The following is a 57,671-nucleotide window of genomic DNA, read 5'->3' as shown; positions in this document are numbered from 1 at the left end:
ATGCCGGAAATCCGCTAATTGAAGCTTTGCCTCCAATACTCTCGGAGGCGACGGCTATAGAGCTGATCTCGAATTTTCCTCAGCCGGTGGATCCGAAAGAGCTGAGCCTCGAAGGAGCCACTCGAATTCACTGTATCGACCGTTTGAGAACAGTGGTACAGCCGTTTCTGTTGCACTTGGAACTGGAGGCTCTCTTCTCGCTGCTCATCCGTCGAGGGTATGTTGGGCGCAACCCGATGTCGCCCGCTACCGTCCGGCATTTGCATTCTTTATCCGGTGCTCAGCGTTACCACGATGCGTTCAAATCCACCGCAGAGACATTTACCGTCGTCGGCCTGAGCGGCATTGGGAAGTCGACGGCACTTCACGCCATTTTGAGCCTTTATCCACAGACAATCCGTCATGAGCGCTATGAGGGGAGGCAGTTTGTTCATACCCAAATTACTTGGCTGAAGCTTGACTGCCCTCGGGATGGATCACTGGCTGGGTTTTGCCAGCAGTTTTTTTATGCGGTTGGGGATGCTCTAGGGGACAAGGACTACCACAAGCGCTACAGGCACCGAAACATCAATGATGCGCTGCAACAGATGGAGCAGGTGGCGAGTACATTTTTCATCGGCGCCTTGTTGATCGACGAGCTGCAAAACCTCCACCTGGCGAAAACTGGTGGTAAGGAGAGCATGCTGAATTTTTTTCTGCACTTGGTTAACAACATCGGTATTCCGGTCGTTTTCAGTGGCACGAACTCGATGATTAGCCTGTTCTCAGAAGTGATGCGTACGGCCCGCCGAGTCTGTGGAGCCGGTACGCTCGAATTCAAACGCTTCGAGAAAGATGATGAGGAGTGGCGGTTGTTGGTCGAAAATCTTTGGAGCTATCAGTGGTGCAAGCAGACCGCTGAGCTGACCGACGAAATTTTAGACACACTGTATGAGCACACCCAAGGCGTCACAGATTTCTTGGTCAAGCTGCTGGTATTGAGTCAGCGATACGCGGTTCAGAGTGGCTCCGAGTGTTTGACTGCCGAGACTTTGGTGAAGGTCAGCAACTCAAAAATGCAGATTCTCAAGCCAGCCCTTTCGGCTCTGCGTAGCCGAGATCCGAAGCGCATGCGGCAGTTCGACGATTTGCTGCCGATTGAGGAGCAACTGAACGAAATGATGGTTTTCGACGGGTTGGCCCGAGCGGACCGCCTTTCCTTACTCCGAGGCGTTGTTTCCCGTGAAAAGCCGGCAGATACATCTCCCGCGAAAGAGCGCCAATCTCCGGTTGCTGCTGCAGTGGAAAGCTCAGAGGCTAAATCGTTAAGTGAACACGACAATCCTCTCGATGCACTGCGAGCTGCGGACTGGCTTAACGAGGATCTATTTGAGTTCTCGCCGATTTATCAGAAAGAGTAAGTAGGGGGTGATGAAGTGCACCTTAAACTCCATTTCTTCCCCACAGCGTTTCCAGACGAAACGCTGCACAGCCTGATTTCTCGCTATGCCAGTCTTTGCGGTGTTCGTAGTATCCGAGCCGCGTTCTCCGGCCTGAAATCGGCGGCGGCATTTTCACAGAATGTCGCCTTCCCAAGTCATCTTAGGGATTTTGTCGAAGCGCTACCCAGCGGTACCGAGCTATCAGTAGCCGAGATTCTTATGCGCCACACGTTATTACCCTACTACGCGCCATTTTTGAGTATGCGCCAGGTAGAACATGCTCGTGCGTTGATGACCGCTGATGGCAAAGGCCTGATGCTGAAGCTGGGTGTCAACGCGAGCCGTATTGAATTCGCCTCTAGAGTGCGGTTATGCGAAGAGTGTATTGCCCAAGATCAGGTACAACGGGGGGTCGCTTACTGGCATAGGGTTCACATGCTTCCGGGCGTGCTGGTCTGTCCGCATCACGGCACGTCACTCAGGATCCTTGATCATCGCTGGTCCAGCCGCAACTCTCGACAACTCACACTGCCGAGTGACGAGCATGTCCAAGCACACACGATACCTCTTGATATCCCGTCGGTGTGCAAGCCGCCGCTCCACGATATAGCGTTGCGCTCGCTTCAGGTCCTTGAATCTGAAGTCAGTGCGTTGTCGGCAGATACGATGCGCTACACGTTTATGCAAAAGGCAACACAGCTTAATCTTGCCTCTGGAAACCACCGTTTATATCTGCAACTGCTGGCACAGCACATGTCCAATTTTTTTACAGTACTGCCTCGAGATTGGGAATTTGCTGTACTCGGGAACGTCGGTGGGGATACACCCGCCACATGGGTCACGAAGCTGCTTCGTAAACCAATCACCTCTCATCATCCGCTCAAATACATTCTATTAGCCGGTGCACTGGACGTTGACATGGCGAGGTTGCTGCATGAACAACGCCCGCTGGAGCGGGAAGTGGCGTCTGGTCCGAAAACACACATGCGGCTACCTAGGCGCGATATACCGGAGACGTCGAGTGAAGGACTGGACTGTTCGTTGACCGCTGTATGGGAACATGCCCTTGAGGGAGCTGATGCAAAAAAGATTGCTGCCGTTTTAGGCGTCTCATTGGCGTACGTCTATCGCCGCATCCGCAGCGTACCTGGCGGTCAAGATGCTTGGAGGAAGGCTCGATTTCAAATTCAGCTATGTGCAAGACGCAGGGTCTTCGAGGCAGATTACCGTTTGCAAAAAGCACATGCGTGCAAGGGGTACGCTTGGCTATATCGAAATGACAAGCAGTGGCTGTCGAGATCAACTAAAAACCCAAGTATCCATCGCGCGCCCCGAATCAATAGTTCAGAGATGTTCGCTTCTCTCGATAACAGACTAGCCGGGGAAGTACGGCAGTGTGCTGATGTACTATATGGTTTTAAAGGTAAGCCGGTTCGCGTGTCACGTACCAGAATTGGGAGAGAACTTCATGTTCTGTCTCGCTTCGAAAAGCAGCTCAGCAAGCTTCCTCTCTGTGCAGCAGCGCTTGACAAGGTATGTGAATCAGTTGAAAGCTTTCACGAACGGCGTTTACGGTGGGCTAGGCGCAAACTGCTCTCGGAGGGCAAGCCCGTGACGCGTTCTTCGCTCTACAGGCTCGCGAGCATACGGCTAACGTGTGAGCCAGCCGGTAATAAATCACCATTCGACACCCCGCATTCAACTCTTTGTGCCACAGGGCATTCCACAAAAATCCGTTTACTTCTCAAAAATAGCTGGCATTAAGCTACGTAGGTCGCGATATGAGAAGTATGTTTCATCTAGCGATCAGAATAATCTTGATTGTATATTCCTCACGCGTTCAACTAGCGGGAGCTGGATTATCGATACGTGTTTTGGATTCAATGAATACTGCTACGATTGCGGTTGGATAATCCATCAAAATTCGGAGCAGGGTGACACCCTATCGTGTGGTCATTTCAGAGAGCCTAACCCCGGTACAAAATTTAATGTGTAATCTATATACTCCATCTTGGATCCGCGTTTTTTTTAACCCTACTTTTTTAATCGGTAAATGATGTCTGATCTACTATTTTTCCCTGTATCGATGCCGGATGAAATGCTGCACTCTCGCGTCACCCGCTATCACTACCTGTCAGGGAATAGAACAGCGGCGGAAACCTACCGTGATTTATTCGCATCTAAGCCATTTAGCATCGGTGGCATTGTGCCTCAGCAGATTGAGAAGCTCGCCGACAGGCTACCAGGGCAGCTGGAGAGCAATCTCGCAGAACTGATCAGTAACAACACGACGTTTCCTGCGTACAGACCTTTTCTAGGTGTTAGGCAAGGACCGGAGGACCATTCTGGATCGCACGCTTTTGATGGGGTGGTACGAATTCCTCGCCGCGAAGAGTCCATCCATGGGAAAGCTAAGCTTTGCCCTAACTGCGTTCAGGAGGATTTGATCGATTGCGGTTCTGCCTACTGGCATCGATCACACCATATACCCGGTGTTTCAGTCTGTTGGCGCCACGGGGACTCGCTGATCCATGCTTGCCCCAAGTGCTCTCACCCTTTCTATCGAAAATTGAAGCTGCTTCCAAATCTGACTGAGCCATGTGCATGCGGGTGGAGTCCGCTCAACGCTAAGACGACGCATAAGGGCTCGGATCTGGAGAAGAAGGTCGCGCTATTCGCGCACGATATCTTGCAACGAAAGATCCCGCCAATAGGTAGCGCGGTATTAAGTTCTTGCTATGTGCGGCAATGTAAGAAACGTGGATTTGCATTTGGAAAAAATGCGGGCATTGCGAAACTTTTTGATAGTATTCAAAGTGCTTATGGCGATGAGTATTTAGCGCAAATTGATCCGGCCTACAATAATGGAAAGCATGAGCAATGGATTAGGCTGAAGTCAGACAAGGGTCAGCTTAATATGCCATTAGCGCGACATTTGATTATCGCGCTTCATTTATTTTCCAGTGCTGATAATTTCGAGGGAGCGTTGAAGAAGGAGTCTATCCTGCTAAGTGCTTCGAGTTCGCCACGACCTTCTAAAAATGTAGATGCGCATTCCGGTAAAATGATTAAGTACCGTCAAAAAATCGAGATGCTTTTGGCACTGCGCTCCGAGGCTGATGTGGAATACCTCTGGAAAAAAGCCTATAAACCAACTCATTGGCTAATGGAAAATGATAATGCATGGCTGATCGCAAAACTTCGCATGCCTAAGAAGGTTGCCGTTAAGGTTGAGAAGACTATCGACTCAAGAGACGCTGGTTATGCAGCCCTTATTGAAGCGGGCGTGGATGAGTTGTATAGCGTTGCGAAAGATCCTAAAAGGGTGAACATTAGAAATTTGCAGACGCTGCTCCCAAACTCCTTACCTCACGGCCTAGATCTGCGTAAGCAGAGGTTCCCTCTTACTTATCACCAGATCAAGCGTCACCAAGAGTCAGTGTGGTATTTCCGATTAAGGACATTGGTGTGGAGCATCTCTGAAATCATAAGAATGAAGCTGCCGGTGAACTATTCGACTGTAAGATTGACCTCGGCGGTAGCAAGCAAAGTTTTCTTGGTTTTTTCCAGCTTCTTCGAGTGGGATCTGGAAAGCTTGGCGAGAACAGGCGTGGATGCAGAGGCCTTGCTCAAGTCTACCGGCGTATCGAGAGACTGGGAGGGACCGCCGATTGCGATTAGCTTCTGAGGGCATCTGCGCTCCATCCGCCCCGAAAACGTCCTCAGGGGCTGGAGCGATAGCTTTAAGAACCGATTATAGCGCATCGGGTTCTTTAGCTGGTTCTTGTGGGGGGCGCCCGGAGATTGACGTCGTTTGGTTTTTGAGCGAGATATTTATCGAAATTAGCGAGTTTATGTCTTCTGCATAAACTCGCTAATTTCGATAAATACGCTTCTGGCCAGCGCCATAACCCATCAGCATTTGCAAGAAATCGAAAGCTGCCATCACTCCGTTTCGATGAGTCAAAAAAAGCATCCTGGCCAAGCTGACTCGGCATTAATCACCCTCAGATCTCTCTTGAAATCGCGGCAAATGACCTTAATATGATCTTATCTTGCCATCATCGTTTTCAATCATGGATGTTTCTCGGGGGTAGGTCGAAATGGCAGAACCAGAAGACGCTAAGCCCGCGAGTGGGCGCTTTAACACGAATGATGAGACGAAGCGGATCGTATGGACACAGACCGCTGGTCATTGCGAACTGTGCGGCACAGATCTAACGTTCGACTATCGTGCCGGCAAGCCAATGAAATGGGGCGAAGTGGCGCATATCCTACCCGCCAGTCCCAAGGGGCCTCGGGGACGCGCGGATCATGATGCTGAGGCGCACACGAACGATACTGCTAACCTGATGCTCCTGTGCCCAGGCTGTCATGACAAAATTGATCGTGACGCAGACGGTTATCCTGAAAATGATTTGAGTGGTTTACACCAAGCATACCTAGAGCGCATCCGAATCGCCGCAACGACCCCTGATGGTGGCAGAGCGATTCCTCTCATTGTCCAGAGTCAGCATTTCCAGACGATCAACGATATTCCCGTTCGCGATCTGTTGACTGCGATGTCTGCGGAGGGATTAACCGCCTTCGATCAAGGCATCAAAATTGCGTTCCCTGCGCCCGGACCGCGCGGCAGGGACGCTGCCTATTGGCAGAACGTCAAAGACAGCATCCAGTACGAGCTGGAGCAGCAACTCAAGCGTCGCGGCGGCACCTATGGCGACTCGCCCGCGCTAGCAGTAGTAGGCTTGGCCGATATCCCAGCTTTGATGATGTTGGGCCAGAGCATCGGCGATCGTTCCAAGCGCTTAATCTTCTCTTTTCACCGCGAGCATCTTTTGCGCTGGCCCGATCAGTCTGCTGAGCCGCCCAGTTTTCTGTTTACGCCTCCACCCAACGGCGATGGTCCACTGGCGTTGGTGCTCTCCATTTCTGCGCAAGTTCCAGTTCGCGACGTGATCGACGCTCTACCCGGTGCACGTATTGCAGAGCTGTCGATTCCTGAACCAAGCTACGCGATGGTACAGAACCGTAGGGTGATTCATGCCTTTCGCGACGCGCTCCAAATACGACTGAGCCAGCTTGAGGCTCTGACTCCTAATCCTATCCACGTCTTCGCCGCCATCCCTGCGGCACTGGCTATCGAGTTTGGCGCGTTGCTCACAACGCAGCATCAACATACGTACCTGATCTTCGATCGGGACAAGGACAACCAAGATCGGTTTACGCAAACACTGCAATTGGGCTCGGTGGCCCAGGAGGCTATGTAAATGCTTTTGAGCAACGAACAGACCAAGCGCAGCAGTTGGGAATATTTTCTGCTTCGCGCCGCGCGGGAAATCTCGCTGTCGGAAGCGCAGTACGAAAAAATCAACGACCGCTACTCCCAACTGGAAAAAATCCTCTCGGCTTCTGACAATCCGTTGCTCGCTGAGGCCCATATCTTCGTTCAGGGCTCAATGCGGCTGAAAACCACCATCAAGCCAATTCCCGGCGCGCCTGCAGATCTGGACACCATTGATGCGGACGCGATTATCTGGCTCCCTCACGCTCAAGGCGCTGGTGCGAAGGAAGTTCTAGAGGCGATTGAACAGCGTTTTAGAGAAGGCTCCCGCGTTCAGGAAGACGTTAAGCAACTACGTCGTGGTATTCGGATCGTTTATGCCGATGAAAATCCAGGTTTTCACATCGATGTCACACCTGCCCGCGCGATCAACGGAAATGGCGAAGCAAATGGCGAGGGAAAGCTGGAGGTTCCGGATCGGGTCACAGGGTGGAAAGCAAGCAGCCCTATTCCTTACTCGAATTGGTTGCAGGTCGCTTCCGCCCAGGAAATCTCCTTGGAAAGCTTGGTGATTGCCAAAAGCCAGCGAATGCTTGATGCCGCGACACAAGATCCTTTGCCGCATTATCAGGACTACATCGATCAAGATCCCCTGCGTGCGACCATAAAGCTGCTTAAGCGGCATCGCGATGAATGGGCCATCAAAACAAGGAGCGCTGATACTCGGCCCATATCTGCAGTTATCACTACTCTGGCCACTCACGCGTACCTGGATGTCGTGAAGGAGTCCCAGTCGAAGCCTCTGGCACCGCTCGATGCAATTCTGGAAATCGTTCGCAGAATGCCGCAGCACATCGCGCAAAGAGGTAGCGATTGCTTTGTCTGCAACCCTGCTGATAACGGCGAAAACTTTGCAGAGAAGTGGAATCGACCCGGCGAGGGGCAAGGCTATCGCCAAGCATTTACCAAGTGGCATGCGGACGCCAGTGCATCTGTGTCATTGGGTTTAGAAAGTTTTGAATCCAACGATTCCTTTGCCGAGGCAGTGAAAAAGAATTTTGGTATTGCACCGGCATTCATTACGGCAGTGAACAATGAGATCCCTGCGAATTGGACGATGCCCGGTCGACCGGATGGCACTACTCGAAACTCTGCTTCGATGGGTTCGCTCTTCGGAGGGGCCAGCAGTGGCGGAACCTCTCAGTCGAGCGTAAAGCCAGTTGGACGCCTTGGCTGATCCTCTTAAGACGCCATTGCAGCGCGGAATCGCAGCACTGCGAAATACCCTAGGTCAGGATGCAGCCGATGCATTGCTCCAGCCCGCACCCATGCGGGCTGACGAAGCGGCGTGCTTTCACTTCCCCTTGCCCATCGATTACACGGGGCAGGAGCGACGACTGCGTATTGGTTTCCCCTCCAACTTTCCCCGTGGGCTCTTGCGGCTGAACGTCGAACCTTCTCCATGGCTGGTTTGGCCGCATGCCACTAAGTCGGGGCTTTGCCTTCATGGCTTTCAGGAACGCCCCATTATGGGCTCTCCGGAGGTCGTGGTAGAGGACAGCCTTGCTCGCTTGGCCCAGATCGTTTCGTTGTCCAAGATGGGATCAAGTCAGGCAACGCGCGATATCGAATTTCAGAATGAGATCACTACCTACTGGTCTTTTCAGCACGGACAGTCGTACCAGAACCTTTTACTTTTGGATCGACCTCAGGCTGCCTCGCAGTTGTTTGCTCTCAGCGATCCGCGCCGGGCTCTGCCATCCGGTCAGGAAACGGTTTGGCTAGCATCGAACATAGCTGCACTCAAAGGGCATTACCGACGGGTTGTCGGGCGCTCCGCTGTCATTCGCGCGGCCGAAACACCTGGTTTTTACGTCAAGCTTCAGACTTATCCGGATATCCGCACTCCGAACCCAGAAGATTTATTGCTGTGGCTCACGCCACACCTTCAACCAGACGATGCCGAGCAATTGCTGGCATGGTTTGAGCTGCATGGAACGTTGGCGAGTCGATGGATTGTCCTGGAGCTTCCTGGGGGGACGGATGCTCCAACTTATTGCCTCAATGTGCGCTCGCTTGGCGTACAGCAAGAGCGGGGGGCAAAGTTTGGCTTGCGCACAGCGCGCCGCCGGCCAGCCATCGCAAATGCACATCCCCCGGCACTTGTCCGCGCAACTGCCCTAGACGTGCTTGATCGTGCGTCCATTCTGTCCCGCGATATAAGCGGCACTGCAAAGCACCTTGAAAATGCTCGGGTCGTTTGTGTTGGCGTTGGCTCGTTAGGCAGTGCGGTGGCAATACAATTGGCACGCTCCGGTGTCGGCCACCTTACCCTCATCGATCCTGACACTCTGGTGTCAGCCAATCTGGGTAGGCACGTTCTGGGAGCGGATAGCCTAGGGAGGCTGAAAGCCTCAGCGTTGAGGGACAAGATTCTGTTAGATCTTCCGACTACAGAATGCACCGCTTATTCGACTTTCGCCGAAGTAGTTATGAGCAGCAAACCAGAAGTATTCGATAACGCAGATCTTGTGGTGATTACGACAGCAGACTGGCAGTCGGAGGTCACTGTATGGCGAGCCAAATCCAGCGGCGTTTCTTGGGGACTTTTACAAGCCTGGAGCGAACCGTATACCCAGGTAGGCCACGCGCTATTCGCACCAGCCGGTACCTTTGATGGCCGTCATTTATTCACGGACATCGGCGATTTTCTTCATAAGTTTACAGAGTGGCCGGGAGGAGGTGTGGTTCCACTGCCGGCGTGTGGGGAGAGCTTTATTCCAGGCGGATCACTGGGGATGACCAATATTGCCTCTATGGTGTCGCACACGGCTTTACGCGCATTGACCGGCAACATTGCCACTGCATCTTGGGTCAGCAGTATCTACAGGCCTGAAGATGTGCCGAGCCTAGGAGGCCAATACCATGGGCCCAAACTGCCAGAGGGGGCGCAGCAACTCCTACTCGAGCGCGGATGGCCGGAACCTAAGGATGAAATGGTATGACGGATATCGCTTGGCGCTGGAGATGGGCGGAGGTGGATTCCGAGCTATTGGTGTCGCAAGCTGTCGCGGACATCTTGGATAGTCATCGGCAGGTCCTTTTTGGCGTGGAGCGAGGGGGACAGTTATTCGTCAACCCGGTTAGTCCGAAAGGGTTGCTGCTGGCCTTGGCCACGTTGCCTCATCGCGCCGATCGGTCAGGCTGGTCTTGGCTAGAGTTGGATGCGGAGCGGTGCCGTCAGGAGATCCAAGCTGCCAACGAACAAGGGTTACGTCTGGTGGGCTATTGGCATACGCATCCCCAATCTGTTCCGGTGATTTCTCCGGCAGATATAGGAAGTTTCTCCAGATTTGCTGCGCGTTACACGCAGGATCTGCCGCACCCAATAGCCGTTATCGTTGGCAAGTCCGAAAAACCAGAAGGCATCAAGGCTTGGTCGTTCAGGGGCGGCAGATATGTTGAGGCAACCTGGCTTAGATAAGCTTCAAGTCGGTGCCATGGGAGGCATGTCAGCGGTTACCCTTACCCGCCAGCATTAGCGCGAAGAGCTCTGCCTGAAAGCGAGCATCATCCAATGCGTTATGGTTCGGTTCGCTGAGTGGCTTCAGGGCAGCGGTCATCTTGGATGATTTTGTTTCCTGCCAGCTGCAACCTACAGCTCCCATGAAGTAGGCCTTCATGTCGATAGCGGTAAAACCAAAGGGGTTGGTTTCCAAGTATTTGTGGAAGTAGTAGTTGACGAATGACCAGTCAAACGGTGCATTGAGTCCTACGAAAATGACCTTCTGCCCCGTTTGGCAGGATGATTTCAGCCATTCACCAAATGTCAGCATCGCCTGTTGCGGAGTGAGTCCTTCGCGCTCCAGCTTCTCCAGACTCAGCCCCGATACTGCCAGTGCTTCTGGGTCGTGTTTTGGACTGTCAGGTCGTAGTTCAAGATAGATGGACGTGGCAGGTTGATCTACAAGGCAGGCTCCAATGGAAAGCAGACTGTATTCGCCTGGTATAGGTCCAGAAGTCTCGACGTCGACGGAAACATAAAGCTCATCAGGGTTCATGTCATATCCTTTTTGTGTAGTTGCCAGATCACGCTCAAGCTCGTAACCATGTGACGGTGGAAAGGCGGCAAAGCCATTGCCCCATTTTTTGCTGTTGCACTCGCTATCCGGCGTTCGAGCAGCGGCAGTGCATGTCTACCGGAGGAGTGCACGTTCCTTTGGTCAGCTCTGCGCCCGAGCATAATGATGTGTGTCATTCTCTAATCGCGGATGAGGGCCGGACAATCATGAGCGAGCGTTGGATAGTCAAGTGCCATAATACTGAGGACGGTACTGGCGACATCATCATTGACCTACCTCCAGAGTTGCTTGACCAAATGGGGTTAGGTGTTGGGGACGACCTGGAGCTAACGGTAGCGGATGGCACATTAGTGCTGACGCCCATGGACAACGCAGCATCAGTGCGGCCCATGTTTGCTGGCGTCCTGCGTCATGATGCCTATCATGCTTACCGCACGCGTCTGGAGGCGCTTCTTCATATCTCCGTCAATGCTTCGGATCTGGACATTCACGACATGATTGTAGCTGGCTTCTCGGCCAGCCTGATCAAGGTGCTTTGTGATGATGGAACCATAAGCGACGAAGAACGTGACAGAATAATTCAACCCAAAGCGCTCAAAACAAAATTGGCAGCCAATCAGCTTTTAACGTTGCATGAGAGTGACCACCTGTTCCGGTTTGGACACATTACCGCCATGGCCGAGGTGATCTTCGGTGACAAAGGGAAGGCCAAACAATGGCTTTCGAAACCCAAAGCCCGTTTTTTGGGAGAAAGCCCATCGGCGATGGTCACTACATCTCACGGCACACATCTAGTCGAAGAAATGCTGATTCAGGTGTCTGAAGGCATGTCATTTTAATCCAGCCGCAGCCGAGTAGAATCAACCCAAGCGAGTACGCGATCGCAGCTGGCATTGTTAAGGCGGCGCGCTCCGTTAACTCGGGTGACCACGGAATTGCTGAATATTTTTCTAACCTATCTTCAGATGGAGCGCTGATTCACTCGTTTCGACAGCTCTTCAGCCGACTCTTTGCGTTCCGAGTAACGGTCTACCAAGTAGTCCTGACGGTCACGCAATAGCAGGGTGAACTTCATCAGCTCCTCCATCACGTCGACCAGGCGATCGTAGTAGGACGAAGGCTTCACACGTCCATTCTCGTCAAACTCGGTAAACGCTTTGGGCACTGAAGACTGATTGGGGATCGTCACCATGCGCATCCAGCGACCTAGTACCCGCAACTGATTCACCACGTTGAAAGACTGAGAGCCGCCGCACACCTGCATAACGGCCAGAGTTTTACCTTGGGTCGGACGCACTGCGCCCATCGCCAATGGCACCCAGTCGATCTGAGCTTTAAAGACGGCGCTCATCGATCCATGACGCTCCGGAGAACACCACACCTGCCCTTCAGACCCACTGCATTAGCTCGCGTAGTTCCGCGACTCTGGGGTGGGTATCCGGAGCATCATCAGGCAGTGGTAATCCTGACGGGTTGAAGATTCGTGTTTCTGCACCGAAGTGCTCCAGCAACCGAGCTGCTTCTTGGGTAGGTGAGAACTGCTGATTAGTGATTTGTCTGGCGAACTCACATTCCGAACTGTGCGCCTCCCCGTTGACGCTGATACGATGGCACTTTCACATCGTCAGCAGGGAAGCGCATGTTCGATCTACTCAAGCTGCTCACAGACAACAGCCCTTCGCTCAATAGTGACATGCAGGCGTGGTTCAAGCAGTACCCGCCAGACGCCCCATGGAACATCTATTCCGATTACTGTGTAGGCAACACAGAGAAGGCCAACGACAGCTTTTCATTTGTCATCACGCTGAAGCACGACACTGACAAGAATTTTTCAGAGTACATCGCGAACGTTGCGCCAAAAGACCTGAAGAAGACACGCCAGGCGTCGGAAGGTCTGATTTCCTACCTCAACTGCCCTGTGGCCTTCAGCGTCTCGTTCATCGTTGAGCGAGATTCGAAGCTCCTTCGTGATTTCATCACTGATGACAACATCCATGGATTCTGTGTAGGACTTCGTGAGCTGATTGCCGAATGGTCAGACGACCCAGGCGTCGATAGACCATATTGGCAACGCATTGACAAAGCGCTTGGGGAATTTGCGGACGAAGTGAAGCGCAAAAAATTCAATGCGAAGCTGGCGAGGCAGGTATTGCTGACCTCTACGTTCGCAGCGTTTCTCTTCTTGACGCTTAACAAGCTAAAGGAGCCGGCGTTTCTCAGATGGGTGACTGATAGAGATGCTACTTTTGAAAAGTACAATGAGGTGGCTTTTGACATCGCTTTCATGCTGTTTCTTATCGTTCGTCATCAGTCTGGAAATGTAAAAGATCCCAATAAACCTCAATTTATATTCGCCTACCCATTCATGGATGGGAAAACTGACTATGCAGAGCATGTACGCCTTCCTGACTACCTTGCAGGGCTCTGCGCTGACATAAAATTGCCCTCCATGGAGTTCACACACACCAAATTCGAGAAGATCTTTGGTGCTGCCATAATCAACTCGACGAACAATGTCGTTCTCCAGATCCTGGGGAACCCAGAAAAAATTACTGCAAGGCGCCTCACATTTAGGGAAGAATCATGAGCGTAACCTTCAACGAAAAGCTCGTAGAACTTAGTTATCACGTACTCTATGAGAAACACTTCGCCAAACTTTATAAGAAACGGCAATATGAAATTTTCTCTCCAGGCAAGGAAGAGGTTCACGTAGGTTTTGACCTTGGATTTGCGGCGCCTGACCCTGCATACAAATTTAGAAAGGGGGAGTTTTTTGAATGGATAAAGAAGCGCTTAATAGATACCAGGACTAAGAAGAGCGCATTTATTTTTGCATATTTCTATCAGTACAAACTAATAGCGCCGGTCAACTTAAAAAAACTGAGGGATGCCACTGTCAGAACTGGTCTTACCAATGCAGGCTACGATCCAAATGGCAGGCCTTATAGGGCAAAGCTTGACACGGTAAGGAAGATGTACGCGAAGGGCACTCGCCAACATCCTTTTAGCCAGCATGAAGCTCTATGTCGCTTGTCGCGAGTTAAAGACGCGGAAGTTTTTTACTGCACCCCAAAGTTTGATGAGCAAATGGGCATACCCAAGGAAAATAAGCGCTCCCTAAATGATTTAACCAGAACGCCAGTTACGATTAATACGCCTGATTTTGCTCTATCAACTCCTCATCATCTATTTTTCAAAGACGTTAATGGCAATAAACCGATGTGGTGCTCCGAACCAGTACCAGCAGAGTCGAGTGAGGAGATCCGCATCCCAAACCTTCTTACCCCCGAGCAACTTGTTAAGTTTATAAAAACAAATTACCTGCTCAATGAGGGGGGTGACAAAGTCGATTACAACGAAACGAGAATCACAGAAGAAGACCTAAGTAGAACCACCTTTCTAAAATACCTAGATGCGTTACCGAAGTGCGGAAAAATCGTAGTTGTCTCTGACTAATGTCGCACCAGCTTCGCTGAAATAGGCCAGTGGATTAGATTCGTGCATCTACCCATGCTTGCACTAACCTCCGGCCTATTTCTGCTAACAGCAGGTGACCGGCTTTCAGGCTTCAACAATTGTTGATCTCTACAAGAGATGCGCAGACCACATCTTGCTCCACAATCATTTCAAGCCTCCTGAAACAAGTCTTGACTGACTCTATAATCACATAGACTTCCTCACGAGTGTTCGCGATTCTTGCGGTCGCACGGTAACCGTCCGGGCAACACACCTTCCTGACACCGTCGCTTTAGGCGATGGTGTCCACCCAAATATAAGTGGACACCATTTTTAGCCTTTTTAAGCGGACGCCCATGCCACAAGAACGCCGTTCCTATTCCAAGTCCTTCAAGGCCCAGGTCATTGCTGAGTGCGCCCAACCTGACACTTCAATTGCCAATGTCGCCTTGACCCACAACCTCAATGCAAACCTCGTCCATAAATGGATTCGGGTGCATGCACAGAAAAACCTGGCACTGCAAACTGCCTTCATCCCGGTCAAGACTTCGCCGCCGGTGCCGATGCATCAGGCCCTTCCTGCCACGATCCGAATCGAAGTGCCGCATCCAAAAGGTGTCGTCGTGGTGAGTTGGCCAGCAGAAAATGCAGCGGCGTGTTCTGCTTTCCTTCGAGACCTGCTGCGATGATCCGCGTCGATTCCATCTGGCTCGCCACCGAGCCCATGGACATGCGCGCCGGAACTGAAACCGCGCTCGCACGGGTCGTGGCGGTGTTCGGTGCGGCGAAGCCGCACTGTGCCTATCTGTTCGCCAACCGCCGCGCCAATCGAATGAAAGTGCTGGTGCATGACGGCGTGGGTATTTGGCTTGCCGCCCGGCGTTTGAATCAAGGACGCTTCTTCTGGCCGGGTGTGCGACACGGCTCCGAAGTTGAGTTGGATGCCGAGCAACTTCAGGCCCTGGTGCTCGGTTTACCTTGGCAGCGCGTCGGTGCAGGCGGAATCATCTCGATGCTTTAACACCTGCCATGGCGTGCTTGCCAGCGCAATTGGCCCATCAGTCTATCGTCGCAACCAGCCCTCTCTGGCAAAATAGGCGGCATGAGCTTGCATCCAAATCTCGATCAATTAAACCCTGAACAACTGCGTGCCCTGGCGGCGCAGTTGATCCAGCGCGTTGAGACAATGGACAAGCAAATCACCCATCACAAGTCGGTCAACGAGAAGCTGGCCCACGAGATCGCGCTGCTCAAGCGCTTCAAGTTTGCCAAACGCAGCGAGCAACTAAGTCCAAATCAGGCCAGCTTGCTCGACGACTTGATCGATACTGATATTGCCGCTATCGAAGCCGAGCTTGAGGCGCTGCAACCGACACCAGTCGAAGCCAAAGTGCGCCAGCAACCCAAGCGCGCAGCGCTGCCGCCGCAATTTCCTCGCACGCTGATCCATCACGAACCGGACAACAGCCATTGCCAGTGCGGTTGCGCCCTCAAGCGCATCGGCGAAGATGCCAGCGAAAAGCTCGACTACACGCCCGGTGTGTTCACCGTCGAGCGTCATATCCGTGGGAAATGGGCCTGCGAGCAGTGCGAAACGCTAATCCAGGCGCCGGTACCGGCGCACGTCATCGACAAAGGCATACCGACCGCAGGTCTGCTGGCCCATGTCATGGTGGCCAAGTTCGCTGATCATTTGCCGTTGTATCGTCAGGAAAAAATCTTCGGCCGCGCCGGGCTGCCCATCGCCCGTTCGACCTTGGCGCAATGGGTAGGCAACTGCGGCGTGCAACTTCAGCCGCTAGTCGATGCGCTGCGCGAAGCCGTGCTGACGCACGGCGTCGTCCACGCCGACGAGACGCCGGTACAAATGCTGACGCCTGACGCTAAAAAAACTCATCGCGCTTATGTCTGGGCCTATGCCACCAGCCAGTTCTCCAACTTGGCGGCGGTCGTTTACGACTTCAGTCCGAGCCGCGCTGGCGAACATGCCCGAGCCTTCCTAGGTCGTTGGAACGGCAAGCTGGTCTGCGATGACTTTGCAGGCTACAAGGCAGGCTTTGAACTGGGCGTTACGGAGATCGGCTGCATGGCCCATGCCCGCCGAAAGTTCTTCGACTTGCATGCGACCAACAAGAGCCAGATCGCCGAAAAAGCGCTGCGCTACATCGCGGCATTGTACGAAGTTGAACGAGAAGTCCGCGAGCTGGAACCGGGTGATCGACAGCGAATACGGCAGGAAAAAGCAGCGCCAATCGCCGACGCACTTCATACTTGGATGACCTCCCAAAGACAGCTTGTGCCTGAGGGTTCGGCCATCGCCAAGACCCTGGATTACAGCCTCAAACGCTGGATAGCGCTGACGCGCTATCTCGATGACGGTGCTGTGCCCATAGATAATAACTGGTGCGAGAATCAAATTCGTCCGTGGGCTCTTGGTCGCTCGAACTGGCTGTTCGCGGGATCGTTACGCAGCGGTAAACGTGCAGCGGCGATCATGAGTTTGATCCAATCGGCGCGACTCAACGGCCATGATCCGTATGCTTATTTGAAGGACGTCCTCACGCGCCTGCCGACGCAGCGGGCAAGTGAGATTGCGGAGCTACTACCGCATAGGTGGCGACCGGTTTAGTTGCGCAAGACGGGATGCCCGGACGCACCTCCAACTGGTGCCATTACCGGTCTACTTAGCCTTTATGCTGGTTATCCATGCATTCCTCCCTACAGCTTCGCCCGGTTCAGCCGATAGTTTTCGTACCAAGAGAAACGCGGCAATTCGATCCTGTAACAAAGGAGGGTAAGCGGCTTTTGAGGAAGATCTCTTGGAATGCTTTCATTACCTCATAACCATAAATGAGAGATGGGCACTTTTTAACGCCTAAGAAAGCACTCACAGACCGTGAGTGATAGAGAACCCGATGAATTTATTAGCGCCTGCCCTGTTCGTTACCAACCGTGTTCGATTCCCCATGAAATTCGTAATTTTGGGATTTATTGTCCTGATTCCTCTGCTCCTGCTAGGCACCCGGGTGATGCTTTCACTGAACACGAGCATCACGGGCATCAAGCATGAACAGGTGGGTCAACAATACTTGTTGGACGTCACCCCTATCCTGCGTCTAACCATGATTCAGAGGGCGCTGACACACGGCATGCTCAGCGGTGATACCAACGCAGTAGCCAATGCAGCACGCAATGCTGAAAAGCTTAACGATGCCTATGCGACTCTTGCTGCGCAGGACGCAAAATTTAGCACCCAACTGGCAACGACAGACCGAGTTCAGACGTTGCGTACCGCTAGTGTGCAGCTGGTTGAACGCGCCAAAGCAGGCGAAGCACCTTTGGTGATCTTTTCCGCGTGGAACGACCAGTTAACCGACCTAATGAATTTCGTTTACTACATTACGGCCACTTCCGGCATGATTTTGGACGAAGAAGCAGGTTCGTTGTACCTCATCGATCTAAGCTCTATACGTCTACCTCGGCAAATAAATCTGGTCGGACAGATTCGCGGTCTGGCCAGCGGTTTTAGCGCTGACCGTCCTCTGGACGACACCACTCGTATTTTTGCCCAGACTTTGTTGAAACAGGAGCTGCTAATGCGTCAAGAGTTGCAGCAGAGCCTTTCCCTGCTTCGCCGAGAAGAGCCGAAATTATCTGGTGTAGTTCAGCCGTCTGTAACAACAGCCATTACCGACCTGGAAAATCTGCGTAAAGACCTGGTGGACTACCTTGATCCGAGCAAGCGCTCAACCGTGAATGCCAACACCTTGGGCGAGCGTGGAAACGCCGTCGTTGCTCAGTTTTACAAAGCTCAGGATCAGATGCAGGAATCGCTGCGAATTCGAGTTGATGAGCGTCTGAATACACTGAGTAATGAGCGTACTTTCGGCACTGAGCTATTTATCGCCATTGCGATACTGCTGCTCTATGCGTTCGTCGGCATCTACAAGGCTCTGCGGATTGGGGTTGATGAGCTCCTAGCTGTGACGGCACGTATTGCTCAAGGCGATCTGAGCGCGCGCGTCCGAATCAACAGCCACGATGAAATCGGTGATGTAGGCGAGGGACTTAACCGCATGGTAACGGCCTTCTCTGGCTCACTGAGCCAGGTGGAGCGTAGCTCGCATTCAGTCTCAGATGCGGCAAAGCGACTAGAGATCTCCATAGGCCAAGCCAAAGCCTCAATGAACTCACAACAGGCTGAAACCGAGCAGGTTGCTACTGCCATCAACGAAATGACCGCGAGCGTTGCCGACGTGGCCCAGAATACCGAGGGCGCAGCACGTGCCGCTGAATCTGCAAGCAGTGCGTCTAACGACGGCTTGAAAGTTATGATTGAAACAAGTGCCGCTATTGAGGCGTTGGCTAACGAAGTGGAGCTCAGTGCAAGCAAAGTCGAAGCGTTAGCGACACACAGCAAAGAAATCGGTGGTGTCATCGAGGTCATCAGTACCATCGCGGATCAGACTAACCTGCTGGCCCTTAACGCGGCCATCGAGGCGGCGCGAGCTGGCGAGCAAGGCCGTGGTTTCGCGGTCGTGGCTGACGAAGTGCGGACTCTGGCCTCGCGCACACAAAACTCCACAGAAGAAATTCGACGGATCATCCAACAGTTGCAAGGCGCTACTGATGCCGCTGTTCAACAGATGAAGGCTGGGCAAACCCGAGCTAGGGAATGCATTCAGGCAGCGAGCCAAGCGTCTGGCAGCCTGAACCAGATCAATGAAGCAGTAGACGGAATTGTGGGCATGAACACTCAGATTGCAAGTGCGGCGGTGCAGCAACATTCGGTCTCAGAGGATATCAATCGCAACGTCATCGGCATTCGAAACAGCAGCTTAATCGTCATGGAAGGCGTAGAGGACAACGCCGTAACGGCTGACGAGCTTTCATTGCTCGCTAATGAACTTCGCAGCGTAGTCGGCAAGTTTAAGTTATCCAGCAACGCTTGAAAGGAATCTCAAGCGTTTCAATTGTTGATAGCACGAGAAAGTGCTTTGACAGGGTCTGACTGGGGTGATGATGCCCGGCAGTCCCTGATCGACATTGAGGGCTGAGCTTCATCGTTGCGCAATCTCGTAAAACAATAGAGCCAGCTACGCTAGATGACTTGCCCGGACGGTTACGTCGCACGCCCGTTTCTTCCCGTACACAGAAGATCGGTGATTAGGCTCTGAAACGTTTTCGATGGAGAGTCAGTGAAAACGTCAGAGAGAGGAGCACAGCCTACTAATTCAGCAGCATGAATCGCCCCGGATTCTCTAGACACCTTGCAAGGAAGCCTATCGTTGGTCGGTGGATGTCACCGTGTATGTCGACTCGGCAGTGCATCGAAAAGGGGTTGGTCGTGCTCTTTATCAGCAGCTTCTACCCGTCCTGGGGAAACAGGGATTTCATGCGGCCTATGCCGGCATCGCCTTACCCAACGCGGGAAGCATAGGTATTCATGAAGCGCTCGGCTTCACCCACATCGGCACCTACTCTGAGGTTGGGTTCAAGCACGGCCAATGGCATAGCGTGGGCTACTGGCGCAAACCACTTTGCGCTCTGACACCGCCAAAAGAAATCACTCCGTTCAGTGAGATAAAGGGAGTGTAGAGGAACAAGCTGTGAGATGACCCTACTGCTATTCGTCGGCATCGGAACCGAGCGATTCACTGGGAGCTATGCTGACTGATGATTCTCGTTCGAATCGATTTTTCGATCGGAAGGAGGAACGAATGAATTTTGCAAGGTTTACCTCACTGCTTTCTGCAGGCGAGAACATAAACGGGTGCCCACTCGCTGACCCAGATGCCGTGGCACTCGCCAATCTACATTTTCCTTCCCGTACCTATTGTCTTGTTGCTGATTGGGCAATATTGGACATCAAAGTAACAACGCGTCAGCGAAAAGCCATCATCGACAGGGGGCTGATCCCTGCTCTGGTTTACGCTTTGACCGTTATTCAAGATAGCAAAGGTCGTTTTTCACACGGTGACTGGGTGAGAACTACGTTGGCTGTCTCTTTCACTCATGGGTGTCTATTTGAGACGAAGAATACGATTTATGTATTGATGGGGGCCGGTAGAAGGCTGCATACAGATCTCGAAATAGCACTTAGCTTGTGTTGAGCCGTTACACCAACGAGTGCTCATAAGTCAGCTGGCTTCGCTGCACATGTGCTCGTTCGATAGGAGGAGCTTGAGCGCATTGGAATTTACACTTGAGTTCAAATTGATCAAAAAACAGGCAAAAACTCGCATTTTAAGGCCATCTCAGATTAACTAATCAAGTTGCCAATATTTTTATATTTAACAGATGGTTACGTATATTTTGGTGGGTGCCTATATCTAGATAGCAGGTGCACTTGGCGATAACGTTTCTCCTGTAGCCATTTTTTTAGAGGTTCCAGGCAATGAATCCCGTCCTGTTTGTAATTGATAAAGCTCTATCGGCTGATCCGTTGACGCTAGCGTTGTGCTGTATCTTGCTTCTGAGTGCTGGTCTACTGGTGCATGCGTGGAGGTCGAAATGAGCCAAATCGAAGTGCTTCGTCCTGTATCTGAATGGGCAAAGCTGCCTGTCGATTGGATACGTGAAGGCGGACTCGTCAACTTTGCGGATGAGTCCTATTCGTTAAATTTGATGTGGCTGAAGGAAGACAAGTCTGCAAGAAACTTATGCATTTCCTCGCTCAAGCTTTACTTGGCGCTGTGCTGCCGAACAGGTTTCACTACTGGAAATGCTACCGTGACTTACGAGGAGCTGATTCGGCTCACAGGCTTGTCTCGGCCAACCGTTGCGAAAGCGTTGACGCGACTGGAAAAAGAGGGGCTGATTCAGCGAAAAGCGCAGGCCCTTAGGAAGGGGTCGAACATTATGATTTGCGGCTGGTTTGAAAGTAAAAGCTGGGCGAAGATTCCGAAACGCTGGCTTTACGACGGTTCGCTTGGTTCCAAGATTCTCATGCTCACTGAGTTCAACTTCACCAGAGCGTCATTGTCGGCATTAAAGGTGTACATCGCCTTGCTTGCGTACAGGGACTCAAATCGTGGTGGTATCGCTATGCTTTCCTACGATCGGTTAGCGCTGATTACCGGGGTCAAAAGGCACCACATCGCGGACGCAATCACTCGACTCTACGATCTGCGAATGATTTCTTTCAGGCAGGGTGATTTTTCGGAAGCATCAGATTTTTCTCGAACGAACCGCTATCTAGTTCGCGGGCTGGGTGTTCGTTGGACTAAGGCAGACGAATTTGAGATGCCTCAAAGCTCTGCTCATAAAAATCGCCCTGGTGCTGCTGATATTGCGGCAGCTAATCGTTTTGTATCAACCTCACCCAAGGTTACGTAGCGCTAAGTGCTATTTCTCGTTTAAAACTAAGCCTCTCGAACGGAGAAAGGAGGAAGTGTCATTGCTCGCGGGAGTTGTACTAATACCAGGCACTGTTGCTTCGCTCTGGTGATGGCATTGTAAAGTAGCCGTCTCTGCTGCTCGTCATTTCCACGAATTGCCGCAGGCCAAAGCACAATCACTAGATCAAACTCTCTGTTTTTCGCTCCATGAACGGTTAGCGCTCGAATACCGGGCCCATCTCGTGAGCTTAGCTGATAGCAACTGGAACGTCTCTACCACTTTGGCATCCTCAGTGGGAACAACTCCGACCTCCAGCCCAAACATAGATGGCATGCTCGTGGACCAACCCTCGGTCAACATCAACGGCCGCAGCACCGTTTTCAGTAACTGGAAATCAGCACGGCCTTCAGGTACTAATACACACGGGTGCATTAAAGCCGACAGGACATCCACACGACTTTGTTGAAAAAACTTCCTCTTCCAGTTCTGAGCATCTGGTAGCAACGGCTCAGCCAAAAAAGGAAGGGCCGAGAGATGGCCGTCAATATTTCGCAGAATCAATACAGAGGTAGGATCCGATACCGCTGCAATCAATGGCGAATGCGTAGTTATGAAGGTCTGGGTTGAAAGCGCTTGCACTCGTTGCACCAACTGCTGCTGTCCTGCTGGGGGCAAATGAAGCTCAGGCTCCTCCAGGGCCATTAGAAATCCCTCACCCGCTGCTGCACGTCCTCGACCTAGCTCCAGAAGTAGTAACAAACCTTGTAGGGACACCAGGCCACTTCCTTGTCTGGCAGCGGGTACTCCCAGTCCTCCAACGACAGCGAAATGTGCAGCGACAGAGTCGAGAAGCGATCGGCTATCAGTGCTCGTCACCCGCAGTTGAACAAGAGGCGCATTCGGTATGCATCTCGCTAATTCAGCGTTGACGTTCTGGATCAGAGGTGAAATTCGATCGTCGTTCTCGATCGGGGCTTCCGGGCTTCTGAGCCGATCACGCTCAGCTAAAATGGCCTCGGACGGTTGGGCTGCGGCTGCTTGTAGCGTGCGCCGGAACAGCTCACTCCCCCATGAAAAAACTTTGTCCCAGGTTCGGCTCGCTCGTACGAGATAAAACCCAATTTCTTTTATCAATCTTGGAGGAACGCCTACAGTAAGCGTCTGCCAAAGTCACCTTGTATGACTCAGAACGGTATAAGCAGTCCTTCAGAAAGCCGTAGGACGGCTGATAATCCATGGCCTGACCTCATCCGGCGTCATGAAAAGCCTCGTTTATCGCGTTGAGCAAAGTAGCCCTTATAGGCGCGTCACCCTCTCACCTACCAATCCTCAAATACCCGAAAGTCATTCTCTCGGGCATTTGAGCATCCGGTAAAAAAACTTGTAACTCAGTTCACCTTGAACCGTTCCACCAGCCCCTGCTGTTGCTCGGCCAAGCGGGCTAACTCGCGGCTGGTGACGGCGGTTTGTTCAGCACCGGCGCTGACCTGGATAACCAGAGTGTTGATGTCGTTTACGTTGCGGTGGATCTCCTCGGCAACCTGACTCTGTTGTTCTGCCGCCGAGGCGACCTGTATGTTGCTGTCGCTGATGGTCGCGATGCCCTCGGCTATTTCTTCTAGCAACTCCCCTGCGCGCACTACGTTGCTCGCGCCTTCTTGAGCCTTCCCTAGAGTTTCCTGCATGGAAGTGGCGGCACGGTCGGAGCCGGATTGCAGATTGGCGATCATCTTCTGGATACTGACGGTGGAATCCTGAGTCTTTTTGGCCAGATTCCGCACCTCATCGGCGACCACGGCAAATCCACGACCCTGCTCACCGGCACGGGCAGCCTCAATGGCAGCGTTCAAAGCTAGCAGATTGGTTTGCTCTGCTACACCACGAATCACATCCAAAACCGAGGAGATGGAATAGCTTTCACCCTTGAGCTCCTCAATGATTCGGGATGTTTGTTCGGCCTGAACCTCAAGCCCTTTGATCAAGCTGATGGTGTTCTCGATTTCAGCCTTGCCCTGCATAGTGCTGGCATTAACGCGCTGCGACATCTCTGCGGCGTCGGTAGTGCTGCGCGCCACGTCTTTGACCGTGGCGCTCATCTCGCTGATGGCAGTGACCACCTGATCGGTGCCTTGACGCTGCTGGACGACGTTATTGCTAGTTTGCAGGGCCACAGCCGAAGACTGCTCGGCGGCGGTCGCGACCTGCGCCGTGGCACTCCCGATCTCACGGATCACTTCACCGATCTGTATGGCCATGTTATCCAGGTTACGCGAGATCTCGCCAAACTCGTCTCTGCCGGTGTAACGGGTTCTGGCAGTTAGGTCACGCGTGGATAGCGAAATAAGGGTGCGGTTCACGTCGACCACAGCGATTTTGATATTGCGAATAATCACCGAAGCGAGCCACAGCACCGCAATCAACATCAGAATGACGGTGGCTATTGCGACATACAGACTGCGCTGGGCATCGGTACGCGCGACATTGGCTAGGCTCACGACCGTCTGGCCCAGTTCAGCCTCGACCTGAGCCATCATGTCGATACGGCTGGTGGAAAGGTTGAACCAGTCTTCGGGTTTGATATTAAGCGGATCGCCTAGAGGCGTATCAAATCCGAGTTTTTGCAGGCGAGCTACATCGACGGATGCGGGCTGTTGTAGAACCGCATCCAGCTTATTTTTGAACACGGCAGGAGCCCAGCGTTGAAAGGCCTCGAAATAGCCGGAGAACTCGCCCATGTTGCGGCTGAAACGTGACAACAGCGGCGCATCAAAACGGTTTTGGTTGAATGCCAGGCCAAGCAGTACACGCTCTCGACCAGAGCGCTCTTTCATGTCTACGAACTGATTGAGTGAACTCAGCCCACGCAGGATTTCCGGATCCTCAATGCTGGTTTCCAGTGAGTAAGACAAGCCGATCAAATTTTTGATAAGATCGGTGAATCGGGTGCCGGACTCGCCGTTATTGATTGCGAGCGTGTCCACCTGCTGACGCAGTCCGGCCAAACCATCAATTGCGCGCAGCATCTTGTCAGGCGCGATAAGACCCTCGGTCGATTGCGCATGCATCGCGCTCACCGCACGGTCGGTTTCTTGGCGTAAGACTTTCAACTTGTCCTGCATCGTCTTACCACCGCTGCCCAGAAACACGCCGCTTGCGCCGCGCTCACGCTGGATAGTGGTTACTACGTCACTGAGTTTCTGCGCGGTGCCGGTAGCGGTGACCGCTCGGTTCATCTCGCTCAGTGTCTCTCGTTTGTCAGCTACAAAAATCCCGGCGAAGACCAGAAAGCCCAACAGGGGAAACATCAAAATAAGCAGTAGCTTTGTACTCAAAGGAGCATTTCTAAGCATGGCAGGCCTCAGGGCTTGAAGATGTTGTTTAAAGCTATCCAAGGCGAACGTTCTATGAAGTCGACGTCTGATAGAGCCCAGGATGGTTCAGTAGTAGCCTGCCGTAGCCAGTTTTTTCTCCGTTCGGAATGTTTCGGCTGAAACCAGCAAAGCTTTACCTGTAGCCACGCGTAGTAGCCGCTGGGATGAACCTTGAGCGTCAGGCAAAGCCGTCGAATCGCGTAATGACCCGCTTGCTGCTTAATAAAGGCGTACTTCAGCCGCACTCCTTGGCAAAGTACGCGGCGGCCTTTTTTAAGATGTCTCGCTCCTCCGTCACCCGTTTCAGCTCGGCACGTAGACGACGAACCTCAGCGCTCTGATCATCCTCCTCAACGCGCTGTTCCTGAGGCTTGGTGTAGCGCTTAACCCAGGCATAGAGGCTGTGCACAGACACACCCAATCGTGCAGCCACCTCCGAGACAGGAAGCTGCTTTTCGGTCACTTGCTTGACCGCCTGGATTTTGAATTCTTCGGGATAACGCTGGTTGCTCATGGCACCTCCTAATGGGCCTCATTTTAAGGCTTGGAGGTGTCTACGAAACTAGGGGCGATTCAGCCACCACCGATAGAGGGCTTATCCCTGCCCTAGTTTATGCATTGACCGTTATCCAAGATAGTAAAGGCCGTTTTGCACCTGGTGATTGGGTCAGATCAACGTTGGAGGTTTCCTTCACCCACGACTGCTTATTTGAGACGAAAAACACGGTTTATGTGCTTATGGGAGCAGGCCGTCGGTTGCGCACAGATTTAGACATCGCACTGAGCTTGTGCTGAAGACAGCAGCTTATGGGCTCTCCCTTCATGACTGCTTACTTCTAGCTCTTCGTGTCAAACTATGTTGTGAGCAATCGGTCCCTGTATTTCAAGCGCAGCCCATCTGGGTCAATCTATGTTGCTGTTATCTTTACCCCGAATCATCCTACAGACCCCGATTTATGCGAGGGGGTGTGTCAAACTATGTTGTTGGTACCCACCGCCCGGGTCTCCAGGTACCCGCGAAAGGACGCGCCTTCGATGAACCCCCCCTCGCAAATCCACGAGCGTTTGCACAACCGCCGATTCACCGTCGCCAATAACACCCACGGGCTATCCGGCGCGGGTACGGTGTTTCATTACCTTGTCGAGGGCGATGCCATTTCCGGTACCTACCAAGGCGGCCGAATTCGCCTGGGTACGCAGGTCGGCCGCGTCACAGGCCCGGACGCTATCGAGCTGCTGTATCAGTGCCTGACGCTGGAAGGTGAGCTGCTGGCCGGCTGGTCGCGGGGCATCATCGGTGTCGATGCTGCCGGGCGTACTACGCTGAGTTTCGTGTGGGGTTGGTTGTCGGGGGCGACGGGAGGTGGGGAGTCGAACTACGTGGAGCTTGCAGAGTGTGATGGCCACTCCTAAGGCACAAACTCCACCCTCAACCCCCGACTCGCACTGCGTCCCTGATCATCACTGACCCGCAGCCGATACTCCCCCGACTTGCCCGGCCGCCAGTTCAATGTGGCTTGCGGCGGGCCCTGCCCGATCAAGGTTTGATCAGCAAACCAGTACAGCGTCGCCGCATCGCTGGCCGCATTCGCGTTCAGCGGGATGCTTTCCTGGGGGGCGGACAGGCGCAACTGATAACTCACTTGAGTCAGCGGCGAACGGATCTGCGGGGCTTCGCTCTGGTCGCTGATGCGGCTGGGCTGGCAGTTTTTCAGCACGTTGGGTGGCGTGCGGCGGGGCAGGCCGGCGGCGCGGTACAGGCGTTGTATGTCGCTGGGCCAGAATTCGAAGACTTCCTCGCGGGTGTATTGCGCCTCGAACGGCGGGCACGCGGCTTTGCCGGTACGGGTGTCGATCAGTACCGGGCGGTGCAGGTTGGACACGCGAATCGGTGAAACACCGGGGATGTACCAGGTCTTGCGGGTTTGCGGGCACCAGCGGTTGGGCAACTCGCCCGAGGCGGCGCAGACGTCGATGCGCACCAGGCCGGCGGGTGGTTTGTCGGCCTTGATCACGACGTTGGGCAAGGCCAGGGGCAGGGCGTCGGCGATACGGAAGAACAGCGGCGCGGCGGTCTTGGCACCGATAAACGCCGGGTTGGGGCGACCATCGAAGTTGCCCACCCACACCACCAGCACGTAAGGGCCGACCAGGCCCGCGCTCCACGCATCATGGAACCCCCAGGACGTGCCGGTTTTCCAGGCGGTGCGCCAGTGCCGCGCGGGCAGGCCATCCGGTCGCGGGTTGCGGCGCAGCATGTCGCGCACCATGAAGGCCGCCTGCGGGGTGAGGAGTTGCGGGCCGGTGGCCTGGGGCTGCTCCTGCAGATAGCGCAACGGCCGCAGATGGCCGTCGCCCGCCAGCATCACGTACAGCCGCGCCAGTTCCTCGGGTGTCATCTCACCGCCACCGAGGGCCAGGGCCAGGCCGTAATGGCTTTCACCGCGCAGGCCCTTGATCCCCGCGCGTTGCAACAAACCATACAACGACGGCGACTTCACCTGGCTGGCCAACCACACCGCCGGGATATTGCGGCTACGGATCAATGCATCCCGTGCGGTCAGAGGCCCGACAAAACTGCCGTCGAAATTTTCCGGCTGGAAGTAGCCGAAGTTACTGGGCAAATCCTTGAGGATACTCATGGGGTGGATCACCCCTTGATCCAGCGCCAGCCCGTAGAGAAACGGCTTGAGGGTCGACCCTGGAGAACGGCGTGACAATACGCCGTTGACCTGGCCGTGGATGCCTGTGGATAAGTAATCCGCCGAGCCCACCAGCGCCTTGACGCTTTGGTCGTGGCTGTCGATCAGGATGGCCGTGGCATTTTCCACACCGGTGCTGCGCCGCTCGGCTATAAAGCCGCTGATCAGGCGTTCGAGCAGTTGCTGCAGGGGCAGGTTGAGGGTGCTGTTGAGTTCGTTGCCGGGCTGGGAGGCCAACAGCTGCTCGCTCAGATGCGGCGCCAGAAACGGGATCTGCTGGCGGTTGCGGGCTTCCAGGGGCAGCTCGAGCAAACTGGCGTTACGCGGGTCTTGTGGATACGTTTCGCGCCAGTCATTCATCAAGCGCAGTCGCGCATTTTGCAGCGACGGTCCGAAGCGCGCGCGCCGCCCCGGCTGCTGAGGAATCACCGCCAGCGCCAAGGCTTCGGACAACGACAACTGCGCTGCCGCCTTGCCGAAGTAGATGCGACTGGCCGCTTCGGCGCCTTCGATATTGCCGCCCATGGGCGCCAGGTTCAGGTACGCCTCGAGGATGTCGTGCTTGCTGTAGCGCGCTTCCAGCCACAAGGCCAACGCCATCTGCTGCAATTTGCCGGGTACCTGGCGGGTGTTGAGATCCCACAGGCGCCGTGCCAGTTGCATGCTCAAGGTCGAGCCGCCCTGGCGTTGGCCGCCGCTGTAGGTGGCCAGGGCCGCGCGCAGCAACGCCGGGGGATTGATCCCCGGGTGCCAATGGAAATTGCGGTCTTCCTTGAGCAGCAAGGCCTCCACCAGTGACGGCGAGATGCGCTCCAGCCGCAGCCATAAGCGGTATTGGCCGTCATCCGCCAGGGTCATGCGCAGCAGCGAACCGTCATCGGCCAGCACCACCCGTGACGACGTAACAGCCTGTTCCAGCGGAGCGTGGGGCCACAGCCGCAGCCCCGCCAGCACCAGCGCCGCTGCCAGCAGCGGCGCCAGGCGTTTAAGGCTTGGTAATTTCAAGCTGGCCTACTTTGCCGCGCCCTTGCAGGGTGGGTTCGTACATGCCTTCGGCGTAGGCCGGTGGCGTATTGAACGTGCCGGCGTTGGTGGCGCGCACGCGATAGACGAAGGTGCCTACGTCGCGCAGTGCCGTGCCGTACAACACCACCCGATCATCACGCACATCCACATAGTCCGGCTGCCAGTTGCTCAGCTCGGTTTCGCCGATGGGCGCTTGCCAGGCATCGGCTTCTTGTTCGCTTTCTTCTACGTATTCGGACGTTTCGCCTTCACTTTCCTCGCTGCTGGCGGCTTCCGGCTCCGGCGGCAAGTTATACACAGGCTCGACGCCACCGGGCAGCAGGTCGACCACCGCCACTTGCTGCACCTGGTCACGGTCGGTGGCACGCAGGCGCAAGCGCACCAGGAACTCATCGCCCACCGCCACTGTGCTCACCGGCTCGCCTTTGAGGTCGAGGTATTCGTGGATGATCTCCAGCCCGTTGTTGATCGGCTTGAGCTTGGCACCCTTATCGAAACCGGCTTCGCTGAGCATGTAGAACGCCGCCGGGCCGTCGGATTTTTCCATCAGCAGTTTTTGCGTGGCGCCCGGTACCGCCGCGCGGGGTGGCTGGCCGGCCATTTCCAGCAATTGTTGCTGCTTGTCGCCCAGCCAGGCAGTGGCCTTGAGGGTCATATCGCTTTGCGCGCGCTGGCCGTAGTTGTCCAAGGCCCGCAGTAACAGCGCCGCCGACAGCGAGTTGTAGCGCTGTTCGTTGAGGCGCTTGCCGAGTTTATCCAGCAGGGCGGTAGGAACATTGTCCAGCAACTCGGGGAAATGGCGAGCGAGCAGATGCAGGTGCTCGGCATCGTGGACCAGCGGGTCGTAATACAGGCCGTCGCTGTCCCACTTATCCACAAGCGAACGCCAAGGGATCTTGCGGAACAAGGTGTCGGCCTGGCGATCCTGCTTGAGCAGTTTGTAGCTGGCCGCCAAGTAGGCGGCGCCCAAGTCGTTCTGCCAGCTGTCCTTGAAGTAGCTTTCGTAGCGTTCGCGGATATCGCTCAAGGCGCCGCTCACCAGAATCCCCTGACGACTCAACAAGTAACTGGCGTAGGCGCGGTTGCGCAATTCAGACAGGCCTTCGCTCGGGCCGTTGGCCAGGTCCGTCAGATAGCTGTTGGCGCGCACCAGCAGGTCTTCCGGCACCGGTAGCCCGCGTTCCTTGGCTTCGATCAGGAAATCGGTGGCATATAGGCTGGCGTAGGGCGCTACGTCCGGGTTGGCGGCCCACAAACCGAAACCACCTGCCTGGTTCTGGCGCTGGCGCAACATGCGCACCGCGCTGCTGAAGGCCTGTTCTGCCTCGGGTGCGGTACCGCCCCAGATCAACGCCGGCATGGCCTTGGACACCAGTTGCTCGGTGCAGGCATAGCCGTAGTCATCCAGGTAGTGCTTGAGGCCGTTGGCCCATACCAGCGGCGAGGCCGCCACACCCAGTTGCACATCGCGCAACTGGCTGAACAGTTCACGGGTGGGCTTGAGCTCTTTGCTGGCGCTGTCGAAACGACCCAGGCTCAGGGCCACGCGATGCTCGCTCAGAGGGCGAATCGAAGTGGTTTCCGCCACCTGGATCCGCTTGCCATCCGGCAACACGGCGACAAAGCGCAAATCCGCCGAACCGAGGGTTTCGCCGACCTTGATCTTGAACTCGGCGGTGCCCTCCTTGCGCGGTTGCAGGGACAAGGTGCTGGCTTTGTCGCCCTGCACCACCAGGCCGGCGCTGGTCTGCACTTCAAACTTCACGTTCGCCGCCGCCTCGAGGTTGCTGAATACCCCGGCGCTGACGTTGAATACATCACCCGGCGCCACGAAAGCCGGCACGTTCGGCGTGATGACAATCGGGCCACGGACCTCGGTATTGGCCTCGCTGACGCCCACGCTGTCGGCGTCCACAGCCACCGCGAACAGGTGCAGCTTGCCGTTGAAGCTGTCCGGCACCTGGTAATGCAGCACGGTTTCACCGGCGGGCAAGTCCACCAGCCCGGACCACCAGGCCACTGGCGGCTGATGTTTACGCTTGAACGGGTTGAGGTGATTAGCCAGGGCGCCTTCCGTATCGCCACCGGGCGCCGCCCCACTGAGCAGGCGGCTGAATTCCGGCAGGATCAGGTCAAGGATCTGACTGGTGCCGACTTCCAGCGCACGTTTCTGGAAGAAGAAACCCAGCGGGTCCGGCGTCTGGTAGCGCGCTACCTGCAAGATGCCTTCGTCCACTGCATACACCACAGCACGGCCGGGGCGGTCGGCGTTGACCTTGATGTCGAGGGTCTGTCCCGGCTCTATTTTCGCCGGGCCCTCGACCTTCAACGCCATGCGCCGCGCATCCAGGTTGATGCTGAACGGCACCACCCCGTAGGACAGCGGGCTCATGTAGACCTCGGACGAGCCGATGTCGCGCACAAACTGCACGTTGACGTAGGCATTGCCCTCAAGCCCCGCAGGCACGCGGATATGTTGCACGCTGTTGGTACTGTCGGCCTTGAACCACTGCTGGGTGTAGACCTTGTCCCGCTCGATGGTGATCAGCCCCGCACCGGTGTAAGGCGCGCGGATGCTGATCGCGATCTCATCGCCGGTGGCGTAGCTGCGTTTATCCAGGCGCAGTTGCAGCTCGGCATTGCGCTCCAGGGAGCGCGAGGTGTTGCCGCGTCCGGCCACGCTGTAGTCGATCTGGTTGAGCAGGTTGCCGTTGGCGTCCTTCACTTGGAGGGTGAAATCGCCAGGGGTGGCGGTGTTCAGGGCCTGCCTGGCGCCGTCCTTGGTCATCACCAGCGGAGAGGCCGGTTGGCTGATGTTCTTGATGCGCGACTCGTACTTGTAGGTGCCGTTGGACTGTTTCACCAGTACCGACACGTAGCGGTGCTCGACCACTTCGCTGGTCAGGCCATCCACCGCCAGCGGGGTGAGGTCTGGCGCGACGGCCAGCCATTGCACCTGGCGCGGGGCGTCCTTGGCGACGTACGACAGCGAGTCCTGACTTTTCACACCCACAAGGTAGGGCGCGGACGACACCAGCAAGGCACTTTGCGCCGCCACGTTACGGCCCCCTTCGGCCTCGAAGACCTGGGTCATCACTTGCAAGCGATAGGTGCTGTTGGCGAAGCGTTGCAGGTTGAGGTCGAGTACGGCCTGGCCGTTGTCGTCGACGGTGGTTTCGGCCAGGTCTTCGGTGCTGGCCTCTTCCAGGGAATCGTTGAGGCGGAAACGGTAGTCGGGGTAACGCTCGAATGCCGCGAGCGTCGGGCTCAGGGACATCTTCGCAGTGACGCGACGGCCGGCCGCCGGGGCGCCGAACAGGTGCATCGCGGTGACCTTGGCCACCACCTGGTCCGGTGGAATCCAGCCCTGTACCGGGGTGTCGTGCAGGCTCAGGCTGACCTTCATGCGGTCCGGTTCGAAATCGCGGACCTTGAAGCTGACACTGCCGAGGTCGGTGCGGGTCTGTTTCTGGCCAATCAACTGCAAGGTCGCGGTGTAGTCACCGGCGGGGGCGACTTCGCTGCTGGGGAAATCAAAGGTTTCAAAACCGCTGGCGGACAGCTTCAGCGGCTGGCGAATCACTTCAAGGCCGCGCGGGTCGGTGATCTGCAGCTCCACGGGCAGGCCTTGCAGGGCACCTTTCCAGTTGCCGCTGCGCACGATCATGCCCAGGTGCGCGGTCTCGCCAGGGCGGTAGAGGCCACGGTCGGTGAACAGGTAGGCGCTGAGGCGATCAATCGCGCCGTCTTCTTCCAAACCGCCTACGTCGAAGCGCGACAAATCCAGCTGCTGGGACTGACGGGCGATCGGCAGGAACGACTGGTCGTTGCCGCGAGTGACCACATACATCAGCGGCGTTTTCTCACGGCGCAGTTCATCCAGCTTGGCGAAATGCACGTGGCCTTCGCCGTCGGTGTGGCCGCTGCTCACGGGCAGACCGTTGCGGCCAATGATGTCGACCTGGGCGTCGGACACCGGCGAACCGTTGCCGATGGATTGCACATACACGTCATGGCTGCCATCGCTGGAGCGCTTGGCGATGATGCCGAGGTCGGTGACCACGATAAAGCGCAGGTCAGAGGTGGTGCTGCGCGAATAGTCGAACGTGCGCTCGGCCGGCTCATCCTGAGGGCTGAGCTTGAGCACGAAAATGCCGCGACGGCCTCCGTTGGCGGTGAGGTAGTGGCTCAGATCGACGTTGTCATAGACGGTTTTCGCCGGGTCCGAGGACGACAGCGCAATATCCAGGGACTGGCGTTCAACCATGCGGTCGAAGTACTCGTTGCCGAAATTGGGCCGGGCAAAGCTGCCGCTGCTCTGGTCCACCAGGTGCTGCAATTGGTTGGGCAGCAAGCGCGCGATTTCCACATGGGCGCCAGGTACACCACGGGCCATGAAACCCAGGCGTTTTTCGCCATTGAGGCTGAGCAACGCGCCGTCGGAGAGGAACTGCAAGGTGCGCGGATAAGCCGGCATGCTGATCAGCGAGGCCGTAGGGTTTTTCGCCAGGTAGCCACCGATGGCTTCCAGGTTGGCGGGCACGCGCACATACAGCGCACGGCCGGCCGGGGCCTTGAACTTGAAGGCATGCAGGGTATTCAGTGGTTCGACGCTGGGCACGTGGGTCAGCGTGACCTTGGTACTGCGGGCCAGCAGGGCGTCGTCGATGTCGTTGCTGTTATAGGGACGGGTGTCGTCCTGGGCCTTTTCCGGCAACAGCCAGGCCTGGACCTTACCGGCAATGGTCTCATCGGCCACGGCACTGGAGCTGCTGAACATCAACACCGGCTCAGGCTCGCCGCGTTCGTTATCCACAAAGCTCACTTCGGCGCCGGTAAAGGTCAGGCGATAGCGGCCGGGCACGGTGACTTCCGCCACCAGCGGCGCGGTGCTGGCGTTGCCGCCGTCGCGGGCCTTGATGCCTTCATCCAGCTTGGCGCTGACCGGCGTGCTTTCCAGCGGTGTGGCCAGGGCGGCGGAGCGCACGTAGGCGTTCAGCCTGGTCTCGTCGAAGCTGATGTCCGGGCGGTTGGGCAACTGGGCGTCGCGGTAGGCCAGGCCTTTGCCGAGGGTGACCGAAACGCGCTTGCGCAGGCTGTCTTCATCGACCGGGTGGGAAAAATGGAAGGTCGCCACCAGTTGTTTCATCGTCGGGTTCGACGGGTCTTGATACAACTCGTTGTGTGTCAGGGTGGCGCGGAACGGCTGGGTGGAGAACTGGCTGCTGTACTGACTGAGCAGTACGCCATCGGCCAGCAAACCTTTCCTGGCCAGATCAAGGGTGTAACCCGCTTCGATGGGCCAGTCTTTCTCCGGCACGAACAGCAGCGTGCGGTCATCGGACCAACGCCAGCTCCCGGCCACATTGGGTTTGAGGGTGATGCCTTCGGTGACCGGCTTGCCAATGGCGGCCAGCGGGGCCACCGATTCGGCAAAACGCACTTGCAAGTTATCCACAACCGGCGGTTGCTGGGTGTAGTCCGTCAGGTTGGGTTTGTGCAGCGAATAGCCCACGGTATGGGGCTGCGGCAGGTTGGAGTACCAGTGCCAGCCGTAGAAGCCAGCGGCCGCCAGCAGCACCAGGCCCAATACGCCGGCACCGGCCTGGCGCGGATAAGCGCGGGCTTTGTTACCCAGGTTCGCCAGGCCACGGCCGATGGCGCGCAGCCACAGCGGCGGATGCCATTGGCCGAAAACGGCCCCCACCACAGTCAGAAACACACCGACAACACGACGGCTGATGGCTTTGAGCGAATCGAACATGGTGAGCATCCCTGGCTAAGTGCGGCGTATCTTACACGCGTCTTTGATACAAAAGATGACACCGATACGCCGCACGGCGGGGATGTTTACCGAGTCAGCTGCGCACGAATGCCAACAGCAGCGCGTAATCATTGGCGTCGGCAGCGCGAAGCGCCTGGATGTAGCGTTGGCGAACTTCGTTCACGATCACCAGGTTACCGCGCCCCCAGGAGAAGGGAGCAAGACCACATTGCCTCAGCAGGCAATCGGTCATGAGGCGAGCATGTCTACCGTTGCCATTGGGGAAAGCGTGTAGCCACACAAGTCGATGATGAAAGCGCACTGCAATCTCTTCTGGCGGGAATATGTTGTGCTCCAGCCAGTAAGCCACGTTGTCGAGCAATTGACGCAAGTTGACGGCAATCTGTGTCCAGTCACAGCCAATGTTTTTATCTGATTTTCGGAAAGTACCGGCCCACTTCCAAGTGTCGTCGAACATTTTCACGTGGAGTTCGCGGCAGAAATGATCATTCAGCACATCCAGCTTTTTTTGCCGAGCTACCCAACGCGAGGCTTTGAGGATGTTTTGCGCCTCCCATTCATCCAATTCGCCTTGGGTGGCGATGTGTCTCGGTTTCAGCCCAGCGACTTCGTCCGGATCGAGCGGGGTTTGACCTGGTTTAAGTTCCAGTTCTATTGCCATAGGCGTGTCCATGGACCGTCGAGCAATTCTTTGCGACGTTCATCAATCTGACGTTCGATGAAGGCATCAGAAGGACGTTGATCTTCGAGGCTCATGGAATGTGCGACGCCTAGGATTTCTTGCTTGGCCATGAGTTCAGCTCGGTCTCGGATGACTTCATGCAGGGGCTTTTTGGGGACCAGGCCGTACACGAGTTCACAGTCCAGTGCTGCTGCTAGCTTTCTCAGCTGTGCAAGCGATATCCGATCTTCAGCTTCGGAACGCTCGGACTTGGTCAACGTCACTGAAGACACGCCCGCCATTTCGGCCTGGGCTCTTAATGAGCGACCCAACGATTCTCTGATAGACCGCAACCATCCGCCTGGCGGAACGGGTGCGCCTTTAACGGTGTTAAAGGGTTCAATAGCGCGTTCTACTTGAGAAAGGCGCAGCTTGTAGAGGTTGGAAGTACCCATGGTGAAAGACCTTTGTAAGCCTATAGGCTATCAATATTGAAATAAATATTAGCCTATAGGCATACAGTAAGCACAAAAAATAAGCCTATAAGCTAACAAAATACAGGATTCTGTTTGCCTATAGGCTTACAAAGCAATTCCATTTGTTAGCTTTCAGAAGTTCAGGTCCACCAGTAGCGCACGAGGTGGAAGAAAATCGGCGCCGCAAAACACACCGAATCCAGCCGATCCAGCATCCCGCCGTGGCCTTCGATCATATGCCCCCAATCCTTCACCCCCCGGTCGCGCTTGATCGCCGACATGACGATGCCGCCAGCGAAGCCGAGCAGGTTGATCAGCAAGGCGATCAGGAACGACTGCCACGGGTTGAACGGCGTGGTCCACCACAGCGCCGCACCGATCAGGGATGACAGCAAAATCCCGCCGACAAAGCCTTCCACTGTTTTGGATGGCGACAGGTTGGGCGCGATCTTGTGTTTGCCGAACAGCTTGCCGCACACGTACTGCAGCACGTCCGAGAGTTGCACCACGATCACCAGGTAGGCGATCAGCAGCAGGTTGCGGCCTTCGTAGCCGGGGATGTCGAGGGTCAGCAGGGCGGGCACGAACGACACGCAGAACACTGCGATCATCAGCCCCCATTGCACTTTGGAGGCGCGTTCGAGGAAGTGCGTGGTGTCGCCGCCCAGGGAGGCGAGGATCGGCAGCAGCAGGAACACGTACACCGGGATAAAGATCGAGAACAACCCGTACCAGTCCGAGTAGATCAGCAGGTATTGCAACGGCAATGCCAGGTAGAACGCGGCCACCAGGGCCGGGTAGTCGCTGCGCCGGGTCGGCGTGAGGGTGAGGAATTCGCGCAGGGCGTAGAACGACACCGCGTAGAACAGCAGGATCACCGCACCGGTACCGAGCCAGAAGGCGATACCGATGACCACCACCATCACCCACCAGGCGTTGATGCGGGCGTTGAGGTTGTCGATCACGGCATTGGGGGTGCCACGGGTGCGCAGTTTGAGGATCAGGCCGATCAGCGAGGCGAGCACCAGTATCGCGCCGATGCCGCCGAATAACATCAGGGTTTGGCTATCCATCTCAGGAATGCTCCGGGGCGAGGGCGAGCAGGGCGTCGCGGGTTCGGGCAAGGAACGCGGCTTTGTCTTCGCCTTCTTCCAATTGCAAGGGGGCGCCGAAGCTGGTGGTGCACAGCAAAGGCAACGGCAGCACGCGGCCCTTGGGCATGACCCGGTTGAGGTTGGCGATCCACACCGGGATCAATTCGGCCTGTGGGTAACTTTTGGCCAGATGGTAGATGCCGCTTTTGAACGGCAGCAAGCCGTCCTCCAGGTTGCGCGTGCCCTCGGGAAAGATGATCAGCGAGTCGCCGCCCTCCAGCGCGGCGAGCATGGGCTGCAGGGGGTTATCCACAGGGTCCTTGCGCTCGCGGTCGATCAGCACGCCATTGAACACGCGGTTGATGATGTAGCGTCGCAGGGCGCTTTTATTCCAGTAATCGCTGCCGGCCACCGGGCGCGTGAATTTGCGCAGGTTCTGCGGCAGCGAGGCCCACAGCAGTACGAAGTCGCCGTGGCTGCTGTGGTTGGCGAAATAGATACGTTGCACCGGCACTGGCGCGCAACCCAGCCACAGGCTGCGGGCGCCGGTGACGGTGCGGGCCATGGAGGTAATCAGCGTGGCGACCACGGGTTCGAACATGGGGATTCCTTATGCGGCGAAAGGCAGCCAGGGGCTGGCGAGGATCACGGCGAGGGTCAGCAGCGCTTGCGCGCCCAGCAGCCAGGCTTGTTTGCGCAGCAATTTGAGGGCGCCGCGACGGCGCTCGTCCCAGGGCCGGTCGGCCCGCTTGGGCGATTGCAGGCCAAGGGTTTGCAGGGCTTGATCGAGGTCCGCCGTGCGCTCTATGTCGCGGGCCAGCAGGGCGAACAGGTCGGCATCAAAGGCCACCCGCAGCGCCCAGTACTTTTGCAGCAGCCCCAGGATAATCATCCACAGGCTGAGCAGCAGGCAGATGCTTGAAACACTCGCCATCAGCAACTGGGCCAGGCCGAATAACACCCCGGCCACGGTCAGGCCTGTGGATAACTGATCCAGTGAACGGCCACGGCGCAGCAGGCTGGCGACCACCTGGAGTTCCATATCAGCGGGCATGGGGCAAACCCTCCAACGCTTGACGATGAGCGGGATGCAGGACCACATGGGCCCGCGCTGTACGAATAATAGCCAGCGCTTGGTCCACCGTGGCAGCGCGCCCACTGTGCAGCAGCCAGGCGGCGATGGCGGTGGCGCTGCGTGAGTAGCCAAGGGCGCAGCACACCAGCACCGGGCCGCTTGCACGCAGGCGCTCGATGGCCTCGGCGGCTTGCTGGCAGTCGGCGGGTGTCGGGGCGATCAGGTCCAGCACCGGGATGCTTTGATACGCGCGGCCCTGTGGATTAATTGGCAATTCGGCACAGAGGTCGACGATGGCGCTGAATGAATTCTGCTCTTTCGCACTGGGAATCCGACCAAGCCACACGTTATCCACAATCAGGTCCGGCTGTGGATGTTTGCGTGTCCACAGGCGCGAATTTATCCACGCACCGGCCAGGTAGGGGGCATACAGCCAGCGCGCCGCGGGTGTGAGCCGGCCATCGCTGCGTTTCTGAAAGCCCGACGCGCCGAGCACCAGGTAATTCGCCTTGATCAAGCCCAGGGACACCGCCGGCCAGAGCAGCCATAACCAGCCGCCGCCCAGGGAAAACGCCAGAATCGCCAGTGCCAAGGCTCCCAGGCCGTAGCGCAGGCCCACGCGCCAGCGCTTCGAATCCCGGGTCAGCCGTGCATTCAGCAAGGGGCTGGGGTGTTCCACCGGCCACAGCCACACGCATATCCAGCCGGCGAGGGCGCCTGTGGGTAAGTCGATAAAGTGATGTTGATAAGTGGTCAGCACCGAAATACCGATCAAGGCGAACCAGCCATGCACCAGCCAGCGCCATAACCCTTGGGTGTGGCGCTGATACATGACCCACAGGATCACCAGCAGCGCGATATGCAGCGAGGGCGCCTGGTTGAACGGTTTGTCGAAACCCGCCAGCACGGCAAACAGCCAGCCGAACACGCCATCCAGTTCCGGCCGCTCGAAGGTGAAGCGCAGCGGCCAGATCAGGAAGCAACTCACGGCGATGACCTGCGCGCTCAGCAGGCGCAGCGCGTGTTGTTTCAGCTCATGGCGGCTGTTGGGCAGCAGCAGGGAGAAACCGTAAAGCAGGTCGATGGACCAATAGGGCACGATGGTCCATGCCCAGAACGGCATATGGGTTTCCCAGCCGAACACCAGGGTGCCGACATCGCTGCGCTGGCTGGTGACCCAGGTGGCGAAGCCGTAGGTGCTGAAAAACAGCGGTGCCAACAGCAGCAGCCACAGCACCGCTGGTTTCAATAGACCGGGTTCGCGCATGGTCAGATCTTCTGGGCCAGGGACACGGTAAAGATGCCCCACTCATCCACACGTTGGGTGATCTTGCGAAAGCCCGCGGCTTCTACCAGTTGGTCCATTTCCGCCTGGCTGCGACGGCGCATCACCCAGGCCTGGCCCTGGCGATGGCTGGTCAGTGCGCGGGCGATCAGTTCCAGTTGCGGGTGCCATGGCTGGCCGGTGTAGACCAGGTAACCGCCGGGCTCCACGGCTTCGGCCAGGCCGGCCAACGAACCGCCGACCATGGCGTTATCGGCAAACAATTCATACAGCCCGGACACCACCGCCAGCGTCGGCTTGGGTTGCAGTGCCGCCAAATCCAAGCGGTCAAACGCATCGCCTTTGACGAACTGCGCGACGTCTCCCAGGCCCTTCTCACGAATCAGCGCGCCACCGTCGCGCACGTTGATGTCGCTGTAGTCGCGCAGCAGGATCGATTCCGGCAGCGGCGACACGCCCTGCAAGGCTTCAAGAATGTAGCGCCCGTGGCCGGCGGCGATGTCGACGATGCGCACTTCGCGCTGTTCATCCCTCAGCTTGGCCATGGCCAGGCGCAGCAGTTCCTCGACGTTCAGCTTGCGCTGGCGAATACCGCGCCAGCCGATGGAGTTGAGGTAGTTGGTGTCGATCATGCGGCCCAGCCTGCCTTTGCCGGTGGGCGTGTTGCGGTACACGTAGTCCAGGGTGCTGCCGGAGTCGAAGCCGGTGTCGAAGCCCAGCTTGACGCCGTCCGACAGGTTCTTGCCCAGGCCCATGCTGGCGCGGGTCAGGCGCCAGTACAGGTCGCGCAGGGAATTGCGCGGCAAGGGCGCAGCGAGGGATTCGGATTCGGCGCAGGTGGCGCCCAGTTTGTCGGCGTCCAGCAGGGACGCACGGTCCAGCGGGTGTGCGAAGTTCTGCAGGATAAAGCGCCTGGCGCTGCTCACGGCCACCGCGCGGTCACGCTCGCCGAGGGTGTCGTGGAAAAAACCGGGGAGGATATGCAGTTCTTTTTTCAGGCTGCCAAGGCGGTCGAAAAATTGCTGCTGGGGTTTGCGGTGCACCACAAAATCGGCGCCCGAGACCAGCAGTTGGGTCGGCACCTGGATCGCCTGGGCATCGGCGACAACCCGGTCGGCGGCTTCGTACAGGCCCAGCAGCACGTTCACCGAGATGGCCTTGGTGATCAACGGGTCGCTGTCGTAGGACGCCACGCGCTCCGGATCATGGCTGAGGAACTTGGCCTTGACGTAGCTGTTGACGAAGAAGTTGCCGCGAAACCTGCGCATGAGCGCCAGGCCCGGCCGGGCAAAGGGCACGTACAGCTTGACCTTGAACGCCGGGGACGCCAGCACCAGGGCGCGGATTTTCGGCGCGTAGTCATGCACCCAGGTGGCTGCGATCACCGCGCCGACACTTTGGGCAATCACGGCACAGTCTTCTTCCTCGATGCCATAGGTGGCGCCGATATGGTCGCGGAAGGTCTGCACATCACGGGCGCTGGTGGCGAAGCTCGGGCTGTCGCCGCGTTCGCCGGGCGATTGGCCGTGACCGCGGGAGTCCCAGGCGAAGAAGTCGAACTGCGGCAAGTCCAGTTCATCCACCAGGTGCGCGATACGCCCCGAGTGCTCATGGCCGCGATGGAACAGCAGGATCGCCTTGCGCGGCTCGCCGTCCGCCGGCGCGCTGGCCGGCCAATGACGGTAGAAAAGCTCGACGCCGTCATGGGTACTGAAGGTGTGCTCTTGCTGTTCGCGCATTGCAAAATCCTTATGCAGAAGGGGAGATAGGTTGTTCTTCTTTCAAGCCCTGGCGCACCCGGTTGACCAGGGTGTAGGCGAGCAGGGCGGCGACCAGCCACATCACCGTGTCGATCCAACCGGCGCCGAGCCAGCCCAGCGCCACACCAGTGGCCAGCACGCCGAGGACAAACGCGCGGTCACTCTTGCCCATCGGCCCGTCATAGCGCCGTGACGCGCCGACCATTGGCCCCAGCACCCCGGCGTATTCGCTGAACACCGCCAGCAGCGCTACCAGCAGCACCGGCACCAGGCTCACGCCGGGGATCAGCGCGAAGGGCAGGATCAGCGCACTGTCGGCAATCACGTCGCACAATTCATTGAGGTAGGCACCCAGGCGCGACTGCTGGCCGAACTCCCGGGCGAGCATGCCGTCGATGGCGTTGAGGGCCATGCGCAGGATCATCCACAGCGGGATCAGCGCAAACAGCCACAGGTGTTGGGCGAAGCTGGCGATCAACAGGCCGACCAGCAGGGAAATAACCCCGGCCAGCACGGTGATCTGGTTGGCCGTGGTGCCATTGTCATAGAGGCGCTGCACGAGTGGGCGCAGCAGGTTCTGAAACCGCGGTTTGAGCTGATAGATCGAAATCATGGGGGTGACGCTTCCTTGTCCGAGAGCCCGCGAAAAACTGTCTGGAGTGTGCCGATTATTCATGGCCTATACCAGTGATGGCGCGTGTTTATGGGGGTTTAGTCACGATCTGGAAAGCACTGAGGGACAAATGTGGGAGGGGGCTTGCCCCGATGGCGGTCTACCTGTTGATGCATATGCCGGCTGACCCACCGCTATCGGGAACAAGCCCCCTTCCACAGGAGATTTTTGCCATGTTCAAAAACCCTGTTTAACGAACAAAAATTTCACGCCACGTGTTATATCGTAACGAATTGTGTACAAGCGGGCGTGAGTGGATGCAAGTGGATCTAGAGGCGGACGGCGCTTCGGTTGAAGGCCTGCCGCGTTTTCAGCAAGGGCTGTTCCATGCCCGCCGATTGCGGCAAGCCGGTATCAGCCTGACAGTACTGGCCGTAGTCGGTTGGGTGCTGGCGTTGTTTGTCGCGCTGTTTGCACCGTTGTCGATCTGGCCGGTGGTGTTGATCAACTGCGCATCGGCCCTGCTGGTGCTGGTGGCAGGGCTGCAGTCGGCGTGGTGGGTGGCCGATTGGCGGGCCCAGGCGCTGGAAGGGCCGGCAATCGAATTACCCGTTGAAGAAACGGGTCGTTACGCACGCCTTGTGGGGCGCTTTGGCCGGCAGATCGGCGCCCCGGTCTTGTGGCTGGGCGGCTGGTCGCTGCTGGCGCTGGTCAGCATCATCGAATTCTGGAACCTGGGCCTGCCCTCGGCGCCTGTCGGCCAAGCGGCCAGCGTGGGGGCTGCGTTGGCCTTGGCCCTGGCGTTTGGCTTGTTGGTGTTCGAACGGCGCCTGGCTCAGGAAACCACGGCCCAGTGGCCGGAAGCCGCGCAACTGGCGCAGTTGAGTCGGGTGGCGATTATCTGCCTGGTGGTCAGTGCCATTTGCCTGCTGTTTGCCGGGGCCGAGTCGGTCTGGCCGTTGCGCCTGGCGGTGCTGGTGGGGCTGTTGCCGGCGCTGGTGGCGGTGGAGTTTCTATTAAGAGGCCTGCTGTCGCTGTTCAGCCCGCGCCAGCCGCGCCTTGAACCACGCCTGATGGCGCAGAGTTTCATCGCCGGGTTGCTGCGCTGGCCGCCACAACCGCTGCTGGCGTTGCAGCACGAATTACACAACCGTTTCGGCATCGATCTGCGCCAGATCTGGGCGTTTACCTACATGCGCCGCGCGTTTTTGCCGGTGTTGCTGGTGGTGCTGGCGGTCGGCTGGGCGCTGACCGGTGTGCATGAAGTGCCCCTGCAAGGCCGTGGGATTTATGAGCGCTTTGGCAAACCCGTCAAGGTGTTCGGCCCTGGCCTGCATGCCGGGTTGCCGTGGCCTTTGGGCCGTGTGTTAAGCATCGAGAACGGCGTGGTGCATGAGTTGGCCACCAGCGTCAGCGAGGCCGCCGCACCGGAGTTGGCGCCTGCCGAAGGCCCGGCACCGCTGGTTGCCAATCGGCTGTGGGATGCCAGCCATGTGAATGACAAATCCCAGGTGATCGCCAGCAGCAGCGGCGACAAGCAGAGCTTCCAGATCGTCAATATGGATGTGCGCTTCGTTTACCGCATCGGCCTCACCGACCAGGCCGCACTCGCCGCCACCTATAACAGCGCGGATGTGCCGACCCTGATCCGCAGCACCGCCAGCCGCATCCTGGTACACGATTTTGCCTCGCGTACCCTCGACGAATTGCTCGGCGAACAACGCACGCGCCTGGCCGACGAAATCGGCCGCGCCGTGCAGGCGGATTTGCAGACACTCGACAGCGGTGTGGAAATCCTCGCCACTGTCGTGGAAGCCATCCACCCACCGGCCGGCGCCGCCAATGCCTACCACGGCGTGCAAGCCGCGCAGATCGGCGCCCAGGCCCTGATCTCCCGCGAGCGCGGCGCCGCCAGCGAACACACCAACCAGGCCTTGCTGCAAGCCAGCACCGCCCGCGACCAGGCCTTGGCCACCGCCCGCGAAGTGAATGCCGGTGCCCAAGCGGCCGACCTGCGCTTTACCGCCGAACAAAAGGCCTACGCCGCGGCCGGTCGGGCCTTTGTGCTGGAACAGTACCTGGGCCAACTCAGCCTGGGTCTGGCCCACGCCAAGCTGCTTATTCTGGATCACCGCCTGGGCGCCGATGGCGCGCCGACGATTGATCTGCGTTCTTTTACTTTGCCGGCCGACCCTTCGCTGCCGCGTAAAGCCGTTCAATAAGGAGTCTGTCTGTTGAGCGCTCATTCTCACGATCATGGTCACCACCACGGCCACCATCACCATCATCACGGTGATGAACAGGCGGCGGGTCCTTTCCCTTGGCGGCGTATGGCCTGGGCGGTGTTGCTGGTGCTGTTCGCGGTGGCGGCGGCGAGCCTGGTGCAGGTGCGCTCCGGCGAGGCCACGGTGATTACCCGCTTCGGCAACCCGTCGCGGGTGTTGCTGGAACCGGGCCTGGGCTGGCGTTGGCCGGCGCCGTTCGAGGCGGCGATCCCGGTGGACTTGCGCCTGCGCACCACCTCCAGCGGCTTGCAGGATGTGGGCACGCGCGACGGCCTGCGGATTATCGTGCAGGCCTATGTGGCGTGGCAGGTGCAGGGCGATGCCGACAATGTGCAGCGCTTTATGCGCGCCGTGCAGAACCAGCCGGATGAGGCCGCGCGGCAGATCCGCACCTTCGTCGGCTCGGCGCTGGAAACCACGGCGGCCAGCTTTGACCTTTCGAGCTTGATCAACACTGAGGCCAGCCAGGTGCGCATTGCCGATTTCGAGGCGCAGCTGCGCCAGCAGATTGATCAACAATTGCTCACCACCTATGGCGTGCGCGTGGCGCAGGTGGGGATCGAGCGCCTGACGTTGCCGTCGGTCACACTCACCGCCACCGTCGACCGCATGCGTGCCGAGCGCGAAACCATCGCCACCGAACGCACGGCCGTGGGCAAGCGCGAGGCCGCGCAGATTCGCTCTGCGGCTGAGCGTGACGCGCGCATCGTGCAGGCCGATGCCACGGTGAAAGCCGCCGACATCGAAGCCCAGTCACGGGTCGAAGCCGCGCAGATTTATGGGCGTGCCTACGCCGGCAATCCGCAGCTGTATAACTTGCTGCGTTCCCTGGATACCTTGGGCACGGTCGTGACCCCCGGCACCAAAATCATCCTGCGCACCGACGCCGCGCCCTTTCGCGCGTTGGTGGACGGGCCCAAGGACGTTCAGCCATGACCGAGCGTGACAGCCCGGACAGCCCCTGGATCCAGGCCGGGCGCCTGACGTTCCTGGCGTTGTACGCGGTGACGGTGTTGGCCGCATTGGCATGGGCGTTTTCCAATGTGCGGCAGATCGACCCGCAGAACCGTGCGGTGGTGCTGCACTTCGGCGCCCTCGACCGCATCCAGAATGCCGGGCTGCTGCTGGCCTGGCCGCAGCCGTTCGAGCAGGTGGTGTTATTGCCGGCGGCCGACCGGGTGATCGAGCGTCGGGTGGAGAACCTGTTACGTTCCGATGCGGCGGTGCAGGCTGATCGTGTGGCCAGTTTCGCCACGCCCTTGAGCGATGCCCTGGCCGGCTCCGGCTACCTGCTGACCGGCGATGCCGGAGTGGTGCAGCTGGATGTGCGGGTGTTCTACAAGGTCACCGAACCCTACGCCTTTGTGTTGCAGGGCGCGCATGTGCTGCCCGCCCTGGATCGCCTGGTGACCCGCAGCGCCGTGGTCCTGACGGCGGCGCGCGATCTGGACACGATCCTGGTGGCGCGCCCCGAATTGATCGGTACCGACAACGGCGCCGCCGAGCGTCGCGAGCGGCTGCGGGGTGACTTGGTGCAAGGCGTCAACAAGCGCCTGGCCGAGTTGGCCGCCACCGGTCTGGGGCTGGGCATCGAGGTGACGCGGGTCGATGTGCAATCGAGCCTGCCGGGCCCGGCGGTGAACGCATTCAACGCCGTACTCACCGCCAGTCAACAAGCCGACAAAGCCGTGGCAAACGCCCGGACCGAAGCGGAAAAACTCACCCAGACCGCCAACCAGCAGGCCGACCGCCTGGTGCAGGTCGCCCACGCCCAGGCCAGTGAACGCCTGGCCAATGCCCAGGCGCAAACGGCCACGGTCGCCAGCCTGGCCCAGGTCAAAGACCCGGGCTTGCTGTTGCGCCTGTACCGCGAGCGTATGCCGAAGATTCTCGGCCAGGCCGGTTCGGTGACCACGGTCGATCCTAAAGACGACTCCCGCTTGATCATCCAGGGAGCCGAACAATGAGCGCACCCATGCTGACCTCCGCCGAGCAGCGCAGCGCTGCCCGGCAATTGACCCTGGCCATGCTCGCCCTTGGCTTGCTGATGCTGGGGCTGGTATGGCGCTGGCTGGCGCCGGACCAGACGGGCGTCAGCCAGTTGCTGCTCGGTGTGGCCTCGTTGCTGGTGGCGGTGCCGGTGATGCGCTCGGCCTGGTACAGCCTGCGTTTTCCCAGCCTGCATGGCATTACCGACCAACTGATCGCCCTGGCGATGCTCGGCGCCTGGGCCACCGGCGATCTGCTGACCGCCGCGCTGCTGCCGATCATCATGATCTTCGGCCACGTATTGGAAGAGCGCAGCGTGATCGGCTCCCAGGAGGCGATTCATGCCCTGGGTAAACTGACCCGCAGCCATGCGCGGCGGGTGCAGGTCGACGGCAGCATCATCGAAGTGGATAACGGAACGCTGAGCACCGGCGATATCGTCGAGGTGCGTGCCGGTGATCGGGTGCCCGCCGATGGCGTGGTGCTGTCGGGCCAGGCGAGCCTGGACACGGCGCCGATCACCGGCGAGTCGGTACCGTTGGAAGCCAGTGTGGGTGTGCAGGTGTTTGGCGGGGCGATCAACCTCGATGGCCTGTTGCGCCTGCAAGTGACGCGCACCGGCAACGAGTCGACCCTGGGCAAAGTCATCGCGCTGATGCAGAACGCCGAACGTTCCAAGCCGCCGATCACGCGGCTGCTGGAGCGTTACGCGGGCAGCTATATGGTGTTGGTGTTGCTGCTGGCGGCAGTGACCTGGTTTGTGACCAATGACGCCCAGGCGATGCTCGCGGTGCTGGTGGCGGCGTGCCCATGCGCCCTGGTGCTGTCGGCACCGGCGACGGCGATTGCCGGGATCGCCGTGGCGGCCCGGCATGGGATCCTGATTCGCAGCTCGGCGTTCCTCGAGGAGTTGGCGGACCTGACCTCGCTGGTGGTGGACAAGACCGGCACCCTGACTTTTGGCACCCTGCGTTTGCAGTCCATCGAGACCTCGTCGACCGACCGCCAGGCGCTGCTCAACCTTGCGGCCAGCCTCGGTTCGGCCAGTAGCCACCCGGTCAGCCGTGCGTTGGCGGGGTTGGCGACTCAGGCGCAAATGCTGGCGCTCACGGATATTCGCGAGCGCCAGGGCTTGGGCGTTGTGGCACAGACCGAGCAGGGCGAAGCGGCGTTGGGCCGTCCCGAGTTGTTCGAGCAATTGGGTATTGTCACGACGACGGTGCCGAACCATGACGGCCCGATTGCCGGGCTGGCCCTGAACGGGCAGTTTCTGGCCTGGCTGCTGCTGGCCGACAGCGTCAAGCCGGAGGCGCGCCAGGCCCTGCAAGAGTTGCGGGATTTGGGCCTGGGTCGTCAACTGCTGCTCACTGGCGACCGTCAAAGCGTGGCCGACAGCCTGGCGCTGGACGTGGGCATCAGCGATGTCGAAGCCCAGGCGTTGCCGGAAGACAAGCTCAACCGCGTGCTTGGGGAAATCGGCAGCGGCTTCCGGCCCATGGTGGTCGGTGATGGGATCAACGATTCCCTGGCGCTCAAGGCTGGCGTGGTTGGGGTGGCCATGGGCGCGGGTGGGGCGGACATTGCGCTGGCCTCGGCGGATGTGGTGTTGATCGGCAGCGACCTACGGCGCCTGGGCACCTGTGTGCGCTTGAGTCGCCAGTGCCGGCGTACGTTGCAGGTCAACGTGGTCATCGGCCTGGGCTGGACCTTGGCCATCGTGGTGTTTGCCGCCTTTGGCTGGTTGGGTGCTGCGGGGGCGATGATTGCGGCGGTGTTGCATAACCTCAGCACCTTGCTGGTACTGGGCAATGCCGGGCGTTTGCTGCGGTTTCAGGAGCCGCTGTCGAAGCTTGAGGATTAATTTCAGAAATATTTGCATACGGCTGTAACGCCGATAAGGGGCCTCACTCTAGTGCTGTGTCGAGACTGGGCAATCCGTTCAGACCGACGCCACTACCGATCACGAGGAATACGAGAATGAAGATTAAATCCGCTGCTGCTGGTGCTGCCCTGGCGATGGCCGCCGCCACCATGTTTGCTGGTGTTGCGACCCAGGTACAAGCCGCCGATGCGCAAGTGCATTGCTACGGCGTGACGTCCTGCAAAGGCATGAACGACTGCAAAACCGCTGAAAACGCCTGCAAAGGCCAGGCGGTGTGCAAGGGCCACGGCTTCAAGGCCATGACCAAGGCCGCCTGTGACGCAGCGGGCGGCAAAGTCGGCGAATAACCGGCAAACGAGTGCAACCGCAGTGGCAGTCCCCACCGCTGCGGACACTTTGCCCAGGAGCGAGTCATGTCCGCGTCCCTTCCAAGTCTGGGTTACGGCCTGGGTTTACGCAGTGAGTACTACCAGCAGATCCTTGAACAAGCGCCGGCCGTGGATTGGTTCGAAGTGATCTCCGAGAACTATCTGGTGCAGGGCGGTAAAGCCTTGTACTACCTGGATGCGATAGCCGAGCGTTACCCGTTGGTGATGCACGGTGTGTCCCTGTCCATCGGCGGCCCCCACCCCGTCGACATGGACTACCTGAAACACCTCAAGCAGCTCGCGGAGCGCATCCAGCCCGCGTGGATTTCCGATCATTTGTGCTGGAGCCGTGGCAGCGCGCACCAGTTGCATGACCTGCTGCCCCTGCCTTACACCGAAGAAAGCCTCTACTACGTAGCTGCTCGCGTTCGCCAAGTGCAGGATGTGTTGCAGCGCCCGCTGGTGCTGGAAAACGTATCCAGTTATGTGCGTGCCAAGGCGGATGAATTCACCGAATGGGAATTCCTCAATGCCCTGGCCCACCTGTCGGGCTGCCAGTTGCTGCTCGACGTTAACAATGTGTATGTCAGTGCGCGCAACCATGGCTTCGATGCCTGGACCTTTATCCGCAACCTGCCGCCCGACAGCATCCGCCAGCTGCATCTGGCCGGGCATATGGATTACGGCGACTACGTGGTCGATACCCACGACCATCCGGTGTGCGACCCGGTGTGGGCGTTGTATCAACAGACCCTGGAGCATTTGGGGCCGGTCTCGACGCTGTTGGAGCGCGATGACCATTTCCCGCCGTTCGAAGCGCTGCTCACCGAGCTGGAAAAGGCCCGGAAGCTGGGCGCCGCAGCCTTGGCCCGGAGGTCGTTATGCGCCTGACCGACTGGCAGTTGGCCTTTGAACAGCACTTGTCAGCGCAGACGCCTGATGCCAACAGTGGCTTTGCCGCCACGTTATTGGGCGGACCGACGCTGGATGTAGACACTGGCCTGGCGATCTATCACAACGCTTATCTGGCACGGCTGCAGGAGGTGTTGCGGCACGACTTCAGCGCCATCCGGTATTGGCTGGGGGATGATGAGTTTGCGCTGCTGACGCAAGCCTATGTGCGTCGTTATCCGTCGGCCCACTACAGCCTGCGCTGGTTGGGCGAGCGGTTTCCGGCGTTTATCCACGAGCACCTGGTGGCCGAGCAAAGTGCGCCGCTGGTTGAACTGGCCCAGTTGGAGTGGGCCTTCACCCTGGCGTTCGATGCGCCGCAGGGTGAGCCGCTGACCCAGGATGATATGGCGGTGCTGCCGCCCGAGGATTGGCCCGGTTTGCAGGTCTCCCTGACACCATCCGTACAGCAGCGGCTTTGCCACTTCAACACCGTGGCCATCTGGCGTGCCAGCAAGGATGGCGCGGATTTCCCCGACAGCCACACCTTGGACTTCGCACAGATCTGCCTGGTATGGCGCGATCAGAATGTGTGCCGTTATCGAAGCCTGGGGCCGGCCGAGGCGTTTGCGCTGGCGGGGATGGTGACGACCGGTTGGCGCTTCGCAGAACTGTGTGCGCAACTGGCAGTCACTTATGGAGAGGGTGCACCACTGCAAGCGGTGACATGGCTGAAACAGTGGATCCAGGACGGTTTGCTCCAGCGCCGGGCCCCATAGAAGAACGCTATCAAATCGATAGCCTCCTACTTTTTCTCGGGATGGTCTACCCTCATTCCAGACGTCTGAAACAAGGGGGGACTACTCATGCTCGCGCAACTTCCACCGGCCTTACAGAATCTTCAGCTGCCGCTGCGTCTTCGACTCTGGGATGGCCATGAATTCAACTTGGGCCCCGAGCCCAGTGTGACCATCGTGGTGAAGGACCCCACGGTCGTGCCCCAACTGACCCATCCCACACTCGACTCGTTGGGTGAAGCCTTCGTCGAGGGCAAACTGGAGCTGGAAGGTTCCATCAGCGAAGTGATCCGGGTCTGTGATGAGTTGAGTCATGCCTTGGTCGAGGACGACGGCGCGAGTCTGCCGGTGCGCTCGATCCACGACAAGGCCACCGACGCCGCGGCTATTTCCTACCATTACGACCTGTCCAACGAGTTCTACCAGCTATGGCTGGACCAGGACATGGCGTACTCCTGCGGTTATTTCGAAACCGGCAGCGAATCCATCGACCAGGCCCAGCAAGACAAATTCCGCCACCTGTGTCGCAAGTTGCGCTTGCAGCCAGGCGAGTACCTGCTCGACGTAGGCTGTGGCTGGGGCGGCCTGGCACGTTTCGCAGCGCGTGAGTTCGGGGTGAAAGTGTTTGGTATCACCCTGAGCAAGGAACAGCTGGCATTGGCCAAGGAGCGGGTGAAAGCCGAGGGCCTGGAAGACCAGATCGACCTGCAACTGCTCGACTACCGCGATCTGCCCCAGGATGGTCGTTTCGATAAAGTGGTGAGCGTAGGCATGTTCGAACACGTCGGCCACGCCAACCTGGCGCAATACTGCAAGACCCTGTTTGGTGCCGTGCGCGAAGGCGGCCTGGTGATGAACCACGGCATTACCGCCAAGCACACCGACGGCCGGCCTGTTGGCCGTGGCGCCGGGGAGTTTATCGAGCGTTATGTGTTCCCCAACGGCGAACTACCCCATTTGGCGATGATGACCGCCGAGATCAGCGAAGTCGGGCTGGAAGTGGTCGACGTCGAAAGCCTGCGCCTGCATTACGCGCGCACCCTGGACCATTGGAGCGAGCGCCTGGAAGACAACCTGGAAGCGGCGGCGAAGCTGGTGCCGGAGCAGGCGTTACGCATCTGGCGGCTGTACCTGGCCGGGTGTGCCTATGCGTTTGCGCGGGGCTGGATCAACCTGCACCAGATCCTCGCGGTGAAGCCTCACGCGGATGGCAGCCATGAACTGCCGTGGACGCGGGAAGACATCTATCGCTGAGCTGATGTTCCAGAAAGGTGGAGATCCAAATGTGGGAGGGGGCTTGCTCCCTCCCACATTTTTTACCGCATTGGCCGTTAGAGAATCGGTGAGATCAAGCGCGCCACCCGCATGCCCAGTTGTTGCAGGCGGCGGGTCTCGCGGCTTTCTTCCTGGCTCACTTCATGGGCCTGGGCGAAGTCGTCCAGCAGCATCTGTTCCACCTGCTTGGCGAAGGCTTCGTCGACCGTCAGCAACATCACTTCGAAATTCAGCCGGAATGAACGGTTGTCCATGTTCGCACTGCCGATGGCGCTGATCTCGTTGTCCACCAGCACCACCTTCTGATGCAAAAAACCCGGCGTATAGCGGAACACCCGGACACCGGCGCGCACCGCTTCGATCGCATACAGGCTGGACGCGGCGTACACGATGCGGTGGTCGGGCCGCGATGGCAGCAACAGGCGCACGTCCACGCCCCGCAGGACCGCCAGGCGCAGGGCGGCGAACACCGCTTCGTCGGGGATGAAATATGGGCTGGTGATCCACACCCGCTCGGTGGCCGCATGGATGGCCTCGACGAAAAACAGCGAACAGGTTTCATACGGATCGGCCGGGCCGCTGGCGAGCAATTGGCAGAGCACGCCGTCTTCGGGGTAGGCGTCCGGCAGGATCAGCGGCGGCAGCTCGCGCGCGGCCCAGAACCAGTCCTCGGCAAACGACTCCTGCAAACACGCCACCACCGGGCCGGTGACTTGCACATGGGTATCGCGCCATGGTGCCAATGGCGGTTTTTTGCCCAGGTATTCATCGCCCACATTGTGCCCACCGACAAACCCGGTGACACCGTCCACCACCACGATCTTGCGGTGGTTGCGGAAGTTGACCTGGAAACGATTGAGCCAACCGCTGCGGGTGGCGAATGCCTTGACCTGCACCCCGGCGTCGCGCAGCGATTGCACGTACTGATGGGGCAGGGCGTGGCTGCCGATGCGGTCGTACAGCACGTAGATGCCCACGCCTTGGGCGGCCTTTTCCTTCAACAGCGCCTGTAACTGACGGCCGAGTTCATCGTCATGAATGATGAAGAACTGAAACAGCACGGCGGTTTTGGCACTGCGAATGGCGTCGAAGATTGCACTGAACGTGGCCTCGCCGTTGATCAGCAAGCGCACTTCATTGTTTGCCAGGCACGGCATGCGCCCCAGCTTGGGCATGGCGCGTAACGAGGCGTAGGCGCTGGAGTTGCGCGCAGCGAGAGCCTCCTCGACCCAGGGGCGCCAGTTCAGCTCGGTGATCGCGGTGTGCATTTCCTGGTTGGCCTGGCGACGGGCCTGGATATACGCGTCGAAGGTGCTGCGGCCAAAGATCAGGTAGGGGATCAGGGTGAGATAGGGCATGAACATCAGTGACAGGGCCCAGGCGATCGAGCCTTGGGCGGTCCTGACGGTCAGCACCGCGTGGATCGCGGCGAGAGTCCCGAGAAAGTGCAGCGTGGCGATGAAGTAGGCGAGCAGGTGCGGGCCAAAGAAATCCATGGACGACGGTACTCCAGGCAATCCAATGCCTAACAGACCATGAACGGCTGCGAATGTCGCTATTTTATTTGGCGTGCAACACTGGCACTTTTGCGGCGTCTAACGCCCACAATTGCCCAGGAGTTACCCGATGAATGCTCGTCTGCTTGGTTTGGCCATGGTTGTTGGTTTGTCGTTGCCGCTGGCAGCGCAGGCGCAGATGCTGGCGCCGGGCTTGTGGGAATTGACCACCAGCAACATGAAAGTCGATAACCAGGACCTGCCGGACCTGTCGCTGATCCTCGGTCAGCTCAAGCAGCAGATGACCCCCGAACAGCGCGCCATGCTGGAAAAACAAGGCATCACCATGGCCGGCAAAGGCGTGCAGGTGTGCCTCACCCCGGCACAAGTCGCCTCTGATTCGATCCCCCTGACCGACCCCCAATCGGGCTGCAAGCAGGAAGTGACCGACAAGACCGGCAACCAGTGGAAATTCCGCTTCAGTTGCCCCAAAGCCCAGGGCACCGGCGTCGCTACCTTCCAGAGCCAGAAAGAATTCACCACCACCGTCAACGGCACCTTCAATGCCACCGGCGTTCAGCAGAAGGGCAGCCTGGATACCCACGCCCAATGGCTGGGCACCGATTGCGGCACGGTCAAGCCTCGCGCTTAACCTGTAGGAGCGAGCTTGCTCGCGAAAAACCGGAGAGCGCCACCGGGTGTCAGGTCCCCTGCGTTATCGTTAACGCTCTTCGCGAGCAAGCTCGCGCCTACCTTAGGAAATGCAGCGGTAAACCCTGGCAGCTGTCGACCACCTGGCCGTTGTGCCAGGCCAGGTGGCCGGAGACCAGGGTGGTACTCACGCTGTGGCGAAAGCTGCGTTCGGCGAACGGTGTCCAGCCGCAGCGGGCAAGAATCGGCTCATCCCTGACCGGCTTTCCCTCGGGCTCCGGTTTGATCAGCACCAGGTCGGCCCAATACCCTTCGCGCAGGTAACCCCGGTCGGGGATGGCAAACAGGTCGGCGACACGGTGGCTGGTCTTGGCCACCAGGGTGGCCAGGGGCAGCAGCCCATCGGCGACCAATTCCAACAACGCCGGCAGCGCGTGTTGCACCAGGGGCAGACCCGCGGGCGCTTCACGATACCCCAACTGTTTTTGCGCCCAGGTATGCGGCGCATGGTCAGTGCCAATCACATCCAGACGATCACTCAGCAAGGCCAGGCGCAGGGCGTCGCGGTCGGCGCGGGTCTTGATCGCCGGGTTACATTTGATCTGGTGGCCGAGGCGGTGATAGTCACGGTCATCGAACAGCAGGTGATGCACGCAGACCTCAGCAGTAATGCGTTTTTGTGCGAGGGGTTTGTCTTCGAACAATGCCAACTCGCGGGCGCTGGTCAGGTGCAGTACATGCAGGCGCGTGCCGTGACGCTTGGCCAGTTCCACCGCGAAGGAGGATGAGCGATAGCAGGCTTCGGCATCGCGGATCAGCGGGTGGGCGACGGCGGGGATCCTGTCACCGAAGCGCTCACGCATGCGCTGCTCGTTGGCTTGGATGCTCGGCGTGTGTTCGCAGTGGGCCAGCAGAAGGGTCGGCACTTCGGCAAACAGCCGTTCCAGGACCCGTGGGTCGTCCACCAGCATATTGCCGGTGGAGGCGCCCATGAATACTTTGACCCCGGCCACTTCGCGCGGGTCAAGGGCGGCGACGGTGTCGAGGTTGTCGTTGCTGACCCCGAAGTGAAAGCCGTAGTTGGCCACCGAGTGCAGGGCCGCGCGGCGCTTTTTATCGGCCAGGGCTTCCAGGTTCAGCGTGGCCGGGTTGGTGTTGGGCATGTCCATGACGCTGGTGATGCCGCCGGCTACCGCTGCGCGGGACTCGCTGTAGAAGCTGCCCTTGTCCGGCGCGCCGGGGTCGCGAAAGTGCACCTGGTCGTCAATCATGCCCGGCAGCAGCCACTGCCCGTGGGCGTCGATGGACACGGGCGCGGCGTTCCCGCCGATGCTGCTGGCGATCTTTTCGATACGGCCATGGGCGACCAGCACGTCGGCGTCGAATTCCTCGCCTTCGTTCACCAGGCGGGCGTTGCGGATCAGCAGGCGGCTCATGGCTCAGAACTCGTTTTGCAGGGCTTTGTAACCGCGCACCAGGTCGACGTTGGTACGTGCCACGTCTTCGGAAAACTCCGAGGCACTGACACTCACCGGCGGGAATTGCGACAGGTCGGTATTCGGCCCGATGCGGGTGGTGGAGGGCACGTAGAAGGCGGCGGGCAAATCACGGCCGTCGACCACCGAGTTATGGCGCACCACGCAGCCATTGCCGACGGCGCAGTTGAACAGCACGCTGTTGAAACCGATAAACACCCGGTCGCCGACGGTGCAGGGGCCGTGGACGATGGAGCGGTGGGCGATGGATGTAAATTCGCCTATCGTCACCGCCGCGCCGGACTTGGAGTGGATGACCACGCCGTCCTGGATGTTGGAATTCGCGCCGATGGTGATCGGGTCCATGGCGCCGCCGGCGTCGACTTCGTCGGCGCGGATCACGGCGTAGGGGCCGACAAACACGTTCTCGCCGATGATGACCTTGCCGCAGATGATCGCGGTCTTGTCGACGTAGGCCGATTCGGCAATCACCGGCAGATCACCGGAAGGGTTCTTGCGGATCATGCAAATGGCTCCGTAATGATGTGAACGTAGGCGCCCTCGAGGGCGTTGTAGAAACAGGTGTGGCGGCCGGTGTGACAGGCCGGGCCTTGCTGGTCGACGATCAGCAGTACCGCGTCGCCGTCACAATCCAGGCGCGCTTCCACCAACTGTTGCCTGTGGCCGGAGCTTTCGCCTTTGCGCCACAGCTGTCGGCGCGAGCGCGACCAATAGCAGACCTGCCCGGTAGCCAGTGTTTCGTTGAGGGCCTGGCGATTCATCCAGGCCAGCATCAGCACTTCGCCGCTGCCATGTTGCTGGGCGATGGCGGCGATCAGGCCATCGCTGTTCCACGGCAGGGCGTCGAGCACGGCGGCGAGTGGAAAGCGGCTGCCGACGGCAGCCCCTTCCAGTTCGAGCATGCTCAGGGTCACGGCCTGCTCAACGCTGCGCACAGGGTGTTGAGGTTGTACTCGAACAGCCCGGTGAAGGTGCTCGCCGGGCCTTCGGCAGCCAGGGCGTCGGAGTACAGCGTGCCGCCAATCTGCGCGCCGCTTTCATCGGCGATCTGCTTGAGCAGGCGCGAGTCCTTGATGTTTTCCATGAACACCGCCTTGACCTTGTCCTTGCGGATCTGGGTGATCAGCGCGGCAACTTCGGCGGCCGAAGGTTCACGTTCGGTGGACAGGCCTTGTGGCGCCAGGAACTGGATGCCATAGGCCTGGCCCAGGTAACCGAAGGCGTCATGGGAGGTGACGATGCGACGGTTACCCGGTGGCAGCGCGCCGAACTTGGTCTTGGCTTCGGCCAGCAGGCGGTAGATTTCTTTCAGGTAGGCCTGGCTGTTGCGCAGGTAGTCGGCCTTGTTGGCCGGGTCGGCGGCCACCAGTGCCTTGGTGATGTTGTTCACATAGATTTCGGCGTTGGCCAGGTTGTGCCAGGCGTGCGGGTCGGGGATGGTTTCGCCGTCTTCCTCCATGGTGTGGGAGATCACACCTTTGCTGGCGGTGACCACCGTGGCCTTGGTTTCGGTGCTGGTGACCAGGCGGTCCAGCCACGGCTCGAAGCCCAGGCCGTTCTTGATGATCAGCTTGGCCTTGAGCAGCGCCTTGGCATCGTCCGGGGAGGGTTCGTAGGTATGGGCATCGGCGTCGGGGCCGACCATGTTGCTGATCTGGATGTGATCGCCACCGATCTGGTGGGTGATGTCATCGAGAATACTGAAGCTGGTAACCACCTGGAGTTTGTCGGCGGCCTGGGCCATCGACAACGGCAGCAGCAAACTGAACAGCACGAGTAGAGCGCGCATCGGGAAACACCTCATTGGGATGTAAGCAAAGGCGGGCGGCGCAGCAAGCCGTGCACCGGACCGAAGACCACGGACAGCAGGTACCCACCGCCAGCCACCAGCACAATCGCCGGGCCGCTGGGCAGCGAGAAGTAGAACGACAGCAACAAACCCAACCACACCGACAGGCATCCCAGCACCGCCGATACCGCGATCAACACCGGCAGGCGCCGACTCCAGAAGCGTGAAGCGATGGCCGGCAACATCATCAAACCCACCACCATCAAGGCGCCGATGGCCTGGAAGCCAATCACCAGGTTCAGGACCACCAGGGTCAGGAACAAGCCGTGGGCCAGGGGGCCAAGGCGGCTGACGGTTTGCAGGAACAGCGGGTCGAGGGTGTCCAGCAGCAGCGGTTTGTAGATCAGCGCCATGGCGATCAGGCTGAACCCGGAGACCCAGAGCATGCCGGTCAGGGTGGTTTCGTCGACGGCCAGGGCAGAGCCGAACAGCAGGTGCAGCAAATCCAGGCGCTTGCCGGCAAGGCCCAGGATCAACACGCCGGCGGCGAGGGAGATGGGGTAGATGGCCGCCAGGCTGGCGTCTTCGCGCAGGCCGGTGCGGCGGGTGATCCACGCCGACAGGCCGGCCATGCCCAGGCCAGCGCCCAGGCCGCCGATGGTCAACGCGGGCAGGCTCAAGCCCGCGAACCAGAAGCCCAGTGCGGCGCCGGGCAATATGCCGTGGGCGACGGCGTCACCGATCAGGCTCATACGGCGCAGGATCAGAAATACGCCGAGCGGGGCGGTGCTGCAGGCGAGCACCAGACCGCCGATCAGGGCGCGACGCATGAAGACGAAGTCGAGGAAGGGCATCCACAGGTGGGCGGTGAAGTGCATCAGGCCACCTGCATGTGCGGCTGCGGGCGGATCAACTCTTTGCTGGGGCCGAATACACAGCCACTGCTTTTGATTTGCACCACTTGTTGGGTGTGTTGGCGTACGGAGGCCAAGTCATGGCACACCACCACCAACGTTCGGCCTTCGGCGTGCCAGGCGTGGATATGGCTCCAGCACAGGGCCTGGCCTTCTTCGTCCAGAGCGGCATGGGGCTCGTCAAGCAGTAACACTGGCGACTCGGCAAGGCTCATGCGAGCGAGCAATGCGCGTTGTAGTTGGCCGCCTGACAACGCCATCAATGGGCGCTGTTCCAGGCCACTGAGGCACCATTCTTCCAGCACCTTCTGCAGGCGCTGGCTGCGTTGTTGCGGGGTGAGCCGCGTGCCCCAGAAACCGGCGGCGACCAGTTCTTGCAGGCTGATGGGGAACTGACGATCAAGGT

General features: G+C 58.3%; 48 protein-coding genes and 4 pseudogenes (2 of these 52 only partly in view). 29 read left to right on the top strand and 23 right to left on the bottom strand.

Features of this window, described 5'->3' with window-relative positions; all coding sequences use genetic code 11:
* From BLW22_RS29920 to BLW22_RS29890, 7 genes are all read left to right on the top strand, one after another.
* Positions 1–1,400 carry the 3' portion of an ATP-binding protein gene (locus tag BLW22_RS29920; RefSeq protein WP_074848062.1) on the top strand. It extends 52 nt beyond the left edge of the window, so the window shows 1,400 of its 1,452 coding nt (coding positions 53–1,452); the start codon falls outside the window, past its left edge; the stop codon is at positions 1,398–1,400.
* A 15-nt stretch (positions 1,401–1,415) separates the two neighbouring features.
* The gene (locus BLW22_RS29915) at positions 1,416–3,185 is read left to right on the top strand and encodes a TnsD family Tn7-like transposition protein (protein ID WP_235865619.1); all 1,770 of its coding nucleotides are present in this window, start codon (positions 1,416–1,418) and stop codon (positions 3,183–3,185) included.
* Between the two features lie 292 nt (positions 3,186–3,477).
* Positions 3,478–5,109, top strand: coding sequence for a TniQ family protein (locus tag BLW22_RS29910; RefSeq protein WP_235865618.1), 1,632 nt, complete (start codon positions 3,478–3,480; stop codon positions 5,107–5,109).
* 415 nt (positions 5,110–5,524) lie between these two features.
* Positions 5,525–6,691: an SAVED domain-containing protein gene (locus BLW22_RS29905; RefSeq protein ID WP_074848058.1), complete on the top strand. Its 1,167-nt coding sequence runs from the start codon at positions 5,525–5,527 to the stop codon at positions 6,689–6,691.
* Positions 6,692–7,942, top strand: coding sequence for a nucleotidyltransferase domain-containing protein (locus BLW22_RS29900; protein ID WP_074848056.1), 1,251 nt, complete (start codon positions 6,692–6,694; stop codon positions 7,940–7,942).
* Positions 7,926–9,710 (top strand): ThiF family adenylyltransferase, encoded by a 1,785-nt coding sequence (locus tag BLW22_RS29895; protein ID WP_074848054.1) that lies wholly within the window; start codon positions 7,926–7,928, stop codon positions 9,708–9,710. The genes BLW22_RS29900 and BLW22_RS29895 overlap by 17 nt, the downstream gene beginning before the upstream one ends.
* Positions 9,707–10,189: a Mov34/MPN/PAD-1 family protein gene (locus BLW22_RS29890; RefSeq protein WP_074848051.1), complete on the top strand. Its 483-nt coding sequence runs from the start codon at positions 9,707–9,709 to the stop codon at positions 10,187–10,189. Before BLW22_RS29895 ends, BLW22_RS29890 begins: the two co-directional genes overlap by 4 nt.
* 28 nt (positions 10,190–10,217) lie before the next feature.
* Here BLW22_RS29890 and BLW22_RS29885 read toward each other — a convergent pair whose 3' ends face one another.
* Positions 10,218–10,766, bottom strand: a complete 549-nt coding sequence (locus BLW22_RS29885; protein WP_010565120.1) for a 3'-5' exonuclease — start codon at positions 10,764–10,766, stop codon at positions 10,218–10,220.
* A gap of 227 nt (positions 10,767–10,993) precedes the next feature.
* Between BLW22_RS29885 and BLW22_RS29880 the strand changes: the two genes are divergently transcribed.
* Positions 10,994–11,626, top strand: a complete 633-nt coding sequence (locus tag BLW22_RS29880; RefSeq protein WP_235865616.1) for an antitoxin Xre/MbcA/ParS toxin-binding domain-containing protein — start codon at positions 10,994–10,996, stop codon at positions 11,624–11,626.
* A gap of 122 nt (positions 11,627–11,748) precedes the next feature.
* Here the strand turns inward: BLW22_RS29880 and arsH are convergent.
* Positions 11,749–12,310: pseudogene (arsH, locus tag BLW22_RS29875) on the bottom strand (arsenical resistance protein ArsH); the annotation flags it as partial.
* A 116-nt stretch (positions 12,311–12,426) separates the two neighbouring features.
* Between arsH and BLW22_RS29870 the strand changes: the two are divergent.
* The 10 genes and pseudogenes from BLW22_RS29870 to BLW22_RS29830 all read left to right on the top strand — a co-directional run bounded on the left by BLW22_RS29870 (position 12,427) and on the right by BLW22_RS29830 (position 21,581).
* Positions 12,427–13,374, top strand: coding sequence for a GCN5 family acetyltransferase (locus BLW22_RS29870; protein ID WP_074848049.1), 948 nt, complete (start codon positions 12,427–12,429; stop codon positions 13,372–13,374).
* Positions 13,371–14,243, top strand: coding sequence for a hypothetical protein (locus tag BLW22_RS29865; RefSeq protein WP_074848047.1), 873 nt, complete (start codon positions 13,371–13,373; stop codon positions 14,241–14,243). Before BLW22_RS29870 ends, BLW22_RS29865 begins: the two co-directional genes overlap by 4 nt.
* A 356-nt stretch (positions 14,244–14,599) precedes the next feature.
* Positions 14,600–14,932, top strand: coding sequence for an IS66-like element accessory protein TnpA (gene tnpA / locus BLW22_RS29860; protein ID WP_074848045.1), 333 nt, complete (start codon positions 14,600–14,602; stop codon positions 14,930–14,932).
* Entirely contained in the window at positions 14,929–15,264 is a 336-nt protein-coding gene (tnpB, locus tag BLW22_RS35520; protein ID WP_003177794.1) for an IS66 family insertion sequence element accessory protein TnpB, read from the top strand. The genes tnpA and tnpB overlap by 4 nt, the downstream gene beginning before the upstream one ends.
* Before the next feature lie 81 nt (positions 15,265–15,345).
* Positions 15,346–16,872, top strand: coding sequence for an IS66 family transposase (gene tnpC, locus BLW22_RS29850; protein WP_074848043.1), 1,527 nt, complete (start codon positions 15,346–15,348; stop codon positions 16,870–16,872).
* A 286-nt stretch (positions 16,873–17,158) separates the two neighbouring features.
* Positions 17,159–18,319, top strand: a pseudogene (locus BLW22_RS36115) (HAMP domain-containing protein); the annotation flags it as partial.
* Positions 18,320–19,195, top strand: coding sequence for a methyl-accepting chemotaxis protein (locus tag BLW22_RS36110; RefSeq protein ID WP_370661146.1), 876 nt, complete (start codon positions 18,320–18,322; stop codon positions 19,193–19,195).
* A 322-nt stretch (positions 19,196–19,517) separates the two neighbouring features.
* Positions 19,518–19,841, top strand: a pseudogene (locus BLW22_RS29840) (GNAT family N-acetyltransferase); the annotation flags it as partial.
* Between the two features lie 122 nt (positions 19,842–19,963).
* Entirely contained in the window at positions 19,964–20,356 is a 393-nt protein-coding gene (locus BLW22_RS34740; RefSeq protein ID WP_074848038.1) for a DUF6957 family protein, read from the top strand.
* Positions 20,357–20,756: 400 nt separating this feature from the next.
* Complete coding sequence (locus BLW22_RS29830; RefSeq protein ID WP_074848036.1) at positions 20,757–21,581, top strand: winged helix-turn-helix transcriptional regulator; 825 nt, start codon at positions 20,757–20,759, stop codon at positions 21,579–21,581.
* Positions 21,582–21,607: 26 nt separating this feature from the next.
* On the opposite strand, the gene BLW22_RS29825 is transcribed toward BLW22_RS29830, so the two are convergent.
* The 4 genes and pseudogenes from BLW22_RS29825 to BLW22_RS29805 all read right to left on the bottom strand — a co-directional run.
* On the bottom strand, positions 21,608–21,757 hold the full coding sequence (locus BLW22_RS29825) for an ATP-binding domain-containing protein (protein ID WP_235865634.1): 150 nt from the start codon (positions 21,755–21,757) through the stop codon (positions 21,608–21,610).
* Between the two features lie 10 nt (positions 21,758–21,767).
* Positions 21,768–22,460, bottom strand: a complete 693-nt coding sequence (locus tag BLW22_RS29820; RefSeq protein ID WP_235865633.1) for an ATP-dependent nuclease — start codon at positions 22,458–22,460, stop codon at positions 21,768–21,770.
* 512 nt (positions 22,461–22,972) lie between these two features.
* On the bottom strand, positions 22,973–24,889 hold the full coding sequence (locus tag BLW22_RS29815) for a methyl-accepting chemotaxis protein (protein WP_074848034.1): 1,917 nt from the start codon (positions 24,887–24,889) through the stop codon (positions 22,973–22,975).
* Positions 24,890–25,094: 205 nt separating this feature from the next.
* A pseudogene (locus tag BLW22_RS29805) lies at positions 25,095–25,469 on the bottom strand (transposase); the annotation flags it as partial.
* 11 nt (positions 25,470–25,480) lie between these two features.
* Here BLW22_RS29805 and BLW22_RS36105 point away from each other — a divergent pair.
* Both BLW22_RS36105 and BLW22_RS29800 read left to right on the top strand, forming a co-directional pair.
* Entirely contained in the window at positions 25,481–25,750 is a 270-nt protein-coding gene (locus tag BLW22_RS36105; RefSeq protein WP_413038074.1) for a DUF6957 family protein, read from the top strand.
* A 240-nt stretch (positions 25,751–25,990) separates the two neighbouring features.
* Positions 25,991–26,368 carry an avidin-fold protein gene (locus tag BLW22_RS29800; protein ID WP_065926799.1) on the top strand — a complete coding sequence of 126 codons (378 nt, stop codon included), beginning with the start codon at positions 25,991–25,993 and terminating at the stop codon, positions 26,366–26,368.
* On the opposite strand, the gene pbpC is transcribed toward BLW22_RS29800, so the two are convergent.
* The 10 genes from pbpC to BLW22_RS29750 all read right to left on the bottom strand — a co-directional run bounded on the left by pbpC (position 26,365) and on the right by BLW22_RS29750 (position 41,432).
* Positions 26,365–28,662, bottom strand: coding sequence for a penicillin-binding protein 1C (pbpC, locus tag BLW22_RS29795; RefSeq protein WP_074848030.1), 2,298 nt, complete (start codon positions 28,660–28,662; stop codon positions 26,365–26,367). The genes BLW22_RS29800 and pbpC overlap by 4 nt on opposite strands.
* Entirely contained in the window at positions 28,643–34,447 is a 5,805-nt protein-coding gene (locus tag BLW22_RS29790; protein WP_074848028.1) for an alpha-2-macroglobulin, read from the bottom strand. Before BLW22_RS29790 ends, pbpC begins: the two co-directional genes overlap by 20 nt.
* 94 nt (positions 34,448–34,541) lie before the next feature.
* Entirely contained in the window at positions 34,542–35,129 is a 588-nt protein-coding gene (locus BLW22_RS29785; RefSeq protein ID WP_065926796.1) for a mobile mystery protein B, read from the bottom strand.
* Positions 35,120–35,584, bottom strand: coding sequence for a helix-turn-helix domain-containing protein (locus tag BLW22_RS29780; protein ID WP_065926795.1), 465 nt, complete (start codon positions 35,582–35,584; stop codon positions 35,120–35,122). Before BLW22_RS29780 ends, BLW22_RS29785 begins: the two co-directional genes overlap by 10 nt.
* Positions 35,585–35,745: 161 nt before the next feature.
* Positions 35,746–36,678, bottom strand: a complete 933-nt coding sequence (locus BLW22_RS29775) for a phosphatidate cytidylyltransferase (protein ID WP_032885177.1) — start codon at positions 36,676–36,678, stop codon at positions 35,746–35,748.
* A gap of 1 nt (position 36,679) precedes the next feature.
* Complete coding sequence (locus tag BLW22_RS29770; protein WP_027608186.1) at positions 36,680–37,300, bottom strand: lysophospholipid acyltransferase family protein; 621 nt, start codon at positions 37,298–37,300, stop codon at positions 36,680–36,682.
* 9 nt (positions 37,301–37,309) lie between these two features.
* On the bottom strand, positions 37,310–37,753 hold the full coding sequence (locus BLW22_RS29765; RefSeq protein ID WP_065926794.1) for a hypothetical protein: 444 nt from the start codon (positions 37,751–37,753) through the stop codon (positions 37,310–37,312).
* Complete coding sequence (locus BLW22_RS29760; RefSeq protein WP_074848026.1) at positions 37,743–39,041, bottom strand: phosphatase PAP2/dual specificity phosphatase family protein; 1,299 nt, start codon at positions 39,039–39,041, stop codon at positions 37,743–37,745. Before BLW22_RS29760 ends, BLW22_RS29765 begins: the two co-directional genes overlap by 11 nt.
* Before the next feature lie 2 nt (positions 39,042–39,043).
* The gene (locus BLW22_RS29755; protein WP_065946440.1) at positions 39,044–40,798 is read right to left on the bottom strand and encodes a bifunctional alpha/beta hydrolase/class I SAM-dependent methyltransferase; all 1,755 of its coding nucleotides are present in this window, start codon (positions 40,796–40,798) and stop codon (positions 39,044–39,046) included.
* 10 nt (positions 40,799–40,808) lie between these two features.
* The gene (locus tag BLW22_RS29750; protein ID WP_065926791.1) at positions 40,809–41,432 is read right to left on the bottom strand and encodes a CDP-alcohol phosphatidyltransferase family protein; all 624 of its coding nucleotides are present in this window, start codon (positions 41,430–41,432) and stop codon (positions 40,809–40,811) included.
* 317 nt (positions 41,433–41,749) lie between these two features.
* Here BLW22_RS29750 and hflK (BLW22_RS29745) point away from each other — a divergent pair, with 317 nt between their 5' ends.
* The 8 genes from hflK (BLW22_RS29745) (at position 41,750) to cfaB (ending at position 50,898) form a co-directional block, all read left to right on the top strand.
* Positions 41,750–43,654 carry a protease modulator HflK gene (hflK, locus tag BLW22_RS29745; RefSeq protein ID WP_074848024.1) on the top strand — a complete coding sequence of 635 codons (1,905 nt, stop codon included), beginning with the start codon at positions 41,750–41,752 and terminating at the stop codon, positions 43,652–43,654.
* A 9-nt stretch (positions 43,655–43,663) separates the two neighbouring features.
* On the top strand, positions 43,664–44,653 hold the full coding sequence (gene hflC / locus BLW22_RS29740; protein WP_161985718.1) for a protease modulator HflC: 990 nt from the start codon (positions 43,664–43,666) through the stop codon (positions 44,651–44,653).
* Positions 44,650–45,684, top strand: a complete 1,035-nt coding sequence (gene hflK / locus BLW22_RS29735; RefSeq protein WP_065946439.1) for a protease modulator HflK — start codon at positions 44,650–44,652, stop codon at positions 45,682–45,684. The genes hflC and hflK (BLW22_RS29735) overlap by 4 nt, the downstream gene beginning before the upstream one ends.
* Positions 45,681–47,567: a cation-translocating P-type ATPase gene (locus BLW22_RS29730; protein WP_065926787.1), complete on the top strand. Its 1,887-nt coding sequence runs from the start codon at positions 45,681–45,683 to the stop codon at positions 47,565–47,567. Before hflK (BLW22_RS29735) ends, BLW22_RS29730 begins: the two co-directional genes overlap by 4 nt.
* 116 nt (positions 47,568–47,683) lie before the next feature.
* Complete coding sequence (gene bufA2, locus BLW22_RS29725; protein ID WP_027608195.1) at positions 47,684–47,935, top strand: BufA2 family periplasmic bufferin-type metallophore; 252 nt, start codon at positions 47,684–47,686, stop codon at positions 47,933–47,935.
* A gap of 66 nt (positions 47,936–48,001) precedes the next feature.
* On the top strand, positions 48,002–48,847 hold the full coding sequence (gene bufB, locus BLW22_RS29720; RefSeq protein ID WP_065926786.1) for an MNIO family bufferin maturase: 846 nt from the start codon (positions 48,002–48,004) through the stop codon (positions 48,845–48,847).
* Positions 48,838–49,626 carry an HvfC/BufC N-terminal domain-containing protein gene (locus BLW22_RS29715; RefSeq protein ID WP_065926785.1) on the top strand — a complete coding sequence of 263 codons (789 nt, stop codon included), beginning with the start codon at positions 48,838–48,840 and terminating at the stop codon, positions 49,624–49,626. The genes bufB and BLW22_RS29715 overlap by 10 nt, the downstream gene beginning before the upstream one ends.
* A gap of 87 nt (positions 49,627–49,713) precedes the next feature.
* Positions 49,714–50,898 carry a C17 cyclopropane fatty acid synthase CfaB gene (cfaB, locus tag BLW22_RS29710; protein WP_065926784.1) on the top strand — a complete coding sequence of 395 codons (1,185 nt, stop codon included), beginning with the start codon at positions 49,714–49,716 and terminating at the stop codon, positions 50,896–50,898.
* 77 nt (positions 50,899–50,975) lie between these two features.
* On the opposite strand, the gene cls is transcribed toward cfaB, so the two are convergent.
* Positions 50,976–52,415: a cardiolipin synthase gene (gene cls / locus BLW22_RS29705; RefSeq protein ID WP_065926783.1), complete on the bottom strand. Its 1,440-nt coding sequence runs from the start codon at positions 52,413–52,415 to the stop codon at positions 50,976–50,978.
* A 130-nt stretch (positions 52,416–52,545) separates the two neighbouring features.
* Between cls and BLW22_RS29700 the strand changes: the two genes are divergently transcribed.
* A complete protein-coding gene (locus tag BLW22_RS29700) occupies positions 52,546–53,067 on the top strand; it encodes a DUF3617 domain-containing protein (protein ID WP_027608200.1) in 522 nt (173 codons plus the stop codon).
* A 97-nt stretch (positions 53,068–53,164) separates the two neighbouring features.
* On the opposite strand, the gene BLW22_RS29695 is transcribed toward BLW22_RS29700, so the two are convergent.
* The 6 genes in view from BLW22_RS29695 to BLW22_RS29670 are tightly spaced (at most 11 nt apart) and all read right to left on the bottom strand, a layout consistent with a single transcriptional unit that may run on beyond the window.
* Positions 53,165–54,502, bottom strand: a complete 1,338-nt coding sequence (locus BLW22_RS29695; RefSeq protein ID WP_074848022.1) for a dihydroorotase — start codon at positions 54,500–54,502, stop codon at positions 53,165–53,167.
* A gap of 3 nt (positions 54,503–54,505) precedes the next feature.
* Positions 54,506–55,066: a gamma carbonic anhydrase family protein gene (locus tag BLW22_RS29690; protein ID WP_074848021.1), complete on the bottom strand. Its 561-nt coding sequence runs from the start codon at positions 55,064–55,066 to the stop codon at positions 54,506–54,508.
* The gene (gene hisI, locus BLW22_RS29685) at positions 55,063–55,476 is read right to left on the bottom strand and encodes a phosphoribosyl-AMP cyclohydrolase (RefSeq protein ID WP_083381390.1); all 414 of its coding nucleotides are present in this window, start codon (positions 55,474–55,476) and stop codon (positions 55,063–55,065) included. The genes BLW22_RS29690 and hisI overlap by 4 nt, the downstream gene beginning before the upstream one ends.
* Complete coding sequence (locus BLW22_RS29680) at positions 55,473–56,351, bottom strand: metal ABC transporter substrate-binding protein (protein WP_065926781.1); 879 nt, start codon at positions 56,349–56,351, stop codon at positions 55,473–55,475. Before BLW22_RS29680 ends, hisI begins: the two co-directional genes overlap by 4 nt.
* Before the next feature lie 11 nt (positions 56,352–56,362).
* Complete coding sequence (locus tag BLW22_RS29675; RefSeq protein WP_065926780.1) at positions 56,363–57,229, bottom strand: metal ABC transporter permease; 867 nt, start codon at positions 57,227–57,229, stop codon at positions 56,363–56,365.
* Positions 57,229–57,671 carry the 3' portion of a metal ABC transporter ATP-binding protein gene (locus tag BLW22_RS29670; protein WP_065926779.1) on the bottom strand. It continues 226 nt past the right edge of the window, so only the last 443 of its 669 coding nucleotides appear in the window; its start codon lies beyond the right edge, outside the window; the stop codon is at positions 57,229–57,231. Before BLW22_RS29670 ends, BLW22_RS29675 begins: the two co-directional genes overlap by 1 nt.

Origin of the sequence: Pseudomonas marginalis (genome assembly GCF_900105325.1) — a bacterium.
Classification (GTDB): Bacteria; Pseudomonadota; Gammaproteobacteria; order Pseudomonadales; family Pseudomonadaceae; genus Aquipseudomonas; species Aquipseudomonas marginalis.
This window is presented reverse-complemented; position numbering and strand designations above follow the sequence as displayed.

Excerpts from the sequence above, each read along its gene's own strand:
- cfaB (WP_065926784.1), top strand. The coding sequence starts at position 49,714 with ATGCTCGCGCAACTTCCACCGGCCTTACAGAATCTTCAGCTGCCGCTG.
- BLW22_RS29695 (WP_074848022.1), bottom strand. The coding sequence starts at position 54,502 with ATGAGCCGCCTGCTGATCCGCAACGCCCGCCTGGTGAACGAAGGCGAG.
- BLW22_RS29830 (WP_074848036.1), top strand. The coding sequence starts at position 20,757 with ATGAGCCAAATCGAAGTGCTTCGTCCTGTATCTGAATGGGCAAAGCTG.
- BLW22_RS36110 (WP_370661146.1), top strand. The coding sequence starts at position 18,320 with ATGGTAACGGCCTTCTCTGGCTCACTGAGCCAGGTGGAGCGTAGCTCG.
- BLW22_RS29790 (WP_074848028.1), bottom strand. The coding sequence starts at position 34,447 with ATGTTCGATTCGCTCAAAGCCATCAGCCGTCGTGTTGTCGGTGTGTTT.
- BLW22_RS29675 (WP_065926780.1), bottom strand. The coding sequence starts at position 57,229 with ATGCACTTCACCGCCCACCTGTGGATGCCCTTCCTCGACTTCGTCTTC.
- hflK (WP_065946439.1), top strand. The coding sequence starts at position 44,650 with ATGACCGAGCGTGACAGCCCGGACAGCCCCTGGATCCAGGCCGGGCGC.
- tnpA (WP_074848045.1), top strand. The coding sequence starts at position 14,600 with ATGCCACAAGAACGCCGTTCCTATTCCAAGTCCTTCAAGGCCCAGGTC.
- BLW22_RS29780 (WP_065926795.1), bottom strand. The coding sequence starts at position 35,584 with ATGGGTACTTCCAACCTCTACAAGCTGCGCCTTTCTCAAGTAGAACGC.
- cls (WP_065926783.1), bottom strand. The coding sequence starts at position 52,415 with ATGGATTTCTTTGGCCCGCACCTGCTCGCCTACTTCATCGCCACGCTG.
- BLW22_RS29730 (WP_065926787.1), top strand. The coding sequence starts at position 45,681 with ATGAGCGCACCCATGCTGACCTCCGCCGAGCAGCGCAGCGCTGCCCGG.
- BLW22_RS29785 (WP_065926796.1), bottom strand. The coding sequence starts at position 35,129 with ATGGCAATAGAACTGGAACTTAAACCAGGTCAAACCCCGCTCGATCCG.
- BLW22_RS29885 (WP_010565120.1), bottom strand. The coding sequence starts at position 10,766 with ATGAACCCTGATGAGCTTTATGTTTCCGTCGACGTCGAGACTTCTGGA.
- BLW22_RS29760 (WP_074848026.1), bottom strand. The coding sequence starts at position 39,041 with ATGCGCGAACCCGGTCTATTGAAACCAGCGGTGCTGTGGCTGCTGCTG.
- BLW22_RS29775 (WP_032885177.1), bottom strand. The coding sequence starts at position 36,678 with ATGGATAGCCAAACCCTGATGTTATTCGGCGGCATCGGCGCGATACTG.
- BLW22_RS29690 (WP_074848021.1), bottom strand. The coding sequence starts at position 55,066 with ATGATCCGCAAGAACCCTTCCGGTGATCTGCCGGTGATTGCCGAATCG.
- BLW22_RS29905 (WP_074848058.1), top strand. The coding sequence starts at position 5,525 with ATGGCAGAACCAGAAGACGCTAAGCCCGCGAGTGGGCGCTTTAACACG.
- BLW22_RS29765 (WP_065926794.1), bottom strand. The coding sequence starts at position 37,753 with ATGCCCGCTGATATGGAACTCCAGGTGGTCGCCAGCCTGCTGCGCCGT.
- bufB (WP_065926786.1), top strand. The coding sequence starts at position 48,002 with ATGTCCGCGTCCCTTCCAAGTCTGGGTTACGGCCTGGGTTTACGCAGT.
- BLW22_RS29770 (WP_027608186.1), bottom strand. The coding sequence starts at position 37,300 with ATGTTCGAACCCGTGGTCGCCACGCTGATTACCTCCATGGCCCGCACC.
- BLW22_RS34740 (WP_074848038.1), top strand. The coding sequence starts at position 19,964 with ATGAATTTTGCAAGGTTTACCTCACTGCTTTCTGCAGGCGAGAACATA.
- BLW22_RS29900 (WP_074848056.1), top strand. The coding sequence starts at position 6,692 with ATGCTTTTGAGCAACGAACAGACCAAGCGCAGCAGTTGGGAATATTTT.
- BLW22_RS29815 (WP_074848034.1), bottom strand. The coding sequence starts at position 24,889 with ATGTTTCCCCTGTTGGGCTTTCTGGTCTTCGCCGGGATTTTTGTAGCT.
- BLW22_RS29750 (WP_065926791.1), bottom strand. The coding sequence starts at position 41,432 with ATGATTTCGATCTATCAGCTCAAACCGCGGTTTCAGAACCTGCTGCGC.
- BLW22_RS29865 (WP_074848047.1), top strand. The coding sequence starts at position 13,371 with ATGAGCGTAACCTTCAACGAAAAGCTCGTAGAACTTAGTTATCACGTA.
- BLW22_RS29800 (WP_065926799.1), top strand. The coding sequence starts at position 25,991 with ATGAACCCCCCCTCGCAAATCCACGAGCGTTTGCACAACCGCCGATTC.
- BLW22_RS29755 (WP_065946440.1), bottom strand. The coding sequence starts at position 40,798 with ATGCGCGAACAGCAAGAGCACACCTTCAGTACCCATGACGGCGTCGAG.
- BLW22_RS29715 (WP_065926785.1), top strand. The coding sequence starts at position 48,838 with ATGCGCCTGACCGACTGGCAGTTGGCCTTTGAACAGCACTTGTCAGCG.
- BLW22_RS29880 (WP_235865616.1), top strand. The coding sequence starts at position 10,994 with ATGAGCGAGCGTTGGATAGTCAAGTGCCATAATACTGAGGACGGTACT.
- hflK (WP_074848024.1), top strand. The coding sequence starts at position 41,750 with ATGCAAGTGGATCTAGAGGCGGACGGCGCTTCGGTTGAAGGCCTGCCG.
- tnpB (WP_003177794.1), top strand. The coding sequence starts at position 14,929 with ATGATCCGCGTCGATTCCATCTGGCTCGCCACCGAGCCCATGGACATG.
- BLW22_RS29700 (WP_027608200.1), top strand. The coding sequence starts at position 52,546 with ATGAATGCTCGTCTGCTTGGTTTGGCCATGGTTGTTGGTTTGTCGTTG.
- bufA2 (WP_027608195.1), top strand. The coding sequence starts at position 47,684 with ATGAAGATTAAATCCGCTGCTGCTGGTGCTGCCCTGGCGATGGCCGCC.
- tnpC (WP_074848043.1), top strand. The coding sequence starts at position 15,346 with ATGAGCTTGCATCCAAATCTCGATCAATTAAACCCTGAACAACTGCGT.
- BLW22_RS29910 (WP_235865618.1), top strand. The coding sequence starts at position 3,478 with ATGTCTGATCTACTATTTTTCCCTGTATCGATGCCGGATGAAATGCTG.
- BLW22_RS29890 (WP_074848051.1), top strand. The coding sequence starts at position 9,707 with ATGACGGATATCGCTTGGCGCTGGAGATGGGCGGAGGTGGATTCCGAG.
- BLW22_RS36105 (WP_413038074.1), top strand. The coding sequence starts at position 25,481 with ATGGGCCTCATTTTAAGGCTTGGAGGTGTCTACGAAACTAGGGGCGAT.
- BLW22_RS29870 (WP_074848049.1), top strand. The coding sequence starts at position 12,427 with ATGTTCGATCTACTCAAGCTGCTCACAGACAACAGCCCTTCGCTCAAT.
- BLW22_RS29680 (WP_065926781.1), bottom strand. The coding sequence starts at position 56,351 with ATGCGCGCTCTACTCGTGCTGTTCAGTTTGCTGCTGCCGTTGTCGATG.